We start from the raw sequence: 53,529 nt of genomic DNA, 5'->3' as shown, positions 1-53,529 counted from the left end.
GCCAGCACCGACCCGGTCAGCAGCGGCTTCAGGTCGAGCATGCGCGCCGGTTCGCCCGACTGGTCGGGGTCGACGTCATAGCCCATGTCGTTCCAGCCAAGGTCGTCGTATCCGACCGCGTTGACCGGTGCGGGGCCGCTGCCCAGCGGCTGGCGCCGCATCGCGGGCCGTGCGCCGCCCTTACGAGCGAGCAGTCCGGCGCTCAGCGATGCGAGGGGTTTCGGTTCGCCCATGGTTCCCATCCCTTCCGTCACTGGCCAGCGATGCGGCGGCCAAAGCCACCACCCATCGGGCGGACCGCGCCATAATTGCCCTGCGTCGGAATCGGCGCGGCAAACACGGTGCGACGGAAATTCTTTTCCAGCCGATCGTTCATATACGCCCACAGCTGGCGGATCTCGTCGGCCGACCGGCCGTTCGGATCGACTTCCATCACGGTGCGGCCGTCGATCATCGACGCGGCATAATCGGTACGGTGGTGCAAGGTGACCGGGGCGACGGTGCCATGCTGCGACAGCGCGACCGCGGCCTCGCTGGTGATTTTTGCTTTCGGGGTCGCGGCGTTGACGACGAACACCAGCGGCTTGCCGGCGCGTTCGCAAAGGTCGACGGTGGCGCCGACGGCGCGCAGGTCATGCGGGCTGGGCCGCGTCGGCACGACGATCAGTTCGGCGACCGAAATCACGCTCTGGATCGCCATCGTGATGGCGGGCGGCGTGTCGATAACCGCCAGCTTGAAGCCTTGTTGGCGCAGGATTTCCAGGTCGGAGGCGAGCCGTGCGACGGTGGTCTGGGCAAACGCCGGCAGGTCGGTTTCGCGTTCGTTCCACCAGTCGGCGAGCGAGCCCTGCGGATCGATGTCGATCAGGACGACCGGCCCCGCCCCCGCAAGCTGCGCCTGCACTGCGAGATGCCCCGACAGGGTCGTCTTTCCCGACCCGCCCTTTTGTGAAGCCAATGCCAAAACGCGCACAGCTGTCCCCCTGAAAAACCACGAATTGGCGGTGGAATGCCATGCGGGGCGCTAAAATTGAGTTAACGATGATAAAAAGAAGGTGAACGCCCTGCTCGCCAGCATGGTTAACCAGACCTCAACAGCAACTTGTCCCGAAATGGACCAGATATGCTACAAGGCGCGGGTTGCTAACGCGGTGTTAGCCATTCCACGCTAAGAAACCCCCGGGGACTGCAGCGATGCCAGTCATTGGAGAATAAGATGCGTCATTTCCGCACCGCCGTTTCGCTGGCGTTGCCGCTGATCGCGGCGACCCTGCTGACCGCACCCGCCCATGCCGACGTCAAGGACGGCGTCGATGCGTGGCAGCGCGGCGACTATCAGGGCGCCGTCGCCCAGTGGCGTCCCGCGGCGCTCGCCGGCGACGCCGATGCCCAGTTCAACCTGGGTCAGGCGTACAAGCTCGGCCGCGGCGTTCCCGCCGATCTTGTCCAGGCCGAAGCCTGGTACCGCCGCGCCGCCAAACAGGGGCATTTGCAAGCCGAGGACAACCTCGGCCTCGTGCTGTTCACTGCCAACCGCCGTGACGAAGCGATGCCCTTCATCATCCGCTCGGCCGAACGCGGCGAACCGCGCGCGCAATATGTCCTTGGCACCGCGCACTTCAATGGCGACCTTGCCGCGCAGGACTGGCCGCGCGCCTATGCGCTCACCAAACGCGCCAGCGACGCCGGGCTCGGTATCGCCTCCGCCCGCTTGGCGCAGCTCGACACCCTGATCCCGCTCGACCAGCGCCAGCGCGGCCTCGCGATGCTGCCCGAGATTGAAAAGAACGAAGCGCGCGCGCGTCTGTCGGCGGTGACCGCCGCGGCGCCTGCCGCGGCAAAGCCCGCTCCCGCCTCGCCGATCAGGACCGCCAGCCTGCCCGCCTCGGCCCCCGGCACCAGCTACACCCCGCCGCCGGTGATCGCGCCGACGCCCGCTGCCTCGACGCCCGCTGCGCAAGCCGCCACGATCGCTGCCGTCGAAGCCACCGCCGCTGCTGACGCCGCCAAGGGAAAACCCGGCACGACCTATGCCCCGCCGCCCGCCAGCGGCACGCTGCCGCCCGCTCCGGCCAAAGCCAAACCGCCCGTCAACAACGCGCCTATCGCAGTCCGCGAAACCCCGACCCCGGCCCGCCCGGGCGGCGGCAGCAGCCCCTGGCGCGCCCAGCTCGGCGCCTTCGGGGTCGAGGCCAATGCGCGCAGCCTGTGGGCGTCGCTCGGCAAAAAATACCCCGCCGTCGCCGCGCGCCAGCCGACCTACGTCAAGACCGGCAAGGTCACCCGCCTCCAGACCGGAGGCTTTGCCAACAAGGGCGAAGCCAACAACTTCTGCGCCGCGCTCAGCAAGGGCGGACAGGCGTGCTTGGTGGTCGATAAATAGCGGGTCGCCGATCCGCTAACCCTGAAATCGCGCGATACTCTCCAGGTCGGCACGGTCGAGCGGCTGGGTGAACCACAGCCCGCCGCGCTGGCCCCGCGACCAGCGCACCAGCGCCTGCCGCCGCAGGTCGCCATGCGGCAGCAACAGGTCGAGCATCGTGCCGGGCTCGATCTCGCGATGATAGAGGAACCCCGCGCCGCTCTGCGATATATCGACCAGGTCGATCGGGCGTGCCCCCTCGCGCAGGATCAGCACTGCCTCGCTCGCCACCGTCAGCCGCAGCGCGCGATACCCCTCGGCCAGCTGTTCCTCGGCCAGTCGGCGCAGCGTCGTTTCGGCATCGATCTTCTCCGAAAAGGCGACGCCGCAGCGGCCACCCTCGGCCCAGACGATCGTCCCGGCGACCGTGATGCTCTCGGACAGCGCGATCTCGATTTGCTCGCCGACGGTCACTGGCACATCGGCGGCCAGCATCAGCCCGGCATCCGAAATATTGCGCACGCGCCACAGCCCCAGATCGTCGCTGCGCCGCACCCGCGCGATGCGGCATACGGCGCGGTAACGATCGGCGCTGCGGCGATCGGGAGGTTTGGGTTCGTTATCGTCGGCGGGCCCAGACGCGCCGCTATCATAGGAAAAATTGCCCCTGTCCATCATATCCACCCTACCGGGGCACGCGTTTGCTGGAAGGACAAGCCGCATGCCGCTGGCCGAAGCCGGACAATATTGCCCCACGCGATACGGCCATCGGCTCCACGCCGTTGCCCGGGATATGCGGTCCTGAAACCCTGATATAGGTAATTTCCCTTACGGCAAAGTTAAGTTTTTATGGCAGCACCACGCGAGTGGCCCGGATCGGGCCATTGGGCCGCCACGCCGCCCTATTTCGCCCTCTCTTCGGCCAGCCGCCTTGCCAGCGCCTTGCGCGACCGCTCGGCATAGGCGCGGCACGCCCCCGGGCGGTTGTTATAGCGCCCCTCGCCCGCATTGTCGGGGTGCGCCGCGATCAGGATGTCGCACGCCAGCGCATCCATCGTCCGGTAACTTTGCGCAAAACCCGCCACGAACGGCGCGCCTGCCGGGCTGGTAAAGCGATAATCGTCCGCCGATACGGCGTTCAGGCTCGATGCGAACACGATCGCCTTGCATGCCTTGCCCTCACACGCCTGCCAGCTCCAGCTCATGCTGCCCATCGTATGCCCCGGGGTCGCGCGCGCGGTGATCGCCGCCTTACCCAGCCGCAGCACCTCGCCGTCCGCCATCACGCGCATCGATGTGGTGACCGCCGGCCAGCTGCCGCCATAGGCCAGCTGCGGATCGTCCTTCGCATGCTTGCCCGCGCGCAGCCCCTCGGCGCCGCGCGCGCTCGCCACCACCGTTGCGCCGGTGTCGCGTGCCAGCGCCGCCAGCCCGCCGGCATGGTCGAAATGCGGCTCGGTGCTCAGAATAAATTTGATGTCTTTGGGGTCGAACCCCAGCGCGCGGACATTGGCCAGGATCGCGGGCGCCGCCTGCGGCAAGGCGCCGTCGACCAGCACCAGCCCGGCCCCGGTGTCGATCAACGCAACGCTCATCCCGCCAAAGCCGACCAGATAGCTGTTGCCATAGATCTCTTCCGGCGGCGCGGGCGCCAACCATTCGGCCGACCGCGACGTCGTGATCGGCTGGGTCAACGGATCGACCGCCGGAACCGGCGCGCCGCCCGCCGCGGCGAGCCAGGCCAACAGACTGATAGCTTCGAACATCTTTGTCTCCCTTCGCCGCCAAAAATGCCCAGCCGCAGCGCGCGGGGCAAAGCATCATTTCTCGACAAAGCCATGAGAATAATTGATGACGGGTCATGGACCGCGCCCAACTCCCCTTGAACGCCCTGCGCGCCTTCGACGCCGCGGCGCGCCATCTCAACTTCACCCGCGCCGCCATCGAACTGTGCGTCAGCCAGGGTGCGGTCAGCCACCAGGTGGCGCAGCTCGAACGCCGCCTCGGCACCCGCCTGTTCCACCGCCTGCCGCGCGGCCTCGCGCTGACCGACGAGGGCCATGCGCTTGTCCCCGTCGTCGCCGACGCCTTCGACCGCGTCGCCGCGACGCTCGACCAATATGCCGGTGGCCGCTTCCGCGAGGCGCTGAAGGTCGGGGTCGTCGGCACCTTTGCAACCGGCTGGCTGCTCCCGCGCCTCGACGCCTTCGCGCGCGCGCATCCGGGCATTGACCTGCGCATCTCGACCAACAACAACCGCGTCGATCTGGCGGGCGAGGCGCTCGACTATGCGATCCGCTTCGGCGACGGCGCCTGGCACGCCACCCACGCCGAACCCCTGCTCGCCGCGCCCATGGCGCCGCTCTGCACCCCGGCGATCGCCGCGCGGCTGAAATCGCCCGCCGACCTGATCCCCGAACGCCTGCTGCGCTCGTACCGCGCCGACGAATGGGCGCTGTGGTTCGCCGCCGCCGGGGTCGCCGCCCCCGTTCTCCGCGGCCCGGTCTTTGACAGCAGCGCTTTGATGGCGAGCGCCGCGGCGGCCGGCCACGGCATCGCCCTCGCCCCGCCCGCGATGTTCACCCGCGAACTCGCGTCGGAACAGCTCGTCCAGCCCTTCGCGGTCACCATCGACGCCGGCCGCTACTGGCTCACCCGCCCGATGTCGCGCCCCGAAAGCGACGCGATGGCGCGCTTTCGGGGCTGGCTAGTCGGCGAACTCATGGTCGAAGCGCCGTCGCCGTGACCCCGCCCGCCGCCGCGCCCGGATCGCCAGCACCAGGTCGCGGTGGCGGCTGCGTTCGACGCGCAGCGTCCGGCGAACGCGGTCGCCCTGGACGATCAGCAACGCACCCGTCAGCGCCAGCGGCATGCCGATCAGGACCGCGATTGCCTGTTGCACCGTCCGATCGGGCAGCAGCTCGCCCGCGAGCGGAATTGCATAGCCCGCCGCCATCAGCCCGAAGCCCGCGATACGCCACGCACGGTCACGCCGGATCATGCTGCCGCCCGCTGGGGCAGGCGCGGCGCGGCGCCACCGATGACGATGCGCCCTGCGGCAGCCGCCGCATCGGCGATGTGCGGGCGACTCCCGGCGCCGCCTGCCCACAACAGGATGTCGGCAGGAAATTCGGCTTCCTCGGCCAGCGCTGTAAGCAAATCTGTCGCTTCAAACACCAGCCCGATGGCCGGGTCGCGCAGCGCCGCCGCCGCCGCGCGCGCGCCGCGGATCGCCGTCGGATCGGCATCGATCCCGCGCGCTTCGATTGCGGTAAAGCCCATTGCCCGTGCGTAGCGCGCGGCCTGCAACAGCAGGCGCCCGTCGCCGCATTCGGCATCGACCATCCGCAGGCTGCGCCGCCGTGCCGCGCACAGATGTTGTATAGCCGCGGCGACTGCAGGCCAACGCGCGTCGATGAAAAGCCGCGCCGATGGGAGCGAATTGCGATGGGCTGTAATGTCGATCATCATGATCAGCGTGATTAAGCGGCCAGCGCGTTAAGTTTCGAGAGCGATTACCGCGCCGCGCATAAGGATGGCATAAAGCCGTGTGGGTGGGGTGGGAGGCGATCCTGCACCCGTTGCCATGCCAAGGGTGTTCGCTCGCCTGACCCTAGCCGCGCAAGATCTTCTCCATCTTCTTCCCCCGCGCCAGCTCGTCGATCAGCTTGTCGAGATAGCGCAGCTCGCGCATCAGCGGCTCCTCGATGGCCTCGACGCGGATCCCGCAAATCACTCCGGTAATCAACGACCGCGCCGGGTTGAGCCGCGGCGCCGCCGCAAAGAAATCCTCGAATGTCGTGCCCTTCGCCAGTTCGGCTTCCAGGGCTTTCTGGCTATATCCTGTCAGCCAGCGAAAAATCTCGTCGACCTCGGCTTTCGTCCGCCCCTTCTTCTCCGCCTTGGCGATATAATGCGGGTACACGCTCGCGACGCTGATCGAATAGATGCGATGTTTGGTCATGGGGCCTCCACCGTCCAATTATCCTGAGCGCTTGCACGGCAGCCGAAGGGCGCTGCCACCTCCCAATGGCTCCGCCACGGGCAGGATCAATCGCTGCAATCGGTCAAAAACGGTCAACCGCGCGCCTCCTTCGCCAACGTGCTCACCGCCCCCCACGCGATCAACGCCTGCCCGCCGAAATACAGCGGCCAAACCAGCCATAGCGTCACATCCTTGCTCAGCGTCCCGCCCTCCCCAGCAAAGATGAACAGATCGCTGGCGAGGAACGCCATCGCGCCGATGCCGGTGCGATAGCGCGGGAAACGGCTGGTCCACGCGGTCGCCGCCATGATCGCCACCCCGCCGGTATAGGCGATCGCCGCGCCCATCAGCGCCGCCTCCGCCCCGCGCGTCAGCCCCCAGGCGATCAGCAGCGCCAGCGGCACCAGCAGCCACGCCAGCGCCCGTTGCGGCGCTGTCAGGCTGGCCCGCCGGTTGCGCAGATACAGGATGATCGCGATCAGATGCCCGGTCGCGAACGCCGCCGCGCCCGCCAGCATCCCGACCGCATCGAGCAGCCAGTCGCCGAGCGCGCCGAACGCCAGCACCGCGGCGATCAGCCTGCCGTCCGTGTTCCGCGCATTCATCGCTGTCCAGACCGCGAGCAGTCCGACCCCCGACGCCTTCCACGCCCAGATCGCCGGACCGTCGAGCCGCATATATACCGCCGCAAAATAGCTGATCCCGCCGACCAGCCCCGCCAGCCACAGCCAGCGCGCGCGATCCCAACCCTGCTCACTCATGCCCCGCCCCTTTGCATCTTGCCCTTAACGCGCCTACTGCGCGGCGAATTGGTCGCAAGTCAACGGATAGGGTAAATGGCGCAATACGACGTGCACATCATCGGCGGCGGCCTCGCCGGATCCGAAGCCGCCTGGCAACTCGCCGAAGCGGGGTATCGTGTCCGCCTGTCGGAAATGCGGGGAGGCGGTGACATGACCCCGGCGCATCAGGGCGACGCGCTCGCCGAGATGGTGTGCTCCAACAGCTTCCGCAGCGATGATGGCGACAGCAACGCCGTCGGCCTGCTCCACCGCGAGATGCGGACGCTGGGCTCGATCATCATGCGCGAGGCCGATGCGACCAAGGTGCCTGCGGGATCGGCGCTCGCCGTCGATCGCGACCTGTTTGCGGGCGGCGTCACCCGCGCGCTCGAAAGCCATCCCAATATCACCATCGTCCGCGAACGCATCGACACCCTGCCGAGCGAAGGCCTCACCATCGTCGCCACCGGCCCGCTCACCGCCCCCGGCCTCGCCGACAGCATCGGCGCCGCGACGGGCAAGGATGCGCTCGCCTTTTTCGACGCGATCGCCCCGATCGTCTATCGCGACAGCATCGACATGGACGTCGCCTGGATGGCCAGCCGCTGGGACAAGGTCGGGCCGATCGGCGACGGCAAGGATTATATCAACTGCCCGATGGACAAGGACCAGTATCACGCTTTCGTCCAGGGGCTGGTCGATGGCGACAAGACCGAGTTCAAGGAATGGGAGACCAACACCCCCTATTTCGAAGGCTGCATGCCGATCGAGGTGATGGCCGAGCGCGGCCCTGAAACCTTGCGCTTCGGCCCGATGAAAGGCGTCGGCCTCGACAATCCGCGCACCGGGCGGTGGCCTTACGCGGTCGTCCAGCTGCGCCAGGACAATGCGCTCGGTACGTTGTGGAACATGGTCGGCTTCCAGACCAAGCTGAAACATGCGGCGCAGGTCGAGCTGTTCCGCACCATCCCCGGCCTCGAAAAGGCCGAGTTTGCGCGGCTGGGCGGGCTTCATCGCAACAGCTTCATCCGCTCGCCCGAACTGCTCGACGGTGAGCTCCGTCTGAAATCGGCGCCGCATATCCGCTTCGCTGGCCAGATCACCGGCTGCGAAGGCTATGTGGAAAGCGCCGCGATCGGCCTGATCGCCGCGCGCTTCGCCGCCGCCGAGCTCGCTGGCCGCGACCTGCCACAGCCGCCGGGCGAAACCGCGCTCGGCGCGCTGCTCGGTCACATCACCGGCGGCGCCGACGCCGCGAGCTACCAGCCGATGAACGTCAATTTCGGCCTCTTCCCGCCGCTCGCCGAGGATGTCCGCAAGAAGGACCGCAAGCTGGGTTATACGCAGCGCGCGGGTGCGGCGCTGGCGGAGTGGGTGAAGACGGCGGAGGGCGTGGCGGCCTAACAGTTACACTTCGCCTTCACCGACCGCTTCGGCGCCGTTGTCGCGAACTCGACCCGCGTCAGGTCACCCGACCGGTCGCCATCGGCGCCTGCAAACCGCTCCCCCGTCGCCGCCGCCCATTCCTCAAAGGTCAGCAGATTATTGCCGTCCTTGTCGAGCTTGCGAAACGCAGCGGTGCGCGACGCCATCAGTTCGACGCGGCTGATCCGGTCGTTGCGGTCGCGGTCGAAACGGTTGAAGCGCCGCTCCTCGCGCGATGCTTCCTTCGCCGCGGGCAGTGCGGGCGGCGCCGGGCCGCGCGTCGGCGCATTCGCGCCCGCCACCGGGATCGCCGCGAGCGCGGGGGGCGGATCGGGCAACACCTCATCCTCGGCAATCTGCGTATAGCCCGCCCATAGGAACAGGCCGCCCGTCAGCAGCAGCGCGCTCGCCACCCCGCCGACCAGAAAACGGGAAACCGCCATCCATCCCTCCGCCTTGTTTCGATCCGACTGGCTATCACGCTCGCGCGAAGATCGGCAACAATCGCCGCCACTTTGGCGACGAATAATTATCGACAAAAACATTCAAAACAATGCCGTTCATGGCTATATCCGATCAATGCAAAATTACCTGCCGACCCTCAAACAGATGCAATATCTCGTCGCGCTGCACGAACATGGCCATTTCGGCCGCGCCGCCGACGCGTGCAACGTCACCCAGTCGACGCTGTCGGCGGGCATCCGCGAACTCGAAACCTTGCTCGGCCAGACGCTCGTCGAACGCACCCGCCGCGTCGTCCGCTTTACCGGGCTCGGCAATGCGATCGTCGAAAAGGCGCACCGCGTGCTGCGCGAGGCCGAGGAACTGGCCGACATGGCCGCCGCCGCTGCGGCGCCGCTGGTCGGCGAACTTCGGATGAGCGTCATCCCGACGATCGCCCCCTTCCTGCTTCCCGGCATGCTGCGCCTGCTGCGCCGCGAGCGCCCCGCGCTCAAGCTGTTCCTGCGCGAGGAACCGAGCGCGCAGGCATGCGAATCGCTGCACCATGGCACCGTCGATTGCGTACTGCTCGCGCTCCCCTACGGCTGCGGCGACGTCGAAAGCGAGCCCCTGTTCGACGACGCGCTGTTCGTCGCCTTCCCCGGCGACCAGTCCGACGATCTGCCCGCGATGGTCAGCGCCGATCAGATCGACCCGGCGCAGATGCTGATGCTCGAGGACGGCCATTGCCTGAAGGATCACGTCCTCGCCGCGTGCAACCGCCCCGAACTGCGCGCCGGGGCGCGGATGATGGGGACGTCGCTGCACACGCTGGTCCAGATGGTCGACAACGGCCTTGGCATCACGATGCTGCCGCAGATGGCGATCGAGGCGGGCATCCTCGACCACACCGACATCGACACCCGCCCGCTCGACTCAGACCATGACTGGCGCACGATCGCGCTGGTGTGGCGCAAGGGCAGCCCGCGGGCGGATGAGTTCAAGATGCTGGCGGATATTTTCAGGAATCATCGGGAGACATAAACCGCCCCCTTCGCCGTTCGTGTCGAGCGAAGTCGAGACACGTGAAGGAATCCGCGAACCAGGCGTCTCTCGACTTCGCTCGAGACAAGCGGAGGTTCGCTTACCCCCACCGCGCCGCGCGCGCATCGTCCCCGGCCCGCGCCTCGACCCACGCCACCCGCCCGTCGGCAAAGCTCTCACGCTTCCACAGCATCACATCGGTCTTCAGGCGGTCGATCAGAAACTCGCACGCCGCCAGCGCCTCGCTGCGATGCGGGCTGCTCGCCAGCACCAGCACGATCGTGTCGCCCGGCGCCATCGCCCCCACCCGGTGGACCAACGTCAGCGCCGCCAGTTGCCACCGGTCGGCAGCCGCATGCGCCAGCTCGCCCAGCCCCGCCGCGGTCATCTCCGGATGATGCTCAAGGAACAGTTCGACCAGCTCGCCTTCGCCGCGCACCCGGCCAATGAAACTGGCGCTCGCGCCGTGCCCGCCCGCGTCGTGCAGGTCGAGTTCGGCGCCGACGTCGATCGCCGCGGGCTGGACCGCGACGCGGATCATCCTCCCGTCACCGGCGGGAACAGCGCCACCTCGCGCGCCCCTGCAAGCGGGGCATCGGGGTTCATCATCATCACGCCGTCGATCGCGGCGCGAATGCGCTGCGGCTCGGCAAAGGCCAAAGCCCCGCGATCGTCGCGCGCCGACAGCCACGCCAGCAACGTGGTCAGGTCCGCAACGTCGGCGGGCAGCTCGACAACCTCCTCGGCCATCCCCATCCGTTCGCGCACCCAGGCAAAATAGGCGATATTCAGCGACACTAGACGCTCAATCCATATGCTTCAGGCCGACGCGCAGATAATCCCAACCGGTGATCAGCGTCAGCACCGCGGCGCCCCACAGCGTCGCCAGCCCGACCGTCTTGACCCATTCCAGCGTGGGCAGCGCCCCCGCCAGAATCAGCGCCCCGAACGAGACGAGCTGGAAGGTCGTTTTCCATTTCGCCAGCTGGGTCACCGGCATGGATACCTGCAACGTCGCCAGGAACTCGCGCAATCCCGACACGATGATCTCACGCAGCAGGATCATCAGCGCCGCGATGACATGATAGCCGGTGATGTCGCGGGTAAACACCAGCAACAGGATGACAGCGGCGATCATGATCTTGTCGGCGATCGGGTCCAGAAAAGCCCCCAGCCGCGACACGATGCCGCGCGACCGCGCGACATAGCCGTCAAAATAATCGGTGATGCCCATCAGGCAATAGAGGCCAAAGGCGAGCGCATAATCGATCGGCTTGGGCTGGTGCGATCCTTCGACGACCCCCGGCCACAGCAGGAACAGCAGGATCGGCACCGCCAGGATGCGCGACAATGTCAGAATGTTCGGAAGACTGAGCATGACCCCTGATTCCCGCCGCGATGGCGCGCTAGTCCCAAAATGGGCTTTGACCCTGCCAGCCCTAGCCGATAAGTCCCACCAGCGACAACCGAATTGCCCGCAAATCGCGTGGTGACCGAATATATCTGAAGAGATTGGACCACGCATGACCGGCTCCTTTGCGCTGTTGAAGCAACGCCGGTTCCTCCCCCTTTTCGTCACCCAGCTGCTCGGCGCGTTCAACGACAATCTGTTCAAGAACGCGATGGTCCTGTTCGTCGTGTATGGGGTGTTCAACGACGAGGCATCGGAAACCGCGTTCAGCGCGGTGGCGACCGGCCTGTTCATCCTGCCCTTCTTCCTGCTCTCGGCGCTCGCCGGACAATTGGCCGACACGCGCGACAAGGCGCGGATCATCCGCATCGTCAAATTCTGCGAAATCCTGATCATGATCGTCGGGGCTGCCGGGCTCGTCCTCGCGTGGCTGGGCTTTGCGGTCCATCTGATCGCCATCCCGCTGATGATGCTCGCGCTGTTCGCGATGGGCGTGCACTCGACCTTCTTCGGCCCGATCAAATATGCCATCCTGCCGCAGCACCTGAAAAGCGATGAAGTGCTGGCCGGAACGGGACTGGTCGAAGCGGGCACCTATATCGCGATCCTCGCCGGGACAATTTTGGCGGGCGTCATCGACGTCGAATGGGCCGCGCTCGCTGTTGTCCTTGTCGCCGCGGTCGGTTACTGGACCGGGCGCAAGGTACCCCCCGCACCGCCCGAACATGAAGAAACCGGCATCGACTGGCACATCATCCGCTCGTCAATCACCCTCGTCCGCGGCACGATGCACATCCCGCGCCTCTACCTCGCGATCCTGTCGATCAGCTTTTTCTGGACGATCGGCGCGGTGCTGTTCATCCAGTTCCCGCCGCTGGTGAAGAACATCCTCCACGCCGACAAAAGCGTCGCCAGCCTGTTCCTCGCCATCTTCTCGATCGGTATCGCCATCGGCTCGGTCGCGGTGAACCGCCTGCTCAAGGGACAGGTGTCGGCGCGCTACAGCCCCGCCAGCGTCATCGTGATGGGCGGCTTCGTCCTCGCCTTTTACTGGGTGTGCCGCAATTGGGCGCATGATCCGTCGGGCGTGATGTACGGTATCGACGGGTTCCTGAACCACGCCGACGTCATCCCCCTGCTCGCCAGCCTGCTCGGCATCGCGATCAGCGGCGGCATGTTCGTCGTGCCGCTCTACGCCTTCCTGACCACCACCGTCCCCAAGGACCAGACCGCGCGCACCGTCGCGGCGAACAACATCGTCAATTCGGGCGCGATGGTCGCGGGCTCGCTGCTCGCCATCGGCCTGGGCTTCGCCGGCATCGGCGTCGTCGATCAGCTGCTGATGAGCGCGGTGATGTGCCTGATCAGCGCCTGGCTGGCGGTGAAGCTGCACCGGGCCTGTGACTGAGGCGGCACTTCGTCGGCGATCGATTGACGGGGGTCATCCGATGCCGGGCGCGGTTAATCACAACGTCAGACCCCGCGATTAAGCATCGCGTTGCTTGACCGGTCGCGCGGGAACGCCGACCACGGTTACTGCTGCCGCGACGTCGGCGGCGACGACGGCACCTGCGCCAATGACGGCATTTTGGCCCACGCGAACCCCCGGCAGAATTGAGGCGTTTAAACCTACAAAGACGTCAGGCTCGACCCGGACGCATCCACCCAGGCAGGCGCCTGGGCTGATGTTGCAGAAATCACCGACCGTACAATTGTGATCGACGCTTGCGGCATGGTTGATGATCGCGCCCCGACCCACAACGGAAAGCGGCCCCAGTATCGCGCCTGCAAGAACGGCCGATCCTAAACCAACCCTGGCACTTGGAGAGACTATCGCCGCAGGATGCTGGACGCTTTGAAGGGACGCCCCCTGTGACTCGAGCGCCTCAACCGTGCGGCGGCGCAATTTGTTGGAGCCACATGCAACAATGAAGCGACTGCCCAGAGCTATTTTCGACGCGGCAATCTGATCTAATCGGCCTAGCCAAGGGCAATCGAATATGGGAACGGGATCGGCGGCGTCGATGGTCGCAAAGCCCGCAACGATCACGCCCGACAGGATCGCTGCCTCATACACGACGGCGGCATGCTGCCCGCTCGCGCCCGCAACGATTACAAGTGACATTGCTGCTCTCCGATCGACACGACTATGTCGGTTATCGGGCGGCCCGCAAGGCCTCCTGAGCGCCAGACGGCGAACCGAACCGCGATGTCAAATCAGAAACATCATTGTCGCGGTAAAAAACATCGCGAAGCTCTGCAAAAACAGCCGCAGATCGCTGCCCGCAAAGATCGTCACCGGCTCACGGTGCGCCGCCAGCGCCTGGCGCAATTCGCCCTGCCAATCGGCGGGCGCGCTCAGCCGCGCGATCGTCAACTGACGGGCGCCATGTGCCTGAATCCGGCGGCGAATGTCGATGTGATCCGAGTCCATGCCCGGCACGCTAAGACGGTCTTAACGATTTGGTAAGGTTAAAAGATCGTTAACAAATCCAGCGTGTCAAAGCGGCACAGCGGCTAGCCCTTCACCATCGGCCGGACCCGCACCGGCCGCGGATCGCGCGCGCCGACCTGAAACGGCTTGCAGCGCTGCGGCCGCATCCGCGGCCCCAGGCACAGCCGCACCTCTTTCAGCCACCCCTGCCGGTCGGTCGTCACCGCGATCATCGGCGCCGTCACGCCGCGATTGGCCGCGGCAAAGGCGCGGCGGATGCTGCCTGCGGTTTGCGGCCGCGCCGCCAGCACCGCCATGTCGGGAAAGCGCACCGCGCGGAACAGCAGCGCCGCCGAGCGGAAATAGGCGGCGGGATGCGGACTCATGCACGTGCCATGCTTGGCCCATTCATGCTGGAGCAACTGCGGCGACGGCGTCATGCACAGATGCTGGCGCAGCACCGGTTGCGGCACGATCTTCGCCGGGCGGCACCATTGCGGGTAATCGCGGCTGTCGGTTTCGGGCCACAACCCGTGCAGCACCCAGCCGAAACGGTCATTCTCGCCCGCACATTGCAACCGGTCGCGCGCGTCGCGCGGATCGCGGACATTGGCGCAATGCTGCGGCGACCAGCTCATGCTGAGCAGATAGCCGGTGATTGGGGGCTTGCGTACCGGCTCGCTGCGCCGCGGCTGTTCGAGCCGCGGCACCGGGATGCGGTCGGGGATATTGCAGGCGAGCGCCTGGGCTTGGGCCGCGGTGGGTGCGAGCATCAAGCTGAGCGCGGCGACGCTAGACCAGCGCAAAATCGAGCCCGACGTCGACAGCAGGCGCCGACTGCGTCAACCGCCCGACCGACACATAGGTCACCCCGGTCGCGCCGATCGCGCCGATCGTGTCGAGCCGCACCCCGCCCGACGCTTCGGTCGGCACCTTGCCGCCGACGATGGCGACGCAGGTCCGCAGCTCATCGAGCGTCATATTGTCGAGCAACAGGTGCGTCGCCCCCGCCGCCAGCGCGGGTTCGACCTGCGCCACCCGATCGACCTCGACGATGATCCGCTCGATCCCCGCTGCGACGGCGCGACGCACCGCTTCCTCGACCGACCCGGCGACCGCGACATGATTATCCTTGATCATCGCCGCGTCCCACAATCCCATGCGGTGATTGGTCGCGCCGCCCATCCGCGTCGCATATTTCTCCAGCACCCGCAGGCCGGGGATCGTCTTGCGTGTATCGAGCAGCGTCGCGCCGGTTCCGGCCAGCGCGTCGACATATTGGCGTGTCATCGTCGCGATGCCCGACAGATGTTGCACCGTGTTCAACGCCGATCGTTCGGCGGTCAGCATCGCGCGCGCATTGCCCGACAGGCGCATCAAATCGCTGCCCGCGGCCACTTCGGCGCCCTCGGCGACTAGGATTTCGATTTCCATGGCAGGTTCGAGCGCGCGAAAGAAAGCTTCGGCGATCGGCAGCCCCGCGACAATGATCGCATCGCGGCTGTCCATCACCCCGCCAAAGCGCGCGTCGGCAGGAATCGTCGCCATCGACGTAATGTCGCCCCCCGCCCCCAGATCCTCGGCCAAGGTGGCACGAACAAAGGCATCGAGGTCGAAATCGGGCAGCGCGAATTGGGTCATAGCCCTGCGATAATGGGCGCCCTGCGCAAATCAACTTGACGTTTACGTAAACTAACGCTGACATGCACGCCACGTGGCACTTTAGCCCACATCGGAGAGGCCCAATGCAATCCCCCATCTGCGCGATGCTCGACATCGAATTCCCCCTCCTCGCCTTCTCGCACTGCCGCGACGTCGTCCTCGCGGTGTCGAAAGCGGGCGGCATGGGCGTCTTCGGCGCCGCATCGCTGCCGCCCGAACGGCTTGAAGAGGAACTGGCGTGGATCGATGCGCATATCGGCGGGCGCCCCTATGGCGTCGACCTGATCGTCCCTAACAGTTTCGCCGGCAAGGGCGAGGCGCGCACCGAAACGCCGCCGATCCCCGCCGAACATAAAGCGTTCGTCGCCGACTTGCTCGGCAAACATGGGGTCGATGACGGCAATCTCACACTCCCCGCCGTCGGCGGCGGCCTCGGCGAAAATATGACCGACGACGGCGCCGCCAGGCTGCTCGAAGTCGCCTTCCGCCACCCGATCAAGCTCATCGCCAACGCACTCGGCGTCCCGCCGCCGCTGATGCTCGAACTCGGCAAGCGCCATGATGTGCCGGTCGCCGCGCTGGTCGGTACCCGCGATCACGCATTGGCGCAGGTCCGCGCCGGGGTGGACATCCTCGTCGTCGCGGGCGGCGAAGCGGGCGGTCACTGCGGCGAGGTTGCGACCATGGTGCTGGTGCCCGAGGTTGCGGCGGCGGTCGATGCGGTCGGTGCGACCACGCCAATCCTTGCCGCGGGCGGGATCGTCACCGGGCGCCAGATGGCGGCGGCGATGGCGATGGGCGCGCATGGCGCCTGGACCGGATCGGTGTGGCTGACCACTGCCGAGGCCGAGACCAACCCGGTGGTGAAGGAAAAGATGCTGCTCGCCAGTTCGCGCGACACGGTGCGATCGAAAAGCCGCACCGGTAAGCCTTCACGCCAGCTGCGCTCGCCATGGACCGACGCGTGGGAGGCCGAGGGTGCGCCGAAACCGCTGCCCATGCCGCTGCAATCGCTGGTCAGCGAACCCGCGCTGCGCCAGGTCGATAAGCTGGCTGAAGGCGGCCACGAAGGTGCCAAGGCGCTCGCGACCTATTGGGTCGGTCAGGGCGTCGGGCTGATGAACGAAGCGATGGGCGCCGGACAGGTCGTGCAGGAGTTCAAGGCCGACTGGATCGCCGCCTGCGAGCGGCTGAACGGTTTCGTCGGCGAATAGGCAAAAAATCCCCGCCGAAGCGGGGATTTTCAGATCAGCCAACCGTCGCTTTGACGATCTTGCCCGGCTCGCGCGGCGGCTCGCCCTTGGGCAGCGCGTCGACATTTTCCATGCCTTCGATCACTTCGCCCCAGGCGGTGTATTGATTGTCGAGGAAACGCGCGTCGTCGAAGCAGATGAAGAACTGGCTGTTCGCGCTGTTCGGGTTCTGCGCCCGCGCCATCGAGCACACGCCGCGGACGTGCGGCTGGCTGTTGAATTCCTGCGGCAGATCGGGAAGCGGGCTACCGCCCATGCCGGTGCCGGTCGGATCGCCGCCCTGCGCCATAAAGCCCGGGATCACGCGGTGGAACACGACGCCGTCGTAAAAGCCTTCGCTGGCGAGCTGGGTGATCCGTTCGACGTGCAGCGGCGCCAGATCGGGGCGCAGGCGGATGACGACATCGCCGGTCGACAGCGAAAGGGTGAGGGTCTGGTCGGTCATGATCGGCTCCTGTGAAAAATATTGGCGGTGCCATAGCGAGACGCGCCGCCAAAGCCACGCATTAATTGCCCCAGCCTCCTCCCCCGGCGTTGCCATATGATGGCGCTCGGACTAGGGGGAGGGCACGGCCCGTCGGCGAACCGCCGACTTTGACAGGGAGGACCGCGCGATGGACAACCGCGAAGATTCCCGGTCTGCCGAGGATGTCGCCATCACCGACGATCGCGACCGCGATCCCGTCGCGCGCGAAACCGAAACCGAACTCGACGAAGACGATCGGCTAAGGCCGGAATTCGTCCGCGACGTCATCGAACTCGCCGAGGCGGGCGAAGGCGAAGCGGCGCGCGAGCGCATCGGCCGCCTGCACCCTGCCGACATCGCCGACCTGTTCGAACTGGCGCGCAGCGACGAGCGACCGATGCTCGCCGCCGTCCTCGGCAATATGCTGTCCGCCGACGTGCTGGCGGAAATGAACGATTATGTGCGCGAGGAACTGATCGACCTGCTCGCGCCCGAACAGGTCGCCGAACTCGCGTCCGAACTCGATACCGACGATGCCGTCGCGATCATCGAGGATATGGAGGCCGACGAGCAGCAGGCGGTGCTCGACGCGATGGAGCCCGAGGATCGCGCGGCGATCGAGGACGCGCTGTCTTTTCCCGAGGAATCCGCCGGGCGTCTGATGCAGCGCGACCTGGTCGCGGTCGCCGAACATGTCACCGTCGGCGACGTCATCGACCGGCTGCGCGAAGATGCCGATCTGACCAGCGACTTCTGGGAAATCTTCATTGTCGATCCGATGCACCGCCCGGTCGGCACCTGCCAATTGAGCTGGATCCTGCGCACCCCGCGCGACATCGCGATCAGCGACGTGATGAAGCGCGAACAGACCTTGATCCCGGTCGACATGGACCAGGAAGAGGTCGCGCTGCGCTTCCAGAAATACGCGCTGATCTCGGCCGCGGTGGTCGACAAAGCGGGACGGCTGGTCGGGATGATCACCGTCGATGACGTCGTCCATATCATTCAGGAAGAAGCGGGCGAAGACATATTGCGCCTGTCGGGTGCCGGTGACGGTGACATCAACGAACCGATCCGCGAAACATACAGCGCGCGGGTTCGCTGGCTGGTCGCCAACCTTGGCACCGCGCTGCTCGCATCGTCGATCGTCGGATTTTTCGGCGGCGCGATCGAACAGATGGTCGCGCTCGCCGCGCTGATGCCGATCGTCGCCGGGGTCGGCGGCAACGCCGGGACGCAGACGCTGGCGGTGACCGTCCGTGCGCTGGCGATGAACCAGCTCACCGATTCGAACAGCTGGCGCGCGATCTGGCGCGAGATGAAGATCGCGCTGCTCAACGGCGGAACGATTGCGCTGATCGCGGGCTGCGCCACCGCCTTGTGGTTCGCCAATCCACAGCTGGGCGCGGTGATCGCCGCAGCGATGGTGGTGAACATTTTCGTGGCAGGCGTCGCCGGGGTCGCGATCCCGCTGCTGCTCGACCGGCTCGATCAGGATCCCGCGGTCGCGAGTTCGATTTTTGTCACCATGACCACCGATTCCATGGGCTTTCTGGCCTTCCTCGGCCTCGCGGTGCTCAGCGGCCTGACCACGCTGGGGTAATCAAGGCACTGGAATCAAAAGTCGATTTTAGCACACGCGAATAATCGAAAAATAATTTCAGCCCTGTCATTTTTTTCGGGAACTTATCCGACATTTGGCTCGTTTCCCATTCGAGCAGCGATCATCGCCCCCCCGCAGCGCTGCTCAGCAACATTGGCCCGGCCCGCATTCCCTCCCCCCCCTCGAAGCGCGCCGGGCCATTTTGCACCCCATTCAGAGAGGTTTGAAAAAATGACGAGTTTCCGCGCTATCATTCTCGCCGTTTTGGCAAGCGTTGTCGTCACCGGCTGCAACACCGTGAAGGGTGCAGGCCGCGACATCGAATCGGTTGGTCAGGCTGGCAGCGACGCCATCGACTGATCGGGATTACCCGCTTACCCGCAACAAGCTACTGGGCCTCTTCGAGAGGCTCGACAGGCGCCTCTCCGGCGCCTGTTTTGCGTCGGCGCTGGGTAAACCAGATCGCGAACAGCGACAGCTCGTACAGCAGGATCAACGGGATCGCGAGCAAGAACTGGCTGAGAATATCGGGCGGCGTCGCGACCGCGGCGATCGCGAACGCGGCAACGATCATGTACCGCCGCGCCGACACCAGCTGTTCGCGCGTCACCAGCCCCGACCGTTCGATCAGCATCAGAAAGATCGGCAGCAGGAACGCGATCCCGAACGCCATGATGAACTGCATGATGAAGCTGAGATAATTGGCGACCGAAGGCAGCGCTTCCTGCTGGATCCCGCCCATATCGCCCTGATAACCGAGCAGGAATTTCAGCGCGACCGGAATGGTCACGAAATAGGCCAGCGACGCGCCCGCCGTGAACAGCACCGGGGTCGCCAGGATGAAGGGCAGTAGCGCGCGCTTTTCCTTGCGGTACAGGCCGGGTGCGACAAATTTCCACAGCTGGTTCGCAATCACCGGAAAGGCGATCATCATCGACGCGAACAGCGCGACCTTGATCTGGACGAAAAAGGCCTCGAACAGCTGGGTATAGATGATCTTGCCCTGCCCCGCGGCGACCAGCGGCTGGACCAGCACGCTGAAAATCGGTTCGGCGAAATAGAGACACACGCCAAAGGCAAGCCCGATCGCGACCAGCGACTTGAGCAGCCGCGAGCGCAGTTCGATCAGATGGTCGAGCAGCGGCATCTTGCCGCCCGCGCCATCCTCTTCACTCGCGGCGATCGGGGTTTCAGCGGTCATGGCAGCGGTCCGTCGCGCGGCGGCACCGCATGGGTTTCGGGCGGCGTTGCTGCCGCGGCCTGATCGGCGTCGGACTCACTCGGTTCGGCAGGCGGGACGGGTGAAGATGCCGGCGAGGGCGAGGGCGCGGGTGCGTTGACGTCGTCGATGCGCGGAAATTCGCGCATGATCGCATCATTCTGCGCGCGCCACTGCTTTTCGAGTTCCTCCAGTTCGGCCTCGCGCATCATCGTGTCGAGCCCGGACCGGAAATGGCGCGCCATGCCGCGCGCCTTGCCCATCCATTTGCCGACGAAGCGCATCGCCTTCGGCAAATCCTTGGGGCCGATGACCACGAGGGCCACCACGATGACGAGCAGCAGCTCGGTGGGCGCGACATCGAACATGACCTAGAACTTCCCCCGCGCGCCGAACAGGATCAGAGCTTGTCGTGCTCGCCCGTCGGCGTCGAAATCGGGGCGCCGTCGGGCGCGCGCTGACCCTCGATATGCTTCGGCGCGGCGGGCGGCACATCGTCCTCGGCCATGCCCTTCTTGAAGCTTTTGATTCCCTTGGCGACATCGCCCATCATGTCGGAAAACCGGCCCTTGCCGAACAGCAACAGGACGAGGATGCCGACGATCAGCCAATGCCAGATGCTGAAGCTACCCATCTAAATTCTCCTTGAGAGGCCCATCTAGGCCTCTTCGCCATCTTTTACTAGGTCCAGCTCGCCCATCGCCTCGTCAAAAGCGAGATCGACGGGGTCGAGCAGACCTGCCGCGCGCAGATCGTCAATGCCCGGCAAATCCTTGCGGCTGCTAAGGCCGAAATGCTGCAAAAATGCGTCGGTCGTCTTGTAAATCAGCGGCCGTCCCGGCACCTCGCGGCGGCCCGCGGGGGCGATCCATTCGGCCTCCATCAGCACGTCGAGCGTTCCCTTCGACGTCTGGACCCCGCGGATCGCCTCGATCTCGGCGCGGCTCACCGGTTCGTGATAGGCGACGATCGCCAGCACTTCGGCGGCGGCGCGCGACAGCTTGCGTGGATCGTCGCGCTCGCGGCGAAGCAGATGCGCCAGGTCGGCGGGGGTCTGGAAATGCCAATGACCGCCGCGTTCGACCAGTTCGATGCCGCTGCCCGCATGGCGCGCGGCGATCGCCTGAATGAAGGCGCGCACGTCACCGATGCTCCAGTCGCCGCCGAGCCGCGCGACGATCTGCCGCGGGTCGAGTGGTTCGTCGCTGGCAAACAGCATCGCTTCGATGGCGCGTTCGCGGTCGTCGATCGGGTTCATGTGGCGGCTTGTCCCATCGCAGCGGCTTTCAGATAGAGCGGTTCGAACGCGCCCGCCTGTTTCAGGTCGACGCGCCCCTGCCGCGCGAGTTCGAGCGCAGCGACAAAGCTCGACGCAATCGCCGAGCGGCGCAGCGGACCTTCATAGTCGGGCGGCAGGAAATCGGCGAGTTCGGCCCAGTCGAGCTTGACCCCGATCATTCGCTGCAAATGATGGAGGGCGGCGTCGAGCGTGATCACGGGACGCCGCGACACCATATGGACGACGGGTTCGCTGCGCAGCTTGACCTGGCCATAAGCCGCCAGCAGGTCGTAAAGGCTGGCGTCCCAGCGGCGCAGCTTGACGTCGCGCAGCCCCTCGGGCTTCGTGCGCAAGAACACGTCGCGGCCAATACGGTCGCGCGCGAGCAGCCGCGCCGCGGCTTCGCGCATCGCCGCCAGCCGCTGCAACCTCAGTTGCAGGCGGAGCGCGAGCTCGTCGGGCGAGGGATCCTCCAGCGGATCCTTGGGCAGCAGCAGCGCCGATTTGAGGTAGGCGAGCCATGCCGCCATCACCAGATAATCGGCGGCAACCTCAAGCTTCAGCTCGCGCGCCTCGGCGATGAAGGCCAGATATTGTTCGACCAAACCGAGGATCGAAATCTGTTTGAGATCGACTTTCTGACAGCGCGCCAGGGTGAGCAGCAGGTCGAGCGGCCCTTCCCAGCTTTCGAGCGAAATTTGCAGCGCATCTTCGCGCTCTTGCGCCGCGGGTGCGAGTTCGAAATCGAGCGCCAGTTCGTCCATCGCTTGGCTTATGCAACCGCAAGCAGCGCGTCGCGCTGGTCGACCAGCGTGGCAAACGCGCGCTCGTCACCAGCCCCCGCTATGCGATCCATCGCGCCCTCGAGTCGCGCGCGCGACACGGTGCTGATCGGGTCGAGCGCGTTGGCAATGCCGACCATGTCGTCCATCTTGCCCCAGCAATTGAGCGCGATATCGCACCCCGCGGCCACCGCATCGGCAGCCCGCGACGGCACATCGCCCGACAACGCCTTCATGTCGAGATCGTCGGACATCAGCAGCCCGTGAAAACCGATGCGCTGGCGGATCACGCTGTCGATGATGATCGGCGACAAGGTCGCAGGCCTGTCGGGATCCCACGCTTCGAAAATGACATGGCACGTCATCGCCATCGCCGCGTCGCGCAGCGCGGCAAAGGGCGCGAGATCGGTTTGCAAATCGCGGTCGGGTGCGGTCACCACCGGCAGCGCCTCGTGCGTGTCGAGCAGCGCGCGGCCGTGGCCGGGGATATGTTTGACGATGCCGACAACGCCGCCGTCCTGCAAGCCGCTCAGGATCGCGCGGCCGAGCGCGGCGACGCGCATCGGTTCGCTGCCCAGCGCGCGGTCGCCGATGACGTCGCTGGCGCCCGGCTGGCGCACGTCGAGCAGCGGCAGGCAATCGACGTTGATCCCGACCTCGGCCAGCATCGCGGCGAGCGCCATCGCGTTGAGCCGCGCCGCCTCGATCGCACTCGCGGGGGCGCGGTCATACAGCGCGTCGAAGGTCGCGCCGCTCGGGAACAGGGGCCATTCGGGCGACCTCATCCGGGCGACACGGCCGCCCTCCTGATCGATCAGGATCGGCACATTGCTCCGCCCGTCGAGCGCGCGCAACTCATCGGTCAACCGCCGCAGCTGCTCGCGATTCTCGATATTGCGCCCGAACAAGATATAGCCCGCAGGATCGCTGTCGCGAAAGAAAGCGCGCTCGTCATCGGTGAGGGTCAGTCCCGACAGGCCGAAAATGGCGGGTATCATCGTATCACAAACTCCATCGGCCGCCGCCCCCTCATGCGGCTACCACGCCGTGCAACATGCCATAGCGGCGCGATTGTACCAACGGAGTCTGCGGCCAGACGGGCCGAATCAGCGAACGATGACGCAATTTTCACCCGCAACGCGCAATTTGCCGCACAAATTCGTAGCGTTAGCCGCCGTTCCCGCCGCCACGCGCAGGCGATAGACGGTGCCATCGCCGACCTTCGCCGGCGACACCGACTTGTTGAGGTCGGCGAGATAGGCAAAGCGCTTCGACAGATTGGTCCACGCCTTGGCCGCCGCCGCATCGCTGCTGAACGCGCCAAGCTGGATCATCGCCGACCCGGTCGCCGCAGGTGCTGCCTTGGGCGCCGCGTCGGGCGTCTTTGCCGCGGTTGCGGCGGGCTTCGACGGTGCCTTTGCGGCAGCGGGGGCCGGTGCAGGCTTGGCCTTGGCTTTTGCCGCCGCGGCCTTGTCTGCCGCCAGCTTGGCGGTCGCCGCTTCGCGCTCCTGCGGGGTCACCGCGGGTTCTTCGGGCATCCGCGTCGGATCGACCTTGCCAGCAGGCTCGGCACCTTCGCTCGCCGAGAAGCTGGCATCGCCCTCGCCTTCAAAGCTCTTGGCGCCGTCATTCTTCGGCGCGACCTTGTAGTTACCGTCCTGCGCCGCGATCAGTTCGCCCTTGCCGCGCGCGCCGCCGTTCTGGACCCACCACAGGCCGCCCAGCACGGCGCCGATCAGCAGCAGCCCGCCGAGCACCATCACCAGCAGGCGCGCGGGCGAAACCTCGCCATCCTCTTCGATGCCGTCGGCGGCCTCGAGCCACGGCAGCCGGTCCTCATTGTCGAGCCCCAGCCCCACTTCGCCCTGGTCGGCGTTCTTGTCCTCGGCCATCAGTTCATCTCCTCGAGCGCCTCTACCCCCATCAGGTGCAGCCCGTTGCGGATAACCTGCCCGATTCCGTCGGCCAAATAAAGGCGCGACGCGGTCATTTCGGGGTCATTTGCCAAAATGACACGCGCATCGGGGCGATCGTTACCAAGGTTCCACCACGCATGAAATGCGGCGGCGACGTCACCCAGATAGAAAGCGATACGATGCGGTTCGCGCGCCGCCGCCGCGGCTTCGACGATGCGCGGGAATTGCGCGAGCAGCTTGACGAGGCCGAGTTCATAATCGTCCAAGCGCGCGGCGTTCGGCGCCGCCGGCGCCACGCCCGCCTCAACCAGCTTGCGCTTGAGCGATGCGATCCGGGCATGGGCATATTGGACGTAAAACACCGGATTGTCGCGCGACGCCTCGACCACCTTGGCAAAGTCGAAATCCATCTGCGCGTCGGCCTTGCGGGTCAGCATGGTGAAGCGCACCGCGTCCTTGCCGACCTCGTCGACAATGTCGGCCAGCGTGACGAAATTGCCCGCGCGCTTCGACATTTTGAACGGTTCGCCATTTTTGAGCAGACGCACCATCTGGACCAGTTTGACGTCGAATTTCTTCTTGCCGTCGGTCAGCGCCGCGACCGCCGCCTTGATCCGCTTGACCGTGCCGGCATGGTCGGCGCCCCAGATGTCGATCAACTCGTCGGCCTGCTCGGCCTTTTGGAAATGATAGGCAAGGTCGGCGCCGAAATAGGTCCAGCTGCCGTCCGACTTCTTGATCGGACGGTCCTGATCGTCGCCGAATTTGGTCGAGCGGAACAGCGGCAGTTCGACCGGCTCCCAATCCTCGGGGGTTTCGCCCTTCGGTGCTTCGAGCACGCCGTCATAGACTAGATCGTGGTCGCGCAGCCATTGCTCGGCGTCAGCGGGTTTGCCCGCCGCCTGCAACTCGGCTTCGGATGAAAACAGGTCGTGATGGATGCCAAGCTTGGCGAGGTCGGCACGGATCATGTCCATCATCGCACTGACCGCTTCGGCACGGAACAGTCCGAGCCACGCGCTTTCGGGCGCACCGACGAAGCGGTCGCCATATTCGGCCGCCAGCTTGCCCGCGACGGGGATCAGATAATCGCCCGGATACAGCCCCTCGGGGATCGCGCCGATGGCCTCGCCCAGCGCCTCGCGGTAGCGCAGATGGACCGAGCGGGCTAGGACGTCGACCTGGCCGCCCGCATCGTTGACATAATATTCGCGCGTGACGTCATGTCCGGCAAATTCGAGCAGCGCGGCCAGTGCATCGCCGACGACCGCACCGCGGCAATGACCGACGTGCATCGGGCCGGTCGGGTTCGCCGACACATATTCGACATTGACGCGCCGCCGCTGGCCGATCGCCGAGCGGCCATAATCGTCGGCCTCGGCATGGATCAGCGCCAGTTCGTCGCGCCAACTGCCGTCGACAAGACGCAGGTTGATGAACCCCGGTCCCGCAACGCTGGCCTCGGTCACTTCATCGACCGCGCCGAGTTCGTTCACGAGCAGATCGGCAAGCGCGCGCGGATTCATCCCGGCAGGCTTGGCGAGCACCATCGCGGCATTCGTCGCGACGTCGCCATGCGCCGGATCGCGCGGCGGTTCGACGCTGATCGCGGCGCGGTCGAGCCCTGCAGGCAGCGCATCGCGCGCGGCGAGCGCATCGAGCGCGGTGCCGATATGGACGGAAAAGCGGCTGAACAGGGTCACGGGGCAGGCCTATCTTCGATCGGAAAAAGTCTTGCGCGCGCCCTATCGCAGCTTGGCGCACGCGAAAAGCCCTGCGTCGCCGGATCGGCGCGCAGGGCGAAATGATGCGAACGGCGCCGCAGCGCCGCCGCGGTCCTATCGTCGGACGTTATATTCGAGCTGTTCCTGCGTCAGCTGGAAACCGATCAGCAGTTCAAAGCTGGCGCGCTGCACCGCGGCGCGCACTTCGGGCTGGCTCAGCGGATCGATCGCGGCGTCCTGATCGCCCGCCTTGCGTCGCCGTGTAATGCGCTCCTGAATGTCGGCGGGCAGCGTCGCGGCGGCGCGGTCGACATAGGCCGATGCCTGCGCCCGGCCGGTGCCGCGCGTCTGCCCCTCGGGGAACGACACGACGACATTGCCCAGCCGTTTGGCCACCACGGCGGTGCCGCCCTGCAGCACGGTGCCATAATAGGGCAGCGTCACCGACCGCGCCGGACCGGCATCGCGGCGCGTCGCGACGACGTCGAAGGTAGCGAGCTGATAGACTTTTTCGCTGGCGTCGTTGCACTGCGGTGTCACGTTGGTGATCGCGGCGACGATGTCGATGGCACGCGCATCGCGGCTCGTCGCGGGATCGAACAAGGTGATGTCGCCGGTGTGCAGCGGCACCGCAACCGCGGGGCAGGCGCTGCGCGTCGCGGTGATGCCGACGCCCCCCGCGACATCGATTTCATTATCCTTCGCGCAGCCCGCCGCCGTCGCCATGGCTGCCGTGCCGCACAGCACGGTCAGAAACTTACGGGACGGAAGCGAAATGGACATCATGATAATCGGGCTTTCCAAACAGGCGTGCCAATGCGGCTTTTCGTGCATCGGGACGGTTGATCCCGCTTCATGCGCGCCGCTTCTTATCGGTGCGATGAACGCGGCGCAACACGGACGAACTTCTTTACCCGGCGCCGCATGCTGCGCTAGAGCGCCCCCATCATGAACGCTCCCCATCCGACAGCGCACCCCAATGGCGGCGAAACGGCAGAACTCAAGGTTTTGATCGCAGCACCGCGCGGCTTTTGCGCCGGCGTCGACCGCGCGATCCGTATCGTCGAACTCGCGCTCGAACGCTTCGGCGCGCCGGTCTATGTGCGGCACGAAATTGTCCACAACCGCTATGTCGTCGATACGTTGAAGGCCAAGGGGGCGATTTTTGTCGAATCGCTCGATCAGGTTCCCGACGGCGTCCCCGTCGTGTTCAGCGCCCATGGCGTGCCCAAGGCGGTCCCGGCAAAGGCCGAGATGCGCGGGCTGGACTATATCGATGCCACCTGCCCCCTGGTGTCGAAAGTCCACCGCCAGGCCGAACGCGCGCATGAAGCGGGGCGCCATATCGTCTTTGTCGGCCATGCCGGTCATCCCGAGGTCATCGGCACCCTCGGCCAATTGCCCGAAGGCGCGATGACGCTGGTCGAATCGGTTGACGATGTGACGGCGCTGGCGCCGCCCGATCCCGACATGCTGGCGTTCCTGACCCAGACCACCCTGTCGGTCGACGACACGCGCGACATCATCACCGCGCTCCAGCACCGTTTCCCTTCGATCTCCGGGCCGCGCGGCGAGGATATTTGTTATGCGACGTCGAACCGGCAGGACGCGGTCAAGGCGATCGCCGGCGATTGCGACCGCATGATCGTCATCGGCGCGCCGAACAGTTCGAACAGCCTGCGGCTGGTCGAGGTCGCGCAGCGCATGGGAACCCCCGCCCATCTGGTGCAGCGCGGCAGCGACGTCGATCCCGACTGGCTGGCGGACATCGCGACGCTGGGCATCACCGCGGGCGCCAGCGCCCCCGAAACGCTCGTCCGCGAAGTCATCGACGCGGTCGCGGCACACCGGCCGATCGTCGAGGATGTCGTGGTGACCGCCGAGGAGAATATGGTGTTCAAGCTGCCGCGTGGGCTTGAACCGGCGGCCGCCTGATGGCGGTCTACACCCATGTTGACCCCGATGACCTGGCCGCGCTCGTCGCGCGCTATGACATCGGTACCGTACAATCGTGCAAAGGCATTGCCGAGGGCGTCGAGAACAGCAATTTCCTGCTCGAAACCACCGGCGGGCGCTTTATCCTGACGCTCTACGAAAAACGGGTGAGCGAAGGCGACTTGCCGTTTTTCGTCGATCTGCTGGCCCATCTGACGACGAGCGGCTGCCCCGTCCCGGCGATGATCCGCGACCGGGACGGCGTCGCGGTCCAGCGCATTTCGGGCCGCGCCGCCTGTATCATCCAGTTCCTGCCCGGCATCTCGCTGACCCACCCCACCTCTGCGCAGTGCGAGGCGGCGGGCGCCGCGCTCGGCGCGATGCACCGCGCGCTTGAGGGATATTCCGGCGCGCGCGACAACAGCATGGGGCATCGTCAGTGGCGGGGCATCGCCGCGGCGACGGGCGATCTCGACGCGGTGCGCCCCGGGTTGCAGGCGATCGTCGATGCCGAGCTGGCCCATCTCGACGCGCATTGGCCGACCGGCCTGCCCGCGCATGTCATCCACGCCGACCTGTTCCCCGACAATGTCCTGATGCTTGGCGACCAGGTCACCGGCCTGATCGACTTCTATTTCGCCGCCAGCGATTTCCGCGCCTACGACCTGGCAATCACCCATGCCGCATGGGCCTTTTCCGCCGACGGCAGCAGCTGCGACGCGGCGCTGGCGCGGGCGCTGATGCGCGGATACGCCCGCGAGATCGCGCTGAGCGAGGCCGAGCTTGCCGCGCTGCCGCTGCTCGCGCGCGGTGCCTCGCTGCGTTTCCTGCTGACGCGCGCCCACGACTGGGTCCACACGCCCGCCGACGCGCTGGTCACGCGCAAGGATCCCTCGCCCTTCCTCGCCCGCCTGCTGCGTTATCGCGCCGCCGACGCCGCCGGACTGTTCGCCGCCGGATGACCGACGCCCAGGCCAGGACCGTGATTGTCGCCACCGACGGCGCGTGCAAGGGCAACCCCGGCCCGGGCGGCTGGGGCGCGGTGCTGCGCTGGGGCGATGTGGTGAAGACATTGTCGGGCGGCGAGCCCGACACGACGAACAATCGCATGGAATTGATGGCGGCGATCGAGGCGCTGGCGGCGCTCAAGCGGCGCTGCAACGTCGAACTGTCGACCGACAGCGTCTATGTGCGCGACGGGATCACCAAATGGATCTTTGGCTGGCAAAAGAACGGCTGGAAGACCGCGGCCAAAAAACCCGTCGCCAATGCCGATCTGTGGCAGCGGCTGATCATCGAGGCGAAACGCCACGACATTGAATGGCTATGGGTCAAGGGGCACGCCGGTCATGGCGACAATGAAATCGCCGACCAGCTGGCGAGCGACGCGGCGCTGGCGGTTGCGCGGCGAAAATAGCGCGGGCGCGCAGGGCGCCCGCGCGCACAAACTCTATTCGGCTTCGCGGATCTCGGCGCCGGGTCCGTTTTTCAGGATCGACTCGATGGCATTCTTGGCGGAGGCCTTGCTCGAATAGCCTTCGGTCCAGAAGATGCTTTCACTGTTATATTTGAAATAGGCCACGAACTCGCCGGCCTTGTTCTTCTTGATCTCGAAATAATGGGCCATGCCATCCTCCACTGGTCTTCGCCGCGTCGGGGGTGGCGCGACGCCGTCATCGTAAACCGGTGATAGCAGCGCGCAAGCCACTGAATAGCGTCAGGCAAAGCGCGCCGCGGCAAAGGGCGCAGGGTCGACGCCAGCGATCGCGCCGACCGGCGGCGGCGCGCCCAACTGGGCGGCGAGCAGCGCCGCGATCGCCGGCGCGGTCTGAATGCCAAAGCCGCCCTGCCCCGCGCACCAGACAAAACCCGGCTGGTGCGGATCGGCGCCGAACACCGGGATACGGTCGGGCGCAAAGCTGCGCAGCCCCGCCCATTTGCGCTCGACCGCGGCGATCGGCCAGTCGACCACCGATTGCAGCCGGTCGATCGCGATCGCGACGTCGATCTCTTCGGGGGCCGCATCGTGCGGATCGACCGGGGTTTCGTCGTGCGGGCTGAGCCAGACGCGCCCCGCGCTTTCGCCCTTGAAGTAAAAGTCGCCGCCGACGTGGATGACGAGCGGCAGATCGGCGGGGACCGGCGCCCCCAGCCGCAGCTGGATGACGGTGCGGCGATACGGCTGGATGCCGATCGGCGCGACCCCGCACGCCGCAGCGACGCGGTCGACCCAGGCGCCCGCGGCGTTGACGATCACCCCGGCGCGGATCGACTGCCCGCCGACCTGAGCCTCCCATCCGCCGTCGATCCGCCGCGCCGACGTCAGCGGCGCGCGCGTCGCGATAACCGCCCCGGCGCGGCGCGCGGCGCGCAGGTAGGCGGCGTGAAGCCCCCCGACATCGATGTCGCTGCACGCCGCTTCATAGGCGGCTTCGCTCCATTCAGCGCGGACGCCCGGGATTTTTTCGGCAATCGCCGCAGCGCCCATCCGCACGACGTCGACGTCCTTGGCGATAAACTCGGCGGTAAAGGCATCGACCGCGGCGGCCTCTGAGCGATGGCCGATCGTCAACGCGGCGCGCGGCGACAGGAAACCATGGTCCGAAAATTCGGGTTCCGGACGGCTGAGCGTCGCGAAGGACGCGACCGACAGCGGCTGCACCCGCGCTCCGCCATAGGTTTCGTGCCAGAAGGCCGCCGACCGGCCGGTGGCATGATACCCCGGTACCGCCTCCGCCTCGATCAGCATGACGCGGCGCCAGGGCGCGAGCACGGCGGCCAGACTGGCGCCGGCAATGCCCGCGCCGACGATCAGCACGTCGATGGCGGAGGGCGGCGCGTCGGTCATGCCCCGCCGCATATCCATTGGCCCGCGGAATGCAAGCGACGCCGTCGCTCAAATCCGGGACCGAACCCGGCATGGACATGGTTACCCTTTGGTAAGCCATGTTGCTTAGGAGGACGGCGATGGACAGCGGCACGATCTCCCTTGGCCTGATGGCCGTTCTTGGCCTGTTGATGATCGCCGCGGCGATCAGCGACCTCAGGTCGCGGTCGATCTCCAACGAACTCAATGCCGCGATGGCGCTGCTCGCCATCCCCTTTTGGATCGCCAGCGGCCTTGCCATATGGCCCGACATGCCGATCCAGTTCGGCGCGGCCTTTGCCGTTTTCCTGGTGTTTGCCGGCTTGTTCGCGATCGGCGCGATGGGCGGCGGCGATGTGAAGATGATCGGGGCGGTGATGCTCTGGATCCCGCTGCCACTGTTCCTGCCGACACTCACCGTCATGGCCATCGGCGGCGGAATCTTGTCCGCAGTGATGCTCATCCATTTGAAATTGCGTCGATCCGACAAAGTGGTGGAGGTACCCTATGGGGTCGCCATCGCCGTCGCCGGACTTTGGGCGCTTCACCAACAATATCTTAACCAGTTTCAGGCTATCGGTTGAAGCTGAGGGCAAACACCGCTGTCTCTGGCTGGTGTTAGGAGGCGAAAAATCGTCATGGATACGCGAAAGATTATGCTGATCGTCGGCGCGCTGGTCATTGCAATCGGCGCTGCGTTCGGGGTCAACCAGATGATGCGCGGAGCGTCCGCTCCGGAAGCTCGGGCCGCTGCGGCGCCGGAGATTACCGGTCCGATGATCCTGGTCGCGACGCGGCAGCTGCCGGTGGGGACGATCATCGGCCCCGACAGCTTCCGTTTTCAGCCCTGGCCGAAAGAACTGGTCGAAAAGGCGTATTTCATGAAGGAAAAGACCGACGTCAACACGTTGGTCGGCACCGTCGTGCGCTACCCGATCACCGCCGGTCAGCCGCTGACCCAGGGCGCGCTGGTCCATCCCGACGATCGCGGTTTCCTGGCCGCGGCGCTTGGCCCCGGCATGCGTGCCGTGACGGTCAAGGTCAGCCAGGAACAGGGCGTCGCGGGCTTCGTCTTCCCGGGTGACCGCGTCGACGTGCTGCTGGCCCAGACCATCGAGGTCAAGGAAGGCAGCGCCTATCCCGACGACCAGATCTTCACCGCCGAAACCATCGTGCGCAACGTTCGCGTCCTCGCCACCGATCAGCGCTACGATGCCGAGGACGAGACGGGCAAGACTCCGGTTCGTACCTTTGGCTCGGTGACACTCGAAGCCACGCCCGAACTCGCAGAACGCATCGCGGTGGCGCAGAGCATGGGCAAGTTGTCGCTGGCGCTGCGCCCGCTCGCCGAAAGCAGTGGCGAACTGGAATCGGCCATCGCGTCGGGCGAAATCAACGTTCCCGTCAAGGGTGGCGCCGCCGCCGAACGCCGTATGCTGGCGCAGGCCCAAGCGCGCCCGGTGACGGCCAAGACGGCGACCACCGGCGGCGACGTGTCGCGCTTCTGGATCCCGGTCAGCGGCCGCGTCGGCGGCGGCGGATCGCGTCCGCAGCCGCAGATGAGCAGCGGCCCGGCACCGCAGGGTGGCAGCTACGCATCGGCCGCATCCAGCGGCCCGGTCGTTCGCATCACGCGCGGCGGCAAAGTGACCGAAGTTTCGGTTGGGGGTAAGTAAGATGAACAGCAAAGCCAATTTCAAGGCAGCGGCGATGGCCCGCACCCTGGCCATCGGCCTGGTGGCAGCCACGCTGATCTCCGCCCCGTCGCAACCGGTGGCCGCGCAGGCGACCCAGAACGCCAGCAGCAGCATCGACCTGTCGGTCGGTCGCGGCCGCCTGATCAGTCTGCCCGCCGCCATGACCGATGTCTTCGTCGCGAATGACGAGGTCGCCGACGTCCAGGTCCGCTCGGGCCGCCAGCTCTATATCTTCGGCAAAAAGCCGGGTGAAACCAGCATCTACGCCACCGATGCCAGCGGCCGGGTCGTATTCTCGACCGTCGCGCGCGTCGGCAACAATATCGAAACGATCGACCAGATGCTGTCGCTCGCGATGCCCGACGCCAGCATTTCGGCGAACACCATGAACGGTTTTGTCCTGCTCACGGGTACCGTCCAGTCGCCCGACGACGCGGCCGAAGCCGAACGGCTGGTCCAGGCCTTTGTCGGCGACGCCACCAAAGTCCTATCGCGCCTGCGCACCGCGACGCCGTTGCAGGTCAATCTGCAGGTCCGTATCGCCGAAGTGAACCGTACTTTGGTCAAGGAAATCAGCGGCAACGTGCTGACCCGTGACCGCGACGGCCCGCTCGGCAACGGCTTTCTGGGCAGCGTGTTCCGCGGCCGCAACGCCGGCACGATCACTTACAACGCCGACGGCAGCACCACTTATGGCATCAACAACCAGGCGGGCACCAATAGCCTGGCCGGCGCCGGCCGCCTGTTCGGCCTCGACCTCATCGCTTCGCTCGATCTGGGCGAACGTTCGGGCATGGTGGTGACGCTGGCGCAGCCGAACCTGACCGCGATTTCGGGCGAAACCGCCGACTTCCTGGCAGGCGGCGAATTCCCGGTGCCGATCCCCGGCAACCTGGCGGGGACAACGATCGAATATCGCAAATATGGCGTCAGCCTGGCTTACACGCCGACGGTGCTGTCGAACGGTCGCATCAGCCTGCGCGTCCGCCCCGAAGTGTCGGAACTGTCGACTGAAGGCGCGATCGAACTCGACGGCTTCCAGGTGCCCGCCCTGACCGTCCGCCGTGCCGAAACGACGGTCGAACTGGGGTCAGGCGAAAGCTTCATGATCGCCGGCCTGATGAACAACCGTTCGATCGGCGCGATCGACAAGATGCCCGGCCTTGGCGACGTGCCGCTGCTCGGCATGTTGTTCAAATCGGACAGCTTCCGCCGCGGCGAGACCGAGCTGGTCATCGTGGTGACACCCTATCTGGTCCAGCCGGTGTCGGCGAACGACATCAAGCTGCCGACCGACGCCTACCAGAATTCGAACGACCTTTCGCGGTTGCTGCTCAACCAGGACAACAACGGCGTGACCGGCGGCGATAGGCCGAAGCCGCGGCTCGACACGAGCGTCGGCGATGCCGACCGCCCGCGAGGCAGCGGCGATGCGTCGCCGGGCTTTAGCATCAAGTGACGCGCTGGATTTCAGGAGCAAAGTGATGAAGAAAATCGCAACTTGGACGGTCCTGGCTCTGGCCACGTCGCTCGCCGGATGTTCGGGCGCCGCCTACAGCAACCGCAGCCTCGATTCGGTGCATCAACCGGTCGTGCGCAACGCCATCTATCAATTCGACGTCGCTGCATCGAGCGGCGAGCTGGCACCCAGCGAACAGGGCCGTCTGCAAGGCTGGCTCGACGCGATGGGCGTCCGCTACGGCGATCGCGTCGCGATTGAGGATCCCTCGGTTTACGGCGCCACATCGGCGCAGGCGACGGTGCGCTCGATGATCGAGCGCCGCGGCTTGCTGATCAGCAACGACGTGCCGGTAACCACCGGAGCCGTGCCGCAGGGCCATCTGCGTGTCATCGTCACCCGCGCGTCGGCTTTCGTGCCGGGCTGCCCCAATTGGGACACCAAGTCAGCGATCAACCCGGCGAATGCGACCTCGTCCAACTATGGCTGCGCGACCAACAGCAATATCGCCGCGATGGTGGCCGACCCCAATGACCTGATCAGGGGTGCCCGCAGCGATCGCAACGATCCGTCGATGGCGACGCGCGCGATCAAGACCTTCCGCGAAAAGCCGCCGACGGGTGCCGGCGAACTGCGCGGCGAAGCAACCAGCAACGGAGGTGGCCAGTGAACGCTCCTTTCAAATCGGCAGGACTGCGTGATCCGTTCAACGCCTTTGTGTGCGATGACGACACGCTGGAGCTGATCCGCACTGCCGCCAACGACATGGGCTGGCCGATCGAAAAATGTAACAAGGGCGGTCTGCGTAACGCCGTGCAGTCGCTCTCGGTGTCCGCCAGCCCGAACATCCTGTTTGTCGACATGTCCGAATCGGGCGACCCGATCAACGACATCAACGCGCTCGCCGAAGTGTGCGAACCGGGCACTGTCGTGATCGCGGCCGGCCAGGTCAATGACGTGCGCCTGTACCGCGACCTGCTGTCGAGCGGCATTCAGGATTATCTGCTCAAGCCCTTGTCGCTGGAACAGGTCCGCGAATCGCTGACCATGGCGCAGACGATGCTGACCGCACCAAAACATGCCGATATGCAGGACGACAAGCCGCATCACATGATGGCGGTGGTCGGGGTGCGCGGCGGTGTCGGGGCCTCGCTGGTGTCGACGTCGCTCGCCTGGGCGATGAGCGAACAGGCAGGCCGCCAGACGGCGCTGCTCGACCTCGACGTTCATTTCGGCACCGGCGCGCTGACGCTCGACCTCGAGCCCGGCCGCGGCCTGATCGATGCGATCGACAACCCCAGCCGCATCGACGGGCTGTTCATCGAACGCGCCATGGTGCGCGCTTCGGACAAGCTCAGCCTGCTGTCGGCCGAAGCGCCGATCCACCAGCCGGTGATGACCGATGGCTCGGCCTTTTTCCAGCTGGAGGAAGAACTGCGCGGCGCGTTCGAAATGACGATCGTCGACATCCCGCGCCAGGTTCTGATCCCCTTTCCACATCTGGTGTCGGAAGCGGGGACGATCCTGCTGGTCAGCGACGTGACGCTGGCTGCAGCCCGCGACACCATCCGGCTGCTGTCGTGGTTCAAGCAGAATGTTCCCGGCGCCCGCGTCGTGCTGGTCGCGAACAAGTTCCAGAACGCCGTCGGCGAACTGTCGCGCAAGGAATTTGAATCGTCGATCGAACGCCAGATCGACATCGTCATCCCGTTCGACCCGAAACTGGTCAGCCAGTCGGCCAAGCTCGGCAAATCCTATGCCGAGATCTGCAAAGGCACAAAAACCGCGCAGGTGTGGAGCAATCTGATGCGCCTGATCCTCGATGGCGCCGATGTCGAAGCCGAAGAAGCGCAACAGGCAGCCGCAAAGAGCAAATCGGGCGGTTCGCTGCTCGGCAAGCTTGGGCTGATGACGAAAAAGGGCGCGAAACAGGCGGCATGACATCCCGCCCGGCGGGACGTTACCACCATCAGCGATAGAAGCGGACATCAGCCGACATGAATCTGCCAGTCATCCTTATCATCGCGGGGGCCTTTCTGGCCTTTGCCATCCTTGTGATCCTGCTTGGTGGCCCGTCGGCCGGCAAGGCAAAGTCGCGGCGGCTGGCGATGGTCAAGGATCGCCATGCCGCGTCGACCGAAGCGGTAGTGGCAGCGCAGATGCGCAAGACCATCCAGTCGGGCGGCCGAAGTGCCTCGACCCTGACCAGCCTGATGCCGCGCCGCGAAGAGATGGAAATCCGGCTTCGCCGTACGGGTAAGGGGTGGACGCTGACCCAATATATGTTCGCGTCGATGGCGTTGTTCGTCGTCGTCACCGGCGGCCTGCTCGTTGTCCGCGCCCCGATCCTGATGGCGGGAATGATCGGCCTGCTCCTCAGCCTCGGCCTGCCTTATCTGGTCGTCGGCCGCGCGATCAAAAAGCGCGTCGCGCAGTTCAACACCCGCTTTCCCGACGCGATCGACCTGCTCGTGCGCGGCCTGCGCTCCGGCCTGCCCGTCACCGAAACCTTCCAGGTGGTGAGCCAGGAACTGCCGGGGCCGGTGGGCGAAGAATTCAAGGGCGTTGTCGAACGCATCCGCATCGGCAACACGATGGAGGCCGCGCTGCAGGAATCGGCGGTGATGCTTGGAACACCCGAGTTCCAGTTTTTCTGCATCACCATTCAGATCCAGCGCGAAACCGGCGGCAATCTGGCGGAGACATTGTCCAACCTGTCCGACGTGCTGCGCAAGCGCGCGCAGATGAAGCTCAAGATCCGCGCGATGTCGTCGGAAGCGAAAGCTTCCGCCTATATCGTCGGCGCCTTGCCCTTTTTCGTCTTCGGCGTCGTCTGGTCGATGAACCCCAGCTATCTGGCGGGATTTTTCTACGAACAGCGCCTGATAATCGCCGGGATCGGCGGGCTGATCTGGATGAGCATCGGCGCCGGGATCATGGCCAAAATGATCAGCTTCGAAATCTGAAGGGGCAGGACCAGTGATCAGCAGCCTCCTTCTTACCACTTTCACCGGCGCTCAGGCGGGCCCGACGCTGATGGGCGTCGATGTCATCTGGGCCGGCACGCTGCTCGCCGCGGTCGGTGTGTTCGCGGTCCTGTTCGCCATTTATGGCGCGTTGACCGTGCGCAATCCGATGACCAAGCGCGTCAAGGCGCTCAACGAACGCCGCGAACAGCTCAAAGCCGGTATCACCGCGTCGACCGCCAAACGCCGCGCCAAGCTGGTCCGCAAGAACCAGCATGCCGACAAGATGCGCACCTTCCTCGGCAAGCTCCAAGTGCTGCAGGAAGGCCAGATCAAGGACGTCCAGCAGAAGCTGGCGCAGGCGGGCATCCGATCCAAGGATCTGGCCGTCGCGGTGATTTTCGGTCGCATGGTCTTGCCGATCGTGTTTGGCGGGCTCGCCGCCTTCCTGATCTACGGCATCGACATATGGCCCGACCTGACCCCGTTCAAGCGCTCGGGCGCGACGATGGCGGCGCTCGTGCTCGGCTACAAGGCGCCCGACCTGTTCGTCCAGAACAAGCGCGCCAAGCGCACCGATGCGATCCGCAAGGGTCTGCCCGACGCGCTCGACCTGCTCGTCATCTGCGCCGAAGCGGGCCTGACCGTCGACAGCGCATTTTCGCGCGTATCAAAGGAATTGGGTCGCGCTTATCCCGAACTGGGCGAAGAATTCGCACTGACCTCGATCGAACTCGGCTTTTTGACCGAGCGGCGTCAGGCATTCGAAAACCTGGCCTACCGCGTCAATCTGGAATCGGTGAAGGGCGTGGTCACGACCATGATCCAGACCGAGAAATACGGGACGCCGCTCGCCAGCGCGCTGCGCGTGCTGTCGGCCGAATTCCGTAACGAACGCATGATGCGCGCCGAAGAAAAGGCCGCGCGCCTGCCCGCGATCATGACCGTGCCGCTGATCCTGTTCATTCTACCGGTGCTATTCATCGTGATCCTTGGCCCGGCGGCCTGTTCGCTCAGCGACGCCATGTCGGGCGGCAGCTTCGGCTGATCACCGCAACCGGTACGAAACAGACGAAGGGGCGGGTGCGAACCCGCCCTTTTTTTTGTTCAGGCGACCTGCTGTTCGATCGCACCGAAGATGCTGTGATGCCGCTCGTCGTCCATCCAGATGCGCACCATGTCGCCTTTCTGCATGAACGGCGTTTTGGGCTCGCCCTGCAGGATCGTCTCGACCGTCCGCACTTCGGCCAGGCAGCAATAGCCAAGGCCCCCATCGGCGATCGGCTTGCCAGGGCCACCGTCGGCGTCGCGGTTCGACACCGTGCCCGACCCGATGATCGTCCCCGCGCCAAGGTCGCGGGTCTTTGCAGCATGGGCGATCAGCGCCCCGAAGTCGAAGGTCATGTCGACCCCCGCATCGGCGCGGCCCAGCGGCTGGCCGTTTAAATCGACACACAGCGTACCATGCAGCTTGCCGTTCTGCCAGCGCGCGCCCAGCGCTTCCGGGGTAACGAACACCGGCGACATCGCGCTCGACGGCTTCGACTGGAAAAAGCCGAAACCCTTTGCCAATTCGCCCGGAATCAAACCACGCAGCGACACGTCGTTGGTCAATCCGACCAACAGGATTTTTTCGCGCGCCGCCGCCGCATCAATGCCCGCGGGAACGTCGCCCGTCACCACCACGACTTCGGCCTCCATGTCGCAGCCCCATGCCGGGTCGGCGAGCGGGATCGGGTCGCGCGGGGCGAGGAACGCGTCGCTGCCGCCCTGATACATCAGCGGGTCGTGCCAGAAGCTGTCGGGCATTTCGGCACCGCGCGCCTGTCGCACCAATGCGACGTGGTTCACATAGGCGCTGCCGTCGGCCCATTGATAGGCGCGCGGCAGCGGCGAGGCGGCGTCGCGCTCGTGAAAGCGTTCCTTGGGGATCGCATCGTGATTCAGGTCTTCGGCCAGCGCGGCAAGGCGCGGCGCGGCATAGGCCCAATTGTCGAGCGCCGCCTGCATCGTCGGCGCGATCTGACCGGCGTCGGCGTACCAGGCGAGATCGTCCGAAACGACGACAAGACGCCCGTCGCGGCCCTGTTTGAGCGAAGCTAGTTTCACGAAAACTCCTTTGGCTGGCGACGCGGCTGAACCGACATCGCCTGCAAAGGAGCGAAAATCAGCGCGACGTCGTAATCGACGCGAAACAGGTAAAGCCGCTCTGCCCCGCCTGCAAGCGCCGGATATACTGCAGATAGGCCTGCGACTGATTATAGGTCGTGCCGGGCAGCGTCTGGCCGCGGAAAGCGCGCTTCACTTCCTCGCCGGTGAACGGGCGCAGCGCGCCGGGAAAGGCGCCCTTGGTTCCCGGCGGCACCAGCTTGCCCTGGGTGTCGATAAATTTTCCGGCGCCGCTCGGCCCCGGAACCGGGATCTGGCAATTCATCACCGATACCGCCGTCTGCGCAAAGGCGGGGCGGATCGTCAGCGCCGCCGACACGCCGACGGCGCCGAGCGCCAGCATCCGGCGGCGCGAGGGAATAGCTTCGCCCGTTTCCACGGGGGTTTCGGTCGGAATTTCGCGATTATCCATCCGCGGCGCATAACCCAATGAGAGGCCAAGGAAAAGCAAAACACCGCTCGCCCCACTTCACTTCCCGCTTTGGGACATCCGCGGCGCACACGTTAACGGCCGCAAATCGCCTTGCGCCCGCCCCTCGCTTCGTGCGAGGCGCGCAGACGATGTTCGATCGCCTGTCCAGCTTCGTCATTGCCCTTACGATGGTTGCCATCGCGGCGATCTTTGCCGCGCTCTCGGGCGGCGATCCGCTGTCGATCGCGATCATGGCGGTCGCGGGGTTGGTCGCCGCGGCGACCGTTTATGGCGCGCTGCCCGCCACTACGCCCGAACCGCAGGGGACGGCGCCGCCCGCCGCCGAAAACGCCCCCGCGTCGCTGCTCCGCCACCCCGATTTCGCACATTGGGTCGATCAGGAAAAGGAGCCTTTGCTGGGCACCGCGGACAATATCGTCACCATCGCCAACGACGCCGCGGTGCGCCTGCTCGGGCGGCATATCGTCGGCGCCGACGTGCGAACCGCGATCCGTCATCCCGCCGCGACCGAATGGCTGTCGCGCATGCAGGGCGGCGCGGCGCTCGAAACGGTCAACCTGATCGATTTCCCGCGGCCCGGCCAGCGCTGGACGATGCGGGTCGCGGCGTTGTCGGGGAGCGAATATATCATCTTCCTGTCCGACCGCTCGGCTATCGACGCCGCCGACCGGATGCGCTCCGATTTCGTCGCCAACGCCAGCCACGAACTGCGCACGCCGCTCGCCGCGATCCTCGGCTACGTCGAAACGCTGCAGGAAATGAACGGCGACACCGACGCGCCGACGCGCGACCGTTTCCTGTCGATCATCGAACGCGAGGCGCGGCGGATGCAGCAATTGGTCATCGACCTGCTGTCGATCTCGCGGGTCGAGGCCGACCGCTTTCGCCGCCCGACGACGACGGTAGATCTGGCCGCGATCGTTCGCACCACCATCGCCCAGCTCAGCGACAGCGAGCCGGTGCGCGCGAAGGATGTGGTCGAACAGCTGGGAGATACCGCGCAGCCGATGCTCGGCGACGCGGCGCAGCTCAGCCAGCTTGCCCACAATATCATCTCCAACGCGATGAAATATGGCCACGCCGGTACCCCGGTAACCGTCGAACTGGTGCGCGAGGGGCGCCGTATCCGGCTGTCGGTAAGCGACATCGGCGACGGAATTGCCCCCGATCACCTGCCGCGCCTGACCGAACGTTTCTATCGCGTCGACGAAGCGCGCAGCCGGTCGGTCGGCGGGACGGGGCTGGGGCTGGCCATCGTCAAACATATCGGCGAGCGCCATCAGGGCCAGCTCGACATCGATAGCGAAGTCGGCAGGGGAACGCGGGTTTCGGTGACGTTCCCGTGCGTCGCCGAGAGCTGACGGCGCACGGTCAAAGGCGCGAAGCCTTAGCGATCCTTGACTTTTCGCCCCCCCGCCCCCATCTTCGTCCGGCTATCGTCGCCTACGACGGATTTTTTTGCCTCACTGGCGGACAACTCCTTCCTCACGCTACCTGGCGCCACCGGCATCGGCCGGTGGTAACTCCGATTCCGTGAAAGGAACGACCCCATGCCCATCGGCACCGTAAAATTCTTCAACACCGAAAAAGGTTATGGCTTCATCGCCAACGAGGATGGTTCGGGCGACAATTTCGTCCACATCACCGCCCTCGAACGCGCCGGGATATCGACGCTGAACAAGGATCAGCGCGTTTCCTACGACCTGGAAACCGACCAGCGCGGCAAGACCGCCGCGGTCAACATCCAGCAGGCCTGATCTTTGGCCAAAGAGGAACTTTTGACCCTCGACGGCCAGATCGATGAAATTCTTCCCGACGGGCGTTTTGGCGTCGTACTGGAAAATGATCATCGGATCATCGCTTATACGGCTGGCCGGATGCGACGTTTTCGCATCCGGTCGGTCGTAGGCGACGCCGTTCGCGTCGAAATGACGCCGTATGACCTGACCAAGGGCCGCATCGTCTATCGCGATCGCGGCGCAGGGCCAGCCGGCGGCGGCCCGCGCAAGGGCAACCGGCGCTGAATACCCAACCAGAACAAAACAATGATTACAGGATATTATGAACTTTAATTTGAATGCTTTCCCTTCCCTCCTTCGGCCCTTTGCCGCGATCGATGCACCGGCCGAAAAGACGATCCGGCGCTCGCCGACCCTGACGCGCCGCGAACTGCGCCGCCTGATCGCCCAGATGATCGACTGATCGCGTCGTCACCCCTCCTGTCACCCCCCAGCCCCAAGGATATCCGCCATGTCGAACACCAGCGATTTTTACCTGACGCAGGCCGACAAATGCGCGGCGGATGCGGCGGCCAGCGCGCTGTCGCAGGTCCGCGACCGCAATCTGCGCGCCGAACAGGCGTGGCGGACGATGGCCGAACGGCTGATCCAGACCGAAGCGACGCGGGCGCGGCAAACCGCCGCCGCCGCCGCCAAGGCAGAAGCGAACGCCGCCGCCGACTGACGCGTCACGCCGTCAGTCGATGCGGTCGAGCAAATCGGCAATCTTTCCGAGCATGACGTCGATCTGCGGCTTTTCGACGATCAGCGGCGGCGACAGCGCGATGATGTCGCCGGTCGCGCGAACCAGCAGCCCATTGTCGAAACAGGCATGGAACAATTCCATAGCGCGCGCCGTTGGGGCACCGGCGCGGGGTTCGAGTTCGATCCCCGCGACCAGCCCGATGGTGCGAATGTCGATGACATGCCGCCGCCCGTTCAGGCTGTGCGCCGCATCCTCCCAATAGCTGCCGAGTTCGTTGGCGCGGTCGAACAGCCCGTCACGCGCATACAGGTCCAGCGTCGCCAGCCCCGCCGCGCTCGCCAGCGGATGCCCCGAATAGGTGTAGCCGTGGAACAGCTCGATCCCCGCCTCGACGCTGTCCAGCACCGCATCGTGCAGCGTGCGCTGCACCGCCACCGCGCCCATCGGCACCGCGGCGTTGGTCAGCCCCTTTGCCATGGTGATGATGTCGGGGGTCACCCCCCACTGCCCCGCCGCTGTCGCACCGCCGACACGGCCGAAGGCGGTTATCACCTCGTCGAAGATCAGGATGATGCCGTGCCGATCGCAAATCTCGCGCAGCCGCTGCAGATAACCGACCGGCGGCACCAGCACGCCGGTCGAACCCGCCATCGGCTCGACGATCACCGCCGCGATCGTTTCGGCGCCGTGGAGGTCGACGAGGCGCTGGAGGTCGTCGGCAAGCTCGGCGCCGTGCTGCGGAAAGCCGCGCGCGAAGGCGTTGCGCGCGATGTCGTGCGTGTGGCGTATGTGGTCGACACCGGGCAGCCCGCCGCCAAAGGCGCGGCGGTTGTTGACGAGGCCGCCGACGCTGATCCCGCCAAAGCCGGTACCGTGATAGCCGCGCTCGCGCCCGATCAGTCGGGTCCGCGCCCCCTGCCCCTTTGCCCGCTGGATCGCGAGTGCAATTTTCAATGCCGTATCAACCGATTCGGAGCCGCTGTTGGTAAAGAATATCCGGTCGAGCCCGTCGGGCATCAGCGCCGCCAGCCGCCGCGCCAGTTCGAACGGCAGCGGGTGCCCCAGCTGAAACGTCGGCGCGAAATCGAGCGTCGCCGCGGCGTTCGCGATGGCTTCGGTGATCTCAGGCCGGCAATGGCCCGCGTTGCTGCACCATAGTCCAGAGGTGCCATCGAGGATCGCCCGGCCATCGCCGCTCTGATAAAACATGCCGCTCGCGGACACGAGCTGGCGCGGGTTCGCCTTATACGCGCGGTTGGCGGTAAACGGCATCCAGAAGGCTGCCAGCGGATCATTCTCGCCCTTCATCGCGCACCGTCTCCCGCTCTCAGATACCGTCATCGCGAGGAGCCGAAGGCGACGCGGCAATCCAGGGTGGCCTAAACCGCCCGTGGATTGCGTCGCTTCGCCCGCAATGACGAAGGATCATCTATCCCAATCTGTCCTAGTGCCCGCGCACTGGCAACTCGGAAAATGGCCGTTAACGGCCCCTCTGGCGCTTCGTCCAACTTCACGATAGGCTGGCCTTCCACAAACGGGCCGGCTCCTCGGCCCAATCGGGGGCGCATGTCAGTCAATCTGGACCAATGGATCAGCGACCATAAAATCGACGAAGTCGAATGTATCGTCCCCGACATCAACGGGGTTCAGCGCGGCAAGGTGCTGCCGGCCAAGAAGTTCCTGGCATCGGTGAAGGACAAGTCGCTGCGCATTCCGGGCAGCGTCTTCATCTGCACGATCGACGGCCACTATCCCGAGGACATCGACGACATCTGGGACAAGGATCCCGACAAGATTTTGATCGCCGACCCCGGCACGATCTGCGTCGCGCCGGGATTCAAGTCGCCGACCGCTTTCGTCATCGCCGACGCCCTCAACGGCGATGGCAGCGAAGTTGACATCGCGCCCCGCACGATCCTGAAAAAGGTGCTCGCGCTTTATGCCGAAAAGGGCTGGCGCCCCATCATCGCGCCTGAGGTCGAGTTCTACCTCGTCTCGCCCAATGTCGACCCCGATTTCCCGTTGACCCCGCCGACCGGCCAATCCGGACGCAGCGAGACCGCGAGCCAGCCCTATGGGCTGGAGGCGATGAACGAATATGAGGAAATCATCGATCATATCTATGACGATTGCGAGCTGATGGGGCTCGACATCGATACGATGATCCACGAAATGGGCGCTGCGCAGCTCGAGGTGAACTTCATCCACGGCGACCCGCTGCGCCTCGCCGACGAAGTCTTCCTGTTCAAGCGCGTCGTGCGCAACGTTGCGAAACAGCACGACGTCTATGCGACCTTCATGGCGAACCCGATGGCGGGCCAGCCGGGCAGCGCGATGCATATTCACCAGTCGGTGGTCGACGCCACGACTGGCAAGAACCTGTTTTCTACGGCCAACGGCCGCGATAGCGCGATGTTTCGGAGCTATATCGCCGGGCTAGTGCGATTCATGCCGCAGATCTCGCCGCTGTGGGCGCCCAATGTGAACAGCTTTCGCCGCATGCGCCCCGACAGCGCCGCGCCGATCAACGTCCAGTGGGGCGAGGATAATCGCTCGTGCGGGTTCCGCGTGCCGATTTCCGACAAGGCGAACCGCCGCGTCGAAAACCGCCTGCCCGGTGCCGACAGCAACCCCTATCTCGCCATCGCGGCGTCGCTGATCTGCGGCTATATCGGCGTCGTCGACCGCATGGTGCCGGCCAAGGCGATCACCGGCAGCGCATACAACCGCGCCCGCACCCTGCCCCGCACTTTGGAGGCGGCGCTCGACCGCTTCGCGTCGTGCAAGAAGGTCCGCAACCTGCTGGGCGACGATTTCTTCGAAATCTTCTTTGCGGTGAAGGATTATGAGCTGTTCAACTACCAGTCGGTGGTGTCGAGCTGGGAACGCGAACATCTGTTGATGCGGGTCTGACCCGCCCCGCGGCCATGACCGATCCGCTGAACCACAGCTATTATGCCGCGACCGCGCATCCATGGCGGTCGTCCTATGACATGGGCGAAGACTTGTCGTTCGACATTGCGGTTATCGGCGGCGGCTTCACCGGCCTGTCCGCGGCGCTCGCCTGCGCCGAGCGCGGCTTTTCGGTGATTCTGATCGAACGCGCGCATGTCGGTTTCGGCGCGTCGGGTCGCAATGGCGGGCAGCTGATCCCCGGCTTGCGCTGGTCCGCCTCCGAACTGGAGGCCGAATTCGGCGGCGAGCGCGCCGAGGCGCTGTTCGACCTGTGTTGGCGCGGCAACCGTGTGAAAGCGCGGATCGCCAAACACGGCATCGATTGCGACCTCAAGGCAGGACATCTGGAAGCGGCGTGGACGCCCAAAGACTTTGGTGCGATGCAGCGCGAGGCCGAATTTCTGGCGACCCGCTTCGGATACCACAGCAATGTGGTGGCAAAGCAGGATATGCCGGGTCATATCGCCAGCTCGCTCTATCACGGCGGTATCCACGATCCGCAGGGGGGACATTTTCATCCACTAAACTACGCGATCGGGCTCGCGCGCGCCGCCGAGGCCGCGGGCGTTTGCATCTGGGAAGGTGAACGCGTTCACCGAATCACCGATACGCCCGAGGGCGCCGGGGTGATGACCGACCGCGCGCATATCGCCGCGCGCTATGTCATCGACGCGACCGATAGCTGGATCGGCGACCTCGAACCCGATCTCGGCCGTTACACCGTGCCGATCATGAACTATAATATCGCGACCGAGCCGCTGCCGAACGCCGACGCGTTGCTGCCCAGCGACGCGGCTGTCGCCGACAGTCGCTTCGTGCTCAATTATTTCCGCCTCTCCGCCGACAAGCGCCTGATTTTCGGCGGCGGCGAGCGCTATTCGCAGACCCCGCCGCGCGACATCGCGGCGTTCGTGCGGCCCTTCATGGCCGAGGTCTTCCCGCAGATCGCCGGTGCCAAGATCGACTATGGCTGGGGTGGTGCGGTCGCAGTGACGATGAACCGGCTGCCGCATATCGGGCGGCGCGGGAATGTCTTCTTCGCGTACGGTTTTTCGGGGCATGGCGCGCTGGTGACGACGCTGGCAGGTGAGCTGATTGCCGAGGCGATGGCGGGGACGGCCGAGCGGTTCGACGTCTTGGCGAACCTGCCCAGCCGCCCGTTCCCCGGCGGCAAATGGCTCCGCCAACCGCTCGCCACGTTGGGACTGCTCTATTATGCGATGAAGGACCGGCTCGGATGATCGTCGAAGCCGCGATTGCGCGCGTCGCAACCTGCGAAGCCGAGCGTTTCCGCGCCGCCAACCCGCGCGCTTTCGCGCATCATGCCGCCGCGACCGGCTGGTTCCAGTCGGTCCCGTTCCACTGGATGCGCGACTGGCCCAGCCCGGTGCCGATCGTCGCCGCAGCGGCGAAGGGCGCGACGCGGACCAGTATCGACGGCCAGACCTACGACGATTTCTGCCTGGGCGATACCGCCAGCCTGTTCGGGCATTCGCCGCCCGCCCTCGCCGCGGCGCTGGCGCAGCAGGCGAGCGAAGGTCTGAGCTACATGCTCCCGACCGAACGCGGTGTCGCACTTTCGCAGCGTCTCGCAGCGATGTTCGGCCTGCCTTTATGGCAGGTCACGACCACCGCCAGCGAAGCCAATCGCGCGGTCATCCGCTGGTGCCGCGGGATCAGCGGGCGGGCGAAAATCCTGACCTTCAACGGCGCCTATCATGGCGCGGTCGACGACGCTTTCGTCGACCTGAAAGACGCCGCGCCGGTCATGCGCGCCAGCCTGATCGGCCAGGTCCACGACCTGCGCGATACGACGACGGTCATCGAGTTCAATGACGAAGCCGCGCTCGCCGCGGCGCTCCACGCCCGCGACATCGCCTGCGTGCTTGCCGAGCCGGTGATGACCAATGTCGGCATGGTATGCGACGCGCCGGGGTATCTGACGACGCTCCGCCAACTTTGCGACGAGACAGGCACGCTGTTGGTGTTCGACGAAACGCACAGCGTCTCGTCGGGCTATGGCGGCCATGGCGTCGCGCACGGGCCGACACCTGATCTGATGGTCGTCGGCAAGTCGATCGGCGGCGGCGTCCCCTGCGCGGTCTATGGCTTTTCGGCCGGTGTGGCCGCGCGCATGGCGGCGCTCAACCAGTCACGCCCGCCCGGACATAGCGGCATCGGCACCACGCTCTCCGCCAACGCGCTCGCGATCACCGCGATGGATGCGATGCTGTCCGACGTCATCACCCCCACCGCCTACGATCATATGCTGCGCGGCGCCGCGCGGCTGGTCGCAGGGCTTGCGGCCGAAATCGCCGCCGCCGGGCTCGACTGGCACGTCACCCAGGTCGGCGCGCGCGTCGAATTCCTCACCTGCCCCACCCCGCCGCGGAACGGCGGCGAGGCGAAGGCGGCGATGCACCCCGAACTCGAAGCCGCGATCCACCTGTTCCTCGCCAACCGCGGGATTTTGCTGGCGCCGTTCCACAATATGATGTTGGTGAGCCCGGTTACCGGCGACGACCAGATCGACCGGCTGGTGGGCGGCTTTGCCGACTGCACAAAAGCGTTGAAGGAGTAGACGGGCGATGTCGAAATCATCAGGCATTGTGGCGCCGCGGTCGGAGGCCGAGGCCTTTTTCAAGGCGAACCCCGACGTCGATTCGATCGAGATGATCTATACCGACATGGGCGGCGTGCCGCGCGGCAAGCGGCTGCGCCAGCACGAAGTGATGGCGGTTTACGAAAGCGGGCGCATGTTCCCCGGATCAATCACCGTCGTCGACATCACCGGGCAGGATACCGTCGAAACCGGGCTGGTGTGGGAGGATGGCGACGCCGACCGGTCGATGAAGCCGATCCCCGGCACCCTTGTCCGCACCCCGTGGGGCGGCGACCATGCGGCGCAGTTCCTCGTCGATTTCTACGAGCTCGACGGCACCCCGCACGACCTCGATCCGCGCCATGTGCTGGGCGGCGTGATCGACCGCTTTGTCGCCGACGGGCTGACCCCGGTGCTCGCGGTCGAGCTGGAATTCTATCTCGTCGATCCGCGCCGCGCCCGCGACGGCACCGTGCGCCCCGCCCGCCCCGGCTACAGCCGCGACACGCCGCGCAATGTCGAGGTCTATGGCCTGCGCGAGCTCGACGATTTCCGGCCCTTCTTCGACGCGCTTTATGCGGCGACCGACGCGCAGGGCATTCCGCTCGAAAGCGCGATTTCCGAATTTGCCCCCGGTCAGTTCGAGCTGACGCTGCGCCACAAACCCGACGCCCTGCGCGCCTGCGACGATGCCATCATGTACAAGCGATTGGTCAAGGCGGTCGCGCAGCAGCACGGCCTGGAAGCCACCTTCATGGCCAAGCCGTTCGCCGAGCAGGCGGGCAGCGGCATGCACATCCATGTCTCGGTTAACGATGGGTCGGGCACCAACATCTTCGCGAGCGACGACCCCGAAGGCACTCCCGCCTTGCGCCACGCGATCGGCGGCATGATCGCCACCGTCGGCGATGCCTTCGCGCTCTTTGCCCCGCACGCCAACAGCTATCGCCGCTTCAAGGCGAACAGCTACGCACCGGTCGCGCCGACCTGGGGGGTCAACAACCGCACCGTGTCGTTTCGCATCCCCGCCGGCCCACCGCCAAGCCGCCATGTCGAGCATCGTGCTTGCGGCGCCGACGCCAACCCCTATCTCGCGGTCGCCGCGGTGCTCACGGGTATGCATCATGGCGTGGCAAACAAGACCGACCCCGGCGCCGCGGTCGTCGGCAACGGCTACGACCGCGACAACAGCGGCGACGACAAGCCGCCGTCGAACTGGTTCGCCGCGGTCGATCGCTTCCATGGCTCGGCGCTGATGCGCGATTATCTGGGGACACGCTTCGTCGATATGTTCAGCATCGTCAAACGTGTCGAGCAGGACCGCTATTTCGGCGTCGTCCCGACGCTCGATTACGATTGGTACCTGCGCAACGCATGAATATTTCAAAGATTCCTGTTGCGGTGCAAAATAACCTCTTTTCAAGCCGCGCTTATTGAGTCAGCTTGACGCCACAAACAGGGAGGCCGTCATGGATCTGAACGAACTGATCAAGCAAACCCGCGGGCGCCGGTCGCTGCTGCAGGCGATGGGGGTCGCGGCAATCGGGATCAGCTTCGGCGGCCTCGCGGCGTGCAGCAAGGGCGAAGGCAAAAAACTCGCCAATGGCGAAGAGGGCAAGCTCAACTTCTACAACTGGGACACCTATATCGGCGAAACGACGCTCGACGATTTCAAGGAAACCTCGGGCGTCGAGGTTAAGATGGATCTGTTCGACAGCAACGACGTGCTGTTCGCGAAATTCAAGGCCGGCAACCCCGGTTACGACGTCATCGTGCCCTCGAACGACTTTGTCGAACGCATGGCACAGGCGGGAATGCTGCAGGCGCTCGACCATGCCCAAATCCCGAACATGAAAAATGTCGATCCGACCTTCATCGACGTCGAATATGACAAGGGCCGCAAGTTTTCGATGCCCTACACCTGGCTCGCGCTCGGCATCGGTTATCGCAAGTCAAAGGTGAAGGCGAAGCCCGACAGCTGGAAGGTGCTGTTCGACAGCCCAGAATATGCGGGCCGCATCGCGCTGTTGTCGGAGGCGGGCGACATGTTCCGTCTTTACGGCAAATATCTCGGCAAATCGGTCAACGCGCTGACCCCCGCCGACATCGCGACCATCGAAGCGCTGATGATCAAGCAAAAGCCCAATGTGAAGAATTTCCACGTCGACGACGGGCAGGATCTGCTGCTCAAGGGCGACGTCGACCTGGTGCTCGAATATAATGGCGACATCGCGCAAGCGATGACCGAGGACGACGACATCGATTTCGTCGTGCCCAAGGAGGGCAGCCAGCTCAATTCGGATAACCTCTGCATCCCGAAAGGCGCGCCGCATCCGAAGAATGCGCACGCCTTCATCAACTATCTGCTCGACGGCGAGGTTGGCAAGAAGATCACCGAGACGATCCTCTACCCGACCCCCAATGCCGCGGCCAAGGCGCTGATGCCCGACAGTTACAAGAACAACCCGGTCATCTATCCGCCCGCCGACGTGCTGGCGAAATGCGAATATGCCAAGTTCAACCCGACCTTGCAGCCGCTGTACGAAGAAGCCTTCACGCGGGTGCGGGCGGCGTAATCACGGAAGGCTTGGGGGGGTGGCCGAACAGGATTGGAAGACGAGCAAAAGGACTTTCGCGGCGGTGTCGCTGCCGACGCTGTTCTGGGTGGTCGCCTTCTTCCTCGTGCCGATGGCCATCGTCTGGCTCTACAGCTTTGGTGAGAACCGCGGCCTGACCGAAATCGAATTTTCGGGTACGCTCGAAAACTACAAGCGCGCCACTGAGTGGCTCTACCTCTCCATCTTCGGCAAGAGCTTCGCGGTCGCCGCGCTTGTGACGCTGATCTGCCTGATCGTCGGTTTTCCGGTCGCGATGGCAATCACCTTTGCCAGCGAGAAATGGCGGCCGTGGCTGCTGCTCGGTATCATGCTGCCCTTCTGGACCAACCTCCTCATCCGCACCTATGCGCTGATGATGCTGCTCGGCACGCAGGGCTTTGCGAACAAGGGCATGGGCGCGCTGTGGGAAGGGACGAGCTGGATCAAGACGCTCGTCGGGCTGCAGCCGCTCCCGACGTGGGAGCCGGTGCAGCTGCTGTTCAACAATTTCGCGGTCGTCTTCGGGCTCGTTTATGTCCACCTGCCCTTCATGGTGCTGCCACTCTACGCCGCGCTCGACCGGCTCGACCGCAGCCTGATCGAGGCGAGCCTGGATCTTGGCGCCGGGCATTTCCGTACCATCATGCGCATCGTCGTGCCGCTGGCGGCGCCCGGCATCATCGCCGGGGTGATGATCACCCTGATCCCCGCGCTCGGCGCCTACCTCACCCCCGATCTGATGGGCGGCACCGACAGCCAGATGATCGCCAACGTCATCGAACGCCAGTTCAAGAAAGCCAATGACTGGCCGTTCGGCGCCGCGCTGTCGTTCCTCCTCATCTATGCGATGTTCATCCTGATTGCGCTGCAATCGATGCGCAAAAAAGTGCCGGAGGTCCGCTGATGGCGCTCTTCGCGCGCACGCCCGTCGCCCCGCTCGAATATAGCCGCACCTTGTGGATGCGGCTGTGGGTCGGCGCGGTGATGGTCTTCCTCTACGCGCCGCTGGTCGTGCTGATGATTTTCAGCTTCAACGACAGCAAGCGCAACGTCGTGTGGCGCGGCTTCACCACCAAATATTATGAAAAAGCGCTGGGCAACGACCAGTTGGTCGAGGCGCTGATCAACTCGCTGACCATCGCGGCGCTGGCGACGCTGGCCAGCCTGGTGCTCGGCACCCTCGCCGCGGTGATGCTGTGGCGCTTTCGCTTTCCGTGGAAGGGCGCGATCGACGGCACGATCTCGCTGCCGATTATCGTCCCCGAAATCTGCCTCGGCGTCGCCTTCCTGATGTTTTTTGCCGCGGTCGGTTGGCCGACCGACCTCGTCTGGCCGTTCAACCTTGGCGCGATCACCATCGCGCACATCACCTTCTGCTTCCCCTTCGTCACCATGGTCGTCCGCTCGCGGCTCGCGACCTTCAACCGCGAGCAGGAGGAAGCGGCCAAGGATCTCGGCGCCAGCGAGGGTCAGGTGTTCCGCGACGTGCTGATCCCGCACATCAAGCCCGCATTGGTCGCGGGCGCGCTCCTGTCGTTCACGCTCAGCCTCGACGATTTCGTCATCACCTATTTCACCAGCGGCCCCGACACGATCACCTTTCCGGTGAAGGTCTATTCGATGGTCCGCTTCTCGGTGACGCCCGAGGTCAATGCGGCGTCGACCCTGCTCATCATCCTGACCGTCGTCCTGACCTTCATCGCGCTCAAGGCCCAGGGCGTAAAAGCCATTGCGGAGACGCATTGATGGACCACCCCCTGTTTCCGTTCGTGTCGAGCGAAGTCGAGACACCCCGAAGGCGGGCACTGCCGATGGGCATCTCGACTTCGCTCGATGCGAACGGTGTTGTTAGGTTGAACCTTTGACAATGACCGAAGCGCCCAAACCGATCATCCAGATCCAGAATGTCTCGAAACGCTTTGGCAAGGTGACCGCGGTCGACAATGTCAGCCTCGACATCAACGCCGGCGAATTTTTCGTGCTGCTTGGTCCGTCGGGCTGCGGCAAGACCACCCTGCTCCGAATGATCGCCGGGTTCGAACTGCCGACCGAGGGCAAGATCCTGATCGACGGGCAGGACATGGCGGGCATCCCGCCGAACAAGCGCCCGGTCAACATGGTGTTCCAAAGCTATGCGGTGTTCCCGCACATGAGCGTCGCCGACAATGTCGCTTACGGCCTGAAAATCGCCGGGGTGAAAGGCGGCGAGATCAAGGACCGCGTGGCTGAGGCGCTCGACCTGGTCAAGCTCGGCGGCTTTGGCGAACGCATGCCCGATCAGATGTCGGGCGGCCAGCGCCAGCGCGTCGCGCTCGCGCGCAGTCTGGTGATGCGGCCGAAAGTGCTCCTCCTAGATGAGCCGCTCTCGGCGCTCGATGCGAAACTCCGCGCGCAAATGCAGTTCGAGCTGTCCGAATTGCAGGAAAAGGTCGGCATCACCTTCGTCACCGTCACCCACGACCAGGACGAGGCGCTGTCGATGGCGTGCCGCATTGGGGTGATCAACAAGGGCGAGGTGGCGCAGCTCGCGACCCCGTCGGACCTCTACGAATATCCCGCCAACCGCTTCGTCGCCGACTTCGTCGGCTCGGTGAACATTTTCGAAGGCAAGCTGACGCTCGACGAACCCGACAAGGCGGCGGTCGAATGCCCCGGCCTTGGCAAAGTCTATCTGAACCATGGCGTCACCGGCCCGCACGGCGCCGACGTGTGGATCGCGCTGCGCCCCGAGAAAATCTATCTTCACGTTCCGGGCGAAGGCAAGGCGGTGAAGGCAGCGGCGCAGGATGCCCCCGACGGCTATAATTTCGCGCGCGGCAAGATCAAAGGGATGAGCTACCTCGGCGACATCACCTTGTTCGAGATCGAACTGGAAGCGGGCGCGCGCATCCGCGTGTCACGCCCCAACCTGTCGCGCCATGACCAAGAGGATTTCACCTGGGACGACAAGGTCAGCATGCACTGGCGCGCCGATAGTCCGGTGGTTTTGCTGGGGTAATTTAGCCCCTCCCCTTCAGGGGAGGGGTTGGGGTGGGGTTCGCGGCGCAGCGCAAGGCCGCTGACCCCCACCCGCTGCGACTAGGGAACAAGTTCCCAAGTCTCGCTGCCCTCCCCTCAAGGAGAGGGCGAAATCAGTGGGCCTTCTTCCCCGGGACCAGATGCAGCGCCGCAACAATCACCCCGCCCAGCACCAGCCCGAACACCCCAGCCCCGCCAGCGTTGATCAGCCATTCCCACAAGCCCGCGGCAGGCAGATTTCCCGCCACCGCATGAGCAAAATCGTGCAGGCTGTGGCCCAGATTGCCGATATGATATTCGTCGAGCCCGTGCAGCACGATCTGCCCCCCGACCCACAGCATCGCCGCGGTCCCGATCAGCGCCAGCGCGGCGAGCAATTTGGGCATGAACGACACCAGCCCGCGCCCGATCGCCTTGCGCGCGCTATTGCCTTCCTTCGCCATGTGCAGCCCGATATCGTCCATTTTGACGATCAGCCCGACCGCGCCATACACCGCGATCGTGATTGCGATCGCCACCACGATCAGCGTCGCGGCGCGCATTGCGAACGGCTCGGTCAG

The 53,529-nt window shown here is 65.3% G+C and carries 63 protein-coding genes (2 of these 63 cut by a window edge); 31 read left to right on the top strand and 32 right to left on the bottom strand.

The window, feature by feature from the left end; all coding sequences use genetic code 11:
- On the bottom strand, positions 1-233 hold the start of the coding sequence (locus ACTIFP_RS07390; protein WP_439568069.1) for a hypothetical protein. It extends 448 nt beyond the left edge of the window; 233 of the gene's 681 nt are visible here — the first part of the coding sequence; it begins with the start codon at positions 231-233; its stop codon lies beyond the left edge, outside the window.
- Positions 234-250: 17 nt separating this feature from the next.
- The gene (locus ACTIFP_RS07385) at positions 251-973 is read right to left on the bottom strand and encodes an AAA family ATPase (protein WP_439568068.1); all 723 of its coding nucleotides are present in this window, start codon (positions 971-973) and stop codon (positions 251-253) included.
- Between the two features lie 243 nt (positions 974-1,216).
- Here ACTIFP_RS07385 and ACTIFP_RS07380 point away from each other — a divergent pair, with 243 nt between their 5' ends.
- Positions 1,217-2,383, top strand: a complete 1,167-nt coding sequence (locus tag ACTIFP_RS07380) for an SPOR domain-containing protein (RefSeq protein ID WP_439568067.1) — start codon at positions 1,217-1,219, stop codon at positions 2,381-2,383.
- 15 nt (positions 2,384-2,398) lie between these two features.
- Here ACTIFP_RS07380 and ACTIFP_RS07375 read toward each other — a convergent pair whose 3' ends face one another.
- Entirely contained in the window at positions 2,399-3,040 is a 642-nt protein-coding gene (locus tag ACTIFP_RS07375) for a PilZ domain-containing protein (protein WP_439568066.1), read from the bottom strand.
- 224 nt (positions 3,041-3,264) lie between these two features.
- Positions 3,265-4,128, bottom strand: a complete 864-nt coding sequence (bla, locus tag ACTIFP_RS07370; RefSeq protein WP_439568065.1) for a subclass B3 metallo-beta-lactamase — start codon at positions 4,126-4,128, stop codon at positions 3,265-3,267.
- 95 nt (positions 4,129-4,223) lie between these two features.
- Here bla and ACTIFP_RS07365 point away from each other — a divergent pair, with 95 nt between their 5' ends.
- On the top strand, positions 4,224-5,108 hold the full coding sequence (locus ACTIFP_RS07365; protein WP_439568064.1) for a LysR family transcriptional regulator: 885 nt from the start codon (positions 4,224-4,226) through the stop codon (positions 5,106-5,108).
- On the opposite strand, the gene ACTIFP_RS07360 is transcribed toward ACTIFP_RS07365, so the two are convergent.
- The 4 genes from ACTIFP_RS07360 to ACTIFP_RS07345 form a co-directional block, all read right to left on the bottom strand.
- Complete coding sequence (locus ACTIFP_RS07360; protein ID WP_439568063.1) at positions 5,070-5,363, bottom strand: hypothetical protein; 294 nt, start codon at positions 5,361-5,363, stop codon at positions 5,070-5,072. The two genes, ACTIFP_RS07365 and ACTIFP_RS07360, sit on opposite strands and share 39 nt — an antisense overlap.
- A complete protein-coding gene (locus ACTIFP_RS07355) occupies positions 5,360-5,830 on the bottom strand; it encodes an SAM-dependent methyltransferase (RefSeq protein ID WP_439568062.1) in 471 nt (156 codons plus the stop codon). The genes ACTIFP_RS07360 and ACTIFP_RS07355 overlap by 4 nt, the downstream gene beginning before the upstream one ends.
- A 145-nt stretch (positions 5,831-5,975) precedes the next feature.
- Positions 5,976-6,326 carry a DUF2200 domain-containing protein gene (locus ACTIFP_RS07350; protein ID WP_439568061.1) on the bottom strand — a complete coding sequence of 117 codons (351 nt, stop codon included), beginning with the start codon at positions 6,324-6,326 and terminating at the stop codon, positions 5,976-5,978.
- 113 nt (positions 6,327-6,439) lie between these two features.
- Positions 6,440-7,108 (bottom strand): lysoplasmalogenase family protein, encoded by a 669-nt coding sequence (locus ACTIFP_RS07345; RefSeq protein ID WP_439568060.1) that lies wholly within the window; start codon positions 7,106-7,108, stop codon positions 6,440-6,442.
- Between the two features lie 75 nt (positions 7,109-7,183).
- Between ACTIFP_RS07345 and trmFO the strand changes: the two genes are divergently transcribed.
- Positions 7,184-8,533 carry a methylenetetrahydrofolate--tRNA-(uracil(54)-C(5))-methyltransferase (FADH(2)-oxidizing) TrmFO gene (trmFO, locus tag ACTIFP_RS07340; protein ID WP_439568059.1) on the top strand — a complete coding sequence of 450 codons (1,350 nt, stop codon included), beginning with the start codon at positions 7,184-7,186 and terminating at the stop codon, positions 8,531-8,533.
- Here the strand turns inward: trmFO and ACTIFP_RS07335 are convergent.
- Positions 8,530-8,997 (bottom strand): EF-hand domain-containing protein, encoded by a 468-nt coding sequence (locus ACTIFP_RS07335; RefSeq protein WP_439568058.1) that lies wholly within the window; start codon positions 8,995-8,997, stop codon positions 8,530-8,532. The two genes, trmFO and ACTIFP_RS07335, sit on opposite strands and share 4 nt — an antisense overlap.
- A 136-nt stretch (positions 8,998-9,133) precedes the next feature.
- Here ACTIFP_RS07335 and ACTIFP_RS07330 point away from each other — a divergent pair, with 136 nt between their 5' ends.
- Positions 9,134-10,039: a hydrogen peroxide-inducible genes activator gene (locus ACTIFP_RS07330; protein WP_439568057.1), complete on the top strand. Its 906-nt coding sequence runs from the start codon at positions 9,134-9,136 to the stop codon at positions 10,037-10,039.
- Positions 10,040-10,139: 100 nt separating this feature from the next.
- Here the strand turns inward: ACTIFP_RS07330 and ACTIFP_RS07325 are convergent, their stop codons facing one another.
- Genes ACTIFP_RS07325 through pgsA form a run of 3 tightly spaced genes read right to left on the bottom strand, consistent with a single transcriptional unit; the run spans position 10,140 to position 11,417 of the window.
- Complete coding sequence (locus tag ACTIFP_RS07325) at positions 10,140-10,580, bottom strand: molybdenum cofactor biosynthesis protein MoaE (RefSeq protein ID WP_439568056.1); 441 nt, start codon at positions 10,578-10,580, stop codon at positions 10,140-10,142.
- Entirely contained in the window at positions 10,577-10,837 is a 261-nt protein-coding gene (locus tag ACTIFP_RS07320; protein ID WP_439568055.1) for a MoaD/ThiS family protein, read from the bottom strand. Before ACTIFP_RS07320 ends, ACTIFP_RS07325 begins: the two co-directional genes overlap by 4 nt.
- A 7-nt stretch (positions 10,838-10,844) precedes the next feature.
- Positions 10,845-11,417: a CDP-diacylglycerol--glycerol-3-phosphate 3-phosphatidyltransferase gene (gene pgsA / locus ACTIFP_RS07315; protein WP_439568054.1), complete on the bottom strand. Its 573-nt coding sequence runs from the start codon at positions 11,415-11,417 to the stop codon at positions 10,845-10,847.
- Between the two features lie 145 nt (positions 11,418-11,562).
- Between pgsA and ACTIFP_RS07310 the strand changes: the two genes are divergently transcribed.
- Positions 11,563-12,858: an MFS transporter gene (locus ACTIFP_RS07310; protein ID WP_439568053.1), complete on the top strand. Its 1,296-nt coding sequence runs from the start codon at positions 11,563-11,565 to the stop codon at positions 12,856-12,858.
- 78 nt (positions 12,859-12,936) lie between these two features.
- Here ACTIFP_RS07310 and ACTIFP_RS07305 read toward each other — a convergent pair whose 3' ends face one another.
- The 4 genes from ACTIFP_RS07305 to nadC form a co-directional block, all read right to left on the bottom strand.
- Positions 12,937-13,575: a NeuD/PglB/VioB family sugar acetyltransferase gene (locus tag ACTIFP_RS07305; protein ID WP_439568052.1), complete on the bottom strand. Its 639-nt coding sequence runs from the start codon at positions 13,573-13,575 to the stop codon at positions 12,937-12,939.
- 87 nt (positions 13,576-13,662) lie between these two features.
- Positions 13,663-13,884, bottom strand: a complete 222-nt coding sequence (locus ACTIFP_RS07300) for a hypothetical protein (protein ID WP_439568051.1) — start codon at positions 13,882-13,884, stop codon at positions 13,663-13,665.
- Positions 13,885-13,967: 83 nt separating this feature from the next.
- Positions 13,968-14,657 (bottom strand): ribonuclease T2 family protein, encoded by a 690-nt coding sequence (locus ACTIFP_RS07295; protein ID WP_439568050.1) that lies wholly within the window; start codon positions 14,655-14,657, stop codon positions 13,968-13,970.
- Between the two features lie 19 nt (positions 14,658-14,676).
- The gene (nadC, locus tag ACTIFP_RS07290) at positions 14,677-15,525 is read right to left on the bottom strand and encodes a carboxylating nicotinate-nucleotide diphosphorylase (RefSeq protein WP_439568049.1); all 849 of its coding nucleotides are present in this window, start codon (positions 15,523-15,525) and stop codon (positions 14,677-14,679) included.
- A 104-nt stretch (positions 15,526-15,629) separates the two neighbouring features.
- Between nadC and ACTIFP_RS07285 the strand changes: the two genes are divergently transcribed.
- Entirely contained in the window at positions 15,630-16,760 is a 1,131-nt protein-coding gene (locus tag ACTIFP_RS07285) for an NAD(P)H-dependent flavin oxidoreductase (RefSeq protein WP_439568048.1), read from the top strand.
- A 34-nt stretch (positions 16,761-16,794) separates the two neighbouring features.
- Here the strand turns inward: ACTIFP_RS07285 and ACTIFP_RS07280 are convergent, their stop codons facing one another.
- Positions 16,795-17,244: a peptidylprolyl isomerase gene (locus tag ACTIFP_RS07280; RefSeq protein ID WP_439568047.1), complete on the bottom strand. Its 450-nt coding sequence runs from the start codon at positions 17,242-17,244 to the stop codon at positions 16,795-16,797.
- Positions 17,245-17,413: 169 nt separating this feature from the next.
- On the opposite strand from ACTIFP_RS07280, the gene mgtE reads away from it, so the two are divergent.
- Positions 17,414-18,868 carry a magnesium transporter gene (mgtE, locus tag ACTIFP_RS07275; RefSeq protein WP_439568046.1) on the top strand — a complete coding sequence of 485 codons (1,455 nt, stop codon included), beginning with the start codon at positions 17,414-17,416 and terminating at the stop codon, positions 18,866-18,868.
- 231 nt (positions 18,869-19,099) lie between these two features.
- Complete coding sequence (locus tag ACTIFP_RS07270) at positions 19,100-19,228, top strand: entericidin A/B family lipoprotein (protein WP_293647339.1); 129 nt, start codon at positions 19,100-19,102, stop codon at positions 19,226-19,228.
- A 28-nt stretch (positions 19,229-19,256) separates the two neighbouring features.
- Here ACTIFP_RS07270 and tatC read toward each other — a convergent pair whose 3' ends face one another.
- From tatC to ACTIFP_RS07225, 9 genes are all read right to left on the bottom strand, one after another.
- Entirely contained in the window at positions 19,257-20,069 is an 813-nt protein-coding gene (gene tatC / locus ACTIFP_RS07265) for a twin-arginine translocase subunit TatC (protein ID WP_439568045.1), read from the bottom strand.
- Positions 20,066-20,455: a Sec-independent protein translocase protein TatB gene (gene tatB, locus ACTIFP_RS07260; protein WP_439568044.1), complete on the bottom strand. Its 390-nt coding sequence runs from the start codon at positions 20,453-20,455 to the stop codon at positions 20,066-20,068. Before tatB ends, tatC begins: the two co-directional genes overlap by 4 nt.
- Positions 20,456-20,487: 32 nt before the next feature.
- Complete coding sequence (locus tag ACTIFP_RS07255) at positions 20,488-20,721, bottom strand: twin-arginine translocase TatA/TatE family subunit (RefSeq protein WP_439568043.1); 234 nt, start codon at positions 20,719-20,721, stop codon at positions 20,488-20,490.
- A gap of 24 nt (positions 20,722-20,745) precedes the next feature.
- Positions 20,746-21,345, bottom strand: a complete 600-nt coding sequence (gene scpB / locus ACTIFP_RS07250) for an SMC-Scp complex subunit ScpB (protein WP_439568042.1) — start codon at positions 21,343-21,345, stop codon at positions 20,746-20,748.
- On the bottom strand, positions 21,342-22,130 hold the full coding sequence (locus ACTIFP_RS07245; RefSeq protein ID WP_439568041.1) for a segregation and condensation protein A: 789 nt from the start codon (positions 22,128-22,130) through the stop codon (positions 21,342-21,344). The genes scpB and ACTIFP_RS07245 overlap by 4 nt, the downstream gene beginning before the upstream one ends.
- Before the next feature lie 8 nt (positions 22,131-22,138).
- Positions 22,139-23,146 (bottom strand): beta-N-acetylhexosaminidase, encoded by a 1,008-nt coding sequence (gene nagZ / locus ACTIFP_RS07240; protein ID WP_439568040.1) that lies wholly within the window; start codon positions 23,144-23,146, stop codon positions 22,139-22,141.
- Between the two features lie 108 nt (positions 23,147-23,254).
- Entirely contained in the window at positions 23,255-24,040 is a 786-nt protein-coding gene (locus ACTIFP_RS07235; protein ID WP_439568039.1) for an SPOR domain-containing protein, read from the bottom strand.
- The gene (gene argS / locus ACTIFP_RS07230; protein ID WP_439568038.1) at positions 24,040-25,767 is read right to left on the bottom strand and encodes an arginine--tRNA ligase; all 1,728 of its coding nucleotides are present in this window, start codon (positions 25,765-25,767) and stop codon (positions 24,040-24,042) included. Before argS ends, ACTIFP_RS07235 begins: the two co-directional genes overlap by 1 nt.
- Positions 25,768-25,902: 135 nt before the next feature.
- Positions 25,903-26,574 (bottom strand): hypothetical protein, encoded by a 672-nt coding sequence (locus ACTIFP_RS07225; protein WP_439568037.1) that lies wholly within the window; start codon positions 26,572-26,574, stop codon positions 25,903-25,905.
- Positions 26,575-26,736: 162 nt separating this feature from the next.
- Between ACTIFP_RS07225 and ispH the strand changes: the two genes are divergently transcribed.
- The 3 genes from ispH to rnhA are packed head-to-tail and all read left to right on the top strand — an operon-like array spanning position 26,737 to position 29,140.
- Positions 26,737-27,723: a 4-hydroxy-3-methylbut-2-enyl diphosphate reductase gene (ispH, locus tag ACTIFP_RS07220; protein WP_439568036.1), complete on the top strand. Its 987-nt coding sequence runs from the start codon at positions 26,737-26,739 to the stop codon at positions 27,721-27,723.
- On the top strand, positions 27,723-28,685 hold the full coding sequence (gene thrB, locus ACTIFP_RS07215) for a homoserine kinase (RefSeq protein WP_439568035.1): 963 nt from the start codon (positions 27,723-27,725) through the stop codon (positions 28,683-28,685). Before ispH ends, thrB begins: the two co-directional genes overlap by 1 nt.
- Complete coding sequence (rnhA, locus tag ACTIFP_RS07210; RefSeq protein ID WP_439568034.1) at positions 28,682-29,140, top strand: ribonuclease HI; 459 nt, start codon at positions 28,682-28,684, stop codon at positions 29,138-29,140. The genes thrB and rnhA overlap by 4 nt, the downstream gene beginning before the upstream one ends.
- 33 nt (positions 29,141-29,173) lie before the next feature.
- Here the strand turns inward: rnhA and ACTIFP_RS07205 are convergent, their stop codons facing one another.
- Both ACTIFP_RS07205 and ACTIFP_RS07200 read right to left on the bottom strand, forming a co-directional pair.
- A complete protein-coding gene (locus tag ACTIFP_RS07205; RefSeq protein ID WP_439568033.1) occupies positions 29,174-29,350 on the bottom strand; it encodes a YegP family protein in 177 nt (58 codons plus the stop codon).
- A gap of 90 nt (positions 29,351-29,440) precedes the next feature.
- Entirely contained in the window at positions 29,441-30,571 is a 1,131-nt protein-coding gene (locus tag ACTIFP_RS07200) for an NAD(P)/FAD-dependent oxidoreductase (RefSeq protein ID WP_439568032.1), read from the bottom strand.
- Between the two features lie 119 nt (positions 30,572-30,690).
- Between ACTIFP_RS07200 and ACTIFP_RS07195 the strand changes: the two genes are divergently transcribed.
- The 7 genes from ACTIFP_RS07195 to ACTIFP_RS07165 all read left to right on the top strand — a co-directional run bounded on the left by ACTIFP_RS07195 (position 30,691) and on the right by ACTIFP_RS07165 (position 37,759).
- Positions 30,691-31,173: an A24 family peptidase gene (locus tag ACTIFP_RS07195; protein WP_439568031.1), complete on the top strand. Its 483-nt coding sequence runs from the start codon at positions 30,691-30,693 to the stop codon at positions 31,171-31,173.
- Between the two features lie 54 nt (positions 31,174-31,227).
- Positions 31,228-32,265, top strand: a complete 1,038-nt coding sequence (gene cpaB / locus ACTIFP_RS07190) for a Flp pilus assembly protein CpaB (RefSeq protein WP_439568030.1) — start codon at positions 31,228-31,230, stop codon at positions 32,263-32,265.
- 1 nt (position 32,266) lies between these two features.
- Positions 32,267-33,745 (top strand): type II and III secretion system protein family protein, encoded by a 1,479-nt coding sequence (locus tag ACTIFP_RS07185; protein ID WP_439568029.1) that lies wholly within the window; start codon positions 32,267-32,269, stop codon positions 33,743-33,745.
- Between the two features lie 25 nt (positions 33,746-33,770).
- Positions 33,771-34,415, top strand: a complete 645-nt coding sequence (locus ACTIFP_RS07180; protein WP_439568028.1) for a CpaD family pilus assembly protein — start codon at positions 33,771-33,773, stop codon at positions 34,413-34,415.
- Positions 34,412-35,686 carry a pilus assembly protein CpaE gene (locus ACTIFP_RS07175; protein WP_439568027.1) on the top strand — a complete coding sequence of 425 codons (1,275 nt, stop codon included), beginning with the start codon at positions 34,412-34,414 and terminating at the stop codon, positions 35,684-35,686. The genes ACTIFP_RS07180 and ACTIFP_RS07175 overlap by 4 nt, the downstream gene beginning before the upstream one ends.
- Before the next feature lie 56 nt (positions 35,687-35,742).
- A complete protein-coding gene (locus tag ACTIFP_RS07170) occupies positions 35,743-36,711 on the top strand; it encodes a type II secretion system F family protein (RefSeq protein WP_439568026.1) in 969 nt (322 codons plus the stop codon).
- A gap of 70 nt (positions 36,712-36,781) precedes the next feature.
- Positions 36,782-37,759: a type II secretion system F family protein gene (locus ACTIFP_RS07165; RefSeq protein WP_439568231.1), complete on the top strand. Its 978-nt coding sequence runs from the start codon at positions 36,782-36,784 to the stop codon at positions 37,757-37,759.
- 59 nt (positions 37,760-37,818) lie between these two features.
- On the opposite strand, the gene ACTIFP_RS07160 is transcribed toward ACTIFP_RS07165, so the two are convergent.
- Positions 37,819-38,820 (bottom strand): fumarylacetoacetate hydrolase family protein, encoded by a 1,002-nt coding sequence (locus tag ACTIFP_RS07160; protein WP_439568025.1) that lies wholly within the window; start codon positions 38,818-38,820, stop codon positions 37,819-37,821.
- Between the two features lie 58 nt (positions 38,821-38,878).
- The gene (locus tag ACTIFP_RS07155; protein ID WP_439568024.1) at positions 38,879-39,292 is read right to left on the bottom strand and encodes a hypothetical protein; all 414 of its coding nucleotides are present in this window, start codon (positions 39,290-39,292) and stop codon (positions 38,879-38,881) included.
- Positions 39,293-39,441: 149 nt separating this feature from the next.
- Here ACTIFP_RS07155 and ACTIFP_RS07150 point away from each other — a divergent pair, with 149 nt between their 5' ends.
- From ACTIFP_RS07150 to ACTIFP_RS07130, 5 genes are all read left to right on the top strand, one after another.
- Entirely contained in the window at positions 39,442-40,674 is a 1,233-nt protein-coding gene (locus tag ACTIFP_RS07150) for a sensor histidine kinase (RefSeq protein WP_439568023.1), read from the top strand.
- A 189-nt stretch (positions 40,675-40,863) separates the two neighbouring features.
- Positions 40,864-41,070 carry a cold-shock protein gene (locus ACTIFP_RS07145; RefSeq protein WP_439568022.1) on the top strand — a complete coding sequence of 69 codons (207 nt, stop codon included), beginning with the start codon at positions 40,864-40,866 and terminating at the stop codon, positions 41,068-41,070.
- Positions 41,071-41,073: 3 nt separating this feature from the next.
- Complete coding sequence (gene infA / locus ACTIFP_RS07140) at positions 41,074-41,337, top strand: translation initiation factor IF-1 (protein ID WP_056374851.1); 264 nt, start codon at positions 41,074-41,076, stop codon at positions 41,335-41,337.
- Between the two features lie 37 nt (positions 41,338-41,374).
- On the top strand, positions 41,375-41,515 hold the full coding sequence (locus ACTIFP_RS07135; RefSeq protein WP_439568021.1) for a hypothetical protein: 141 nt from the start codon (positions 41,375-41,377) through the stop codon (positions 41,513-41,515).
- Between the two features lie 48 nt (positions 41,516-41,563).
- Positions 41,564-41,776 carry a hypothetical protein gene (locus ACTIFP_RS07130; protein ID WP_439568020.1) on the top strand — a complete coding sequence of 71 codons (213 nt, stop codon included), beginning with the start codon at positions 41,564-41,566 and terminating at the stop codon, positions 41,774-41,776.
- A 12-nt stretch (positions 41,777-41,788) separates the two neighbouring features.
- On the opposite strand, the gene ACTIFP_RS07125 is transcribed toward ACTIFP_RS07130, so the two are convergent.
- On the bottom strand, positions 41,789-43,105 hold the full coding sequence (locus ACTIFP_RS07125; RefSeq protein ID WP_439568019.1) for an aspartate aminotransferase family protein: 1,317 nt from the start codon (positions 43,103-43,105) through the stop codon (positions 41,789-41,791).
- A gap of 258 nt (positions 43,106-43,363) precedes the next feature.
- Here ACTIFP_RS07125 and ACTIFP_RS07120 point away from each other — a divergent pair, with 258 nt between their 5' ends.
- From ACTIFP_RS07120 to ACTIFP_RS07085, 8 genes are all read left to right on the top strand, one after another.
- Positions 43,364-44,710, top strand: a complete 1,347-nt coding sequence (locus ACTIFP_RS07120) for a glutamine synthetase family protein (protein ID WP_439568018.1) — start codon at positions 43,364-43,366, stop codon at positions 44,708-44,710.
- A 14-nt stretch (positions 44,711-44,724) separates the two neighbouring features.
- Complete coding sequence (locus ACTIFP_RS07115) at positions 44,725-45,993, top strand: NAD(P)/FAD-dependent oxidoreductase (protein ID WP_439568017.1); 1,269 nt, start codon at positions 44,725-44,727, stop codon at positions 45,991-45,993.
- Positions 45,990-47,333 (top strand): transaminase, encoded by a 1,344-nt coding sequence (locus ACTIFP_RS07110; RefSeq protein WP_439568016.1) that lies wholly within the window; start codon positions 45,990-45,992, stop codon positions 47,331-47,333. Before ACTIFP_RS07115 ends, ACTIFP_RS07110 begins: the two co-directional genes overlap by 4 nt.
- Before the next feature lie 7 nt (positions 47,334-47,340).
- Complete coding sequence (locus ACTIFP_RS07105; RefSeq protein WP_439568015.1) at positions 47,341-48,732, top strand: glutamine synthetase family protein; 1,392 nt, start codon at positions 47,341-47,343, stop codon at positions 48,730-48,732.
- Positions 48,733-48,823: 91 nt separating this feature from the next.
- Positions 48,824-49,930: an ABC transporter substrate-binding protein gene (locus ACTIFP_RS07100; protein WP_439568014.1), complete on the top strand. Its 1,107-nt coding sequence runs from the start codon at positions 48,824-48,826 to the stop codon at positions 49,928-49,930.
- Between the two features lie 19 nt (positions 49,931-49,949).
- Positions 49,950-50,855: an ABC transporter permease gene (locus tag ACTIFP_RS07095; RefSeq protein ID WP_439568013.1), complete on the top strand. Its 906-nt coding sequence runs from the start codon at positions 49,950-49,952 to the stop codon at positions 50,853-50,855.
- A complete protein-coding gene (locus tag ACTIFP_RS07090; RefSeq protein ID WP_439568012.1) occupies positions 50,855-51,697 on the top strand; it encodes an ABC transporter permease in 843 nt (280 codons plus the stop codon). The genes ACTIFP_RS07095 and ACTIFP_RS07090 overlap by 1 nt, the downstream gene beginning before the upstream one ends.
- A 121-nt stretch (positions 51,698-51,818) precedes the next feature.
- Positions 51,819-52,949 (top strand): ABC transporter ATP-binding protein, encoded by a 1,131-nt coding sequence (locus ACTIFP_RS07085; protein WP_439568011.1) that lies wholly within the window; start codon positions 51,819-51,821, stop codon positions 52,947-52,949.
- A 133-nt stretch (positions 52,950-53,082) separates the two neighbouring features.
- On the opposite strand, the gene ACTIFP_RS07080 is transcribed toward ACTIFP_RS07085, so the two are convergent.
- Positions 53,083-53,529 carry the end of a DUF808 domain-containing protein gene (locus tag ACTIFP_RS07080; RefSeq protein ID WP_439568010.1) on the bottom strand. Its footprint extends 489 nt past the window's final position, so only the last 447 of its 936 coding nucleotides appear in the window; the start codon falls outside the window, past its right edge; its stop codon occupies positions 53,083-53,085.

It is taken from the genome of Sphingopyxis sp. (genome assembly GCF_051861155.1).
In the GTDB taxonomy this organism is placed as follows: domain Bacteria; phylum Pseudomonadota; class Alphaproteobacteria; order Sphingomonadales; family Sphingomonadaceae; genus Sphingopyxis.
Note: the sequence above shows the minus strand (reverse complement) of the source record. Positions and strands in the feature narration are given on the sequence as shown.

Excerpts from the sequence above, each read along its gene's own strand:
- trmFO (WP_439568059.1), top strand. The coding sequence starts at position 7,184 with ATGGCGCAATACGACGTGCACATCATCGGCGGCGGCCTCGCCGGATCC.
- ACTIFP_RS07110 (WP_439568016.1), top strand. The coding sequence starts at position 45,990 with ATGATCGTCGAAGCCGCGATTGCGCGCGTCGCAACCTGCGAAGCCGAG.
- ACTIFP_RS07205 (WP_439568033.1), bottom strand. The coding sequence starts at position 29,350 with ATGGCCCATTATTTCGAGATCAAGAAGAACAAGGCCGGCGAGTTCGTG.
- ACTIFP_RS07135 (WP_439568021.1), top strand. The coding sequence starts at position 41,375 with ATGAACTTTAATTTGAATGCTTTCCCTTCCCTCCTTCGGCCCTTTGCC.
- ACTIFP_RS07125 (WP_439568019.1), bottom strand. The coding sequence starts at position 43,105 with ATGAAGGGCGAGAATGATCCGCTGGCAGCCTTCTGGATGCCGTTTACC.
- ACTIFP_RS07180 (WP_439568028.1), top strand. The coding sequence starts at position 33,771 with ATGAAGAAAATCGCAACTTGGACGGTCCTGGCTCTGGCCACGTCGCTC.
- ACTIFP_RS07350 (WP_439568061.1), bottom strand. The coding sequence starts at position 6,326 with ATGACCAAACATCGCATCTATTCGATCAGCGTCGCGAGCGTGTACCCG.
- ACTIFP_RS07255 (WP_439568043.1), bottom strand. The coding sequence starts at position 20,721 with ATGGGTAGCTTCAGCATCTGGCATTGGCTGATCGTCGGCATCCTCGTC.
- ACTIFP_RS07245 (WP_439568041.1), bottom strand. The coding sequence starts at position 22,130 with ATGGACGAACTGGCGCTCGATTTCGAACTCGCACCCGCGGCGCAAGAG.
- ACTIFP_RS07115 (WP_439568017.1), top strand. The coding sequence starts at position 44,725 with ATGACCGATCCGCTGAACCACAGCTATTATGCCGCGACCGCGCATCCA.
- ACTIFP_RS07185 (WP_439568029.1), top strand. The coding sequence starts at position 32,267 with ATGAACAGCAAAGCCAATTTCAAGGCAGCGGCGATGGCCCGCACCCTG.
- ACTIFP_RS07235 (WP_439568039.1), bottom strand. The coding sequence starts at position 24,040 with ATGGCCGAGGACAAGAACGCCGACCAGGGCGAAGTGGGGCTGGGGCTC.
- nadC (WP_439568049.1), bottom strand. The coding sequence starts at position 15,525 with ATGACCCAATTCGCGCTGCCCGATTTCGACCTCGATGCCTTTGTTCGT.
- ACTIFP_RS07165 (WP_439568231.1), top strand. The coding sequence starts at position 36,782 with ATGGGCGTCGATGTCATCTGGGCCGGCACGCTGCTCGCCGCGGTCGGT.
- nagZ (WP_439568040.1), bottom strand. The coding sequence starts at position 23,146 with ATGATACCCGCCATTTTCGGCCTGTCGGGACTGACCCTCACCGATGAC.
- ACTIFP_RS07360 (WP_439568063.1), bottom strand. The coding sequence starts at position 5,363 with ATGATCCGGCGTGACCGTGCGTGGCGTATCGCGGGCTTCGGGCTGATG.
- ACTIFP_RS07225 (WP_439568037.1), bottom strand. The coding sequence starts at position 26,574 with ATGATGTCCATTTCGCTTCCGTCCCGTAAGTTTCTGACCGTGCTGTGC.
- ACTIFP_RS07170 (WP_439568026.1), top strand. The coding sequence starts at position 35,743 with ATGAATCTGCCAGTCATCCTTATCATCGCGGGGGCCTTTCTGGCCTTT.
- ACTIFP_RS07200 (WP_439568032.1), bottom strand. The coding sequence starts at position 30,571 with ATGACCGACGCGCCGCCCTCCGCCATCGACGTGCTGATCGTCGGCGCG.
- ACTIFP_RS07130 (WP_439568020.1), top strand. The coding sequence starts at position 41,564 with ATGTCGAACACCAGCGATTTTTACCTGACGCAGGCCGACAAATGCGCG.
- ACTIFP_RS07280 (WP_439568047.1), bottom strand. The coding sequence starts at position 17,244 with ATGACCGACCAGACCCTCACCCTTTCGCTGTCGACCGGCGATGTCGTC.
- ACTIFP_RS07300 (WP_439568051.1), bottom strand. The coding sequence starts at position 13,884 with ATGGACTCGGATCACATCGACATTCGCCGCCGGATTCAGGCACATGGC.
- ACTIFP_RS07090 (WP_439568012.1), top strand. The coding sequence starts at position 50,855 with ATGGCGCTCTTCGCGCGCACGCCCGTCGCCCCGCTCGAATATAGCCGC.
- ACTIFP_RS07270 (WP_293647339.1), top strand. The coding sequence starts at position 19,100 with ATGACGAGTTTCCGCGCTATCATTCTCGCCGTTTTGGCAAGCGTTGTC.
- ACTIFP_RS07105 (WP_439568015.1), top strand. The coding sequence starts at position 47,341 with ATGTCGAAATCATCAGGCATTGTGGCGCCGCGGTCGGAGGCCGAGGCC.
- tatB (WP_439568044.1), bottom strand. The coding sequence starts at position 20,455 with ATGTTCGATGTCGCGCCCACCGAGCTGCTGCTCGTCATCGTGGTGGCC.
- ACTIFP_RS07330 (WP_439568057.1), top strand. The coding sequence starts at position 9,134 with ATGCAAAATTACCTGCCGACCCTCAAACAGATGCAATATCTCGTCGCG.
- rnhA (WP_439568034.1), top strand. The coding sequence starts at position 28,682 with ATGACCGACGCCCAGGCCAGGACCGTGATTGTCGCCACCGACGGCGCG.
- tatC (WP_439568045.1), bottom strand. The coding sequence starts at position 20,069 with ATGACCGCTGAAACCCCGATCGCCGCGAGTGAAGAGGATGGCGCGGGC.
- ACTIFP_RS07155 (WP_439568024.1), bottom strand. The coding sequence starts at position 39,292 with ATGGATAATCGCGAAATTCCGACCGAAACCCCCGTGGAAACGGGCGAA.
- ACTIFP_RS07375 (WP_439568066.1), bottom strand. The coding sequence starts at position 3,040 with ATGATGGACAGGGGCAATTTTTCCTATGATAGCGGCGCGTCTGGGCCC.
- ACTIFP_RS07150 (WP_439568023.1), top strand. The coding sequence starts at position 39,442 with ATGTTCGATCGCCTGTCCAGCTTCGTCATTGCCCTTACGATGGTTGCC.
- ACTIFP_RS07345 (WP_439568060.1), bottom strand. The coding sequence starts at position 7,108 with ATGAGTGAGCAGGGTTGGGATCGCGCGCGCTGGCTGTGGCTGGCGGGG.
- scpB (WP_439568042.1), bottom strand. The coding sequence starts at position 21,345 with ATGAACCCGATCGACGACCGCGAACGCGCCATCGAAGCGATGCTGTTT.
- bla (WP_439568065.1), bottom strand. The coding sequence starts at position 4,128 with ATGTTCGAAGCTATCAGTCTGTTGGCCTGGCTCGCCGCGGCGGGCGGC.
- ACTIFP_RS07355 (WP_439568062.1), bottom strand. The coding sequence starts at position 5,830 with ATGATCGACATTACAGCCCATCGCAATTCGCTCCCATCGGCGCGGCTT.
- ACTIFP_RS07310 (WP_439568053.1), top strand. The coding sequence starts at position 11,563 with ATGACCGGCTCCTTTGCGCTGTTGAAGCAACGCCGGTTCCTCCCCCTT.
- mgtE (WP_439568046.1), top strand. The coding sequence starts at position 17,414 with ATGGACAACCGCGAAGATTCCCGGTCTGCCGAGGATGTCGCCATCACC.
- ACTIFP_RS07285 (WP_439568048.1), top strand. The coding sequence starts at position 15,630 with ATGCAATCCCCCATCTGCGCGATGCTCGACATCGAATTCCCCCTCCTC.
- ACTIFP_RS07145 (WP_439568022.1), top strand. The coding sequence starts at position 40,864 with ATGCCCATCGGCACCGTAAAATTCTTCAACACCGAAAAAGGTTATGGC.
- ACTIFP_RS07295 (WP_439568050.1), bottom strand. The coding sequence starts at position 14,657 with ATGCTCGCACCCACCGCGGCCCAAGCCCAGGCGCTCGCCTGCAATATC.
- ACTIFP_RS07305 (WP_439568052.1), bottom strand. The coding sequence starts at position 13,575 with ATGTCACTTGTAATCGTTGCGGGCGCGAGCGGGCAGCATGCCGCCGTC.
- ACTIFP_RS07100 (WP_439568014.1), top strand. The coding sequence starts at position 48,824 with ATGGATCTGAACGAACTGATCAAGCAAACCCGCGGGCGCCGGTCGCTG.
- ispH (WP_439568036.1), top strand. The coding sequence starts at position 26,737 with ATGAACGCTCCCCATCCGACAGCGCACCCCAATGGCGGCGAAACGGCA.
- thrB (WP_439568035.1), top strand. The coding sequence starts at position 27,723 with ATGGCGGTCTACACCCATGTTGACCCCGATGACCTGGCCGCGCTCGTC.
- ACTIFP_RS07325 (WP_439568056.1), bottom strand. The coding sequence starts at position 10,580 with ATGATCCGCGTCGCGGTCCAGCCCGCGGCGATCGACGTCGGCGCCGAA.
- ACTIFP_RS07365 (WP_439568064.1), top strand. The coding sequence starts at position 4,224 with ATGGACCGCGCCCAACTCCCCTTGAACGCCCTGCGCGCCTTCGACGCC.
- ACTIFP_RS07120 (WP_439568018.1), top strand. The coding sequence starts at position 43,364 with ATGTCAGTCAATCTGGACCAATGGATCAGCGACCATAAAATCGACGAA.
- ACTIFP_RS07085 (WP_439568011.1), top strand. The coding sequence starts at position 51,819 with ATGACCGAAGCGCCCAAACCGATCATCCAGATCCAGAATGTCTCGAAA.
- ACTIFP_RS07380 (WP_439568067.1), top strand. The coding sequence starts at position 1,217 with ATGCGTCATTTCCGCACCGCCGTTTCGCTGGCGTTGCCGCTGATCGCG.
- cpaB (WP_439568030.1), top strand. The coding sequence starts at position 31,228 with ATGGATACGCGAAAGATTATGCTGATCGTCGGCGCGCTGGTCATTGCA.
- ACTIFP_RS07195 (WP_439568031.1), top strand. The coding sequence starts at position 30,691 with ATGGACAGCGGCACGATCTCCCTTGGCCTGATGGCCGTTCTTGGCCTG.
- ACTIFP_RS07335 (WP_439568058.1), bottom strand. The coding sequence starts at position 8,997 with ATGGCGGTTTCCCGTTTTCTGGTCGGCGGGGTGGCGAGCGCGCTGCTG.
- pgsA (WP_439568054.1), bottom strand. The coding sequence starts at position 11,417 with ATGCTCAGTCTTCCGAACATTCTGACATTGTCGCGCATCCTGGCGGTG.